Source organism: Pedobacter zeaxanthinifaciens (assembly GCF_003313335.1).
GTDB lineage: Bacteria > Bacteroidota > Bacteroidia > Sphingobacteriales > Sphingobacteriaceae > Pedobacter > Pedobacter zeaxanthinifaciens.
On sequence record NZ_QMHP01000008.1, the window covers coordinates 33,383 to 91,053 of the forward strand.

General features: G+C 39.1%; 42 protein-coding genes and 2 tRNA genes (1 of these 44 cut by a window edge). 17 read left to right on the forward strand and 27 right to left on the reverse strand.

What is annotated here, in order from left to right; genetic code table 11:
* Window positions 1–1,069: 1,069 nt before the first annotated feature.
* Window positions 1,070–3,352, reverse strand: coding sequence for an aconitate hydratase (locus DUT68_RS12990; protein WP_113638647.1), 2,283 nt, complete (start codon window positions 3,350–3,352; stop codon window positions 1,070–1,072).
* 232 nt (window positions 3,353–3,584) lie between these two features.
* Entirely contained in the window at window positions 3,585–4,508 is a 924-nt protein-coding gene (locus DUT68_RS12995) for a peptidoglycan DD-metalloendopeptidase family protein (protein WP_113638648.1), read from the reverse strand.
* 300 nt (window positions 4,509–4,808) lie between these two features.
* Between DUT68_RS12995 and DUT68_RS13000 the strand changes: the two genes are divergently transcribed.
* Together DUT68_RS13000 and DUT68_RS13005 are read left to right on the forward strand one after the other, a co-directional pair.
* Window positions 4,809–5,435 carry a ribonuclease HII gene (locus DUT68_RS13000; RefSeq protein WP_113638649.1) on the forward strand — a complete coding sequence of 209 codons (627 nt, stop codon included), beginning with the start codon at window positions 4,809–4,811 and terminating at the stop codon, window positions 5,433–5,435.
* Window positions 5,410–6,633 (forward strand): glycosyltransferase family 4 protein, encoded by a 1,224-nt coding sequence (locus tag DUT68_RS13005; RefSeq protein WP_113638769.1) that lies wholly within the window; start codon window positions 5,410–5,412, stop codon window positions 6,631–6,633. The genes DUT68_RS13000 and DUT68_RS13005 overlap by 26 nt, the downstream gene beginning before the upstream one ends.
* A gap of 56 nt (window positions 6,634–6,689) precedes the next feature.
* On the opposite strand, the gene DUT68_RS13010 is transcribed toward DUT68_RS13005, so the two are convergent.
* Window positions 6,690–7,127, reverse strand: coding sequence for a carboxymuconolactone decarboxylase family protein (locus DUT68_RS13010; RefSeq protein ID WP_113638650.1), 438 nt, complete (start codon window positions 7,125–7,127; stop codon window positions 6,690–6,692).
* Between the two features lie 179 nt (window positions 7,128–7,306).
* Entirely contained in the window at window positions 7,307–7,801 is a 495-nt protein-coding gene (locus tag DUT68_RS13015; RefSeq protein WP_306419625.1) for a Crp/Fnr family transcriptional regulator, read from the reverse strand.
* A 237-nt stretch (window positions 7,802–8,038) separates the two neighbouring features.
* On the opposite strand from DUT68_RS13015, the gene DUT68_RS13020 reads away from it, so the two are divergent.
* The 5 genes from DUT68_RS13020 (at window position 8,039) to DUT68_RS13040 (ending at window position 15,723) form a co-directional block, all read left to right on the forward strand.
* Complete coding sequence (locus DUT68_RS13020) at window positions 8,039–9,325, forward strand: DASH family cryptochrome (RefSeq protein WP_113638770.1); 1,287 nt, start codon at window positions 8,039–8,041, stop codon at window positions 9,323–9,325.
* Between the two features lie 115 nt (window positions 9,326–9,440).
* Window positions 9,441–12,245, forward strand: a complete 2,805-nt coding sequence (locus tag DUT68_RS13025) for a 2-oxoglutarate dehydrogenase E1 component (RefSeq protein ID WP_113638652.1) — start codon at window positions 9,441–9,443, stop codon at window positions 12,243–12,245.
* A 94-nt stretch (window positions 12,246–12,339) separates the two neighbouring features.
* A complete protein-coding gene (gene odhB, locus DUT68_RS13030) occupies window positions 12,340–13,578 on the forward strand; it encodes a 2-oxoglutarate dehydrogenase complex dihydrolipoyllysine-residue succinyltransferase (protein WP_113638653.1) in 1,239 nt (412 codons plus the stop codon).
* A gap of 412 nt (window positions 13,579–13,990) precedes the next feature.
* On the forward strand, window positions 13,991–14,710 hold the full coding sequence (locus DUT68_RS13035) for a DUF2490 domain-containing protein (protein ID WP_113638654.1): 720 nt from the start codon (window positions 13,991–13,993) through the stop codon (window positions 14,708–14,710).
* A gap of 122 nt (window positions 14,711–14,832) precedes the next feature.
* On the forward strand, window positions 14,833–15,723 hold the full coding sequence (locus DUT68_RS13040) for a hypothetical protein (protein ID WP_113638655.1): 891 nt from the start codon (window positions 14,833–14,835) through the stop codon (window positions 15,721–15,723).
* A 123-nt stretch (window positions 15,724–15,846) separates the two neighbouring features.
* Here the strand turns inward: DUT68_RS13040 and DUT68_RS13045 are convergent, their stop codons facing one another.
* The 5 genes from DUT68_RS13045 to DUT68_RS13060 form a co-directional block, all read right to left on the reverse strand.
* Window positions 15,847–16,599, reverse strand: a complete 753-nt coding sequence (locus DUT68_RS13045; RefSeq protein WP_113638771.1) for a head GIN domain-containing protein — start codon at window positions 16,597–16,599, stop codon at window positions 15,847–15,849.
* A 64-nt stretch (window positions 16,600–16,663) separates the two neighbouring features.
* Window positions 16,664–18,319, reverse strand: a complete 1,656-nt coding sequence (locus DUT68_RS13050; RefSeq protein ID WP_113638656.1) for a M1 family metallopeptidase — start codon at window positions 18,317–18,319, stop codon at window positions 16,664–16,666.
* Window positions 18,320–18,437: 118 nt separating this feature from the next.
* Window positions 18,438–20,315 (reverse strand): CocE/NonD family hydrolase, encoded by a 1,878-nt coding sequence (locus DUT68_RS13055; protein WP_113638657.1) that lies wholly within the window; start codon window positions 20,313–20,315, stop codon window positions 18,438–18,440.
* 164 nt (window positions 20,316–20,479) lie between these two features.
* Window positions 20,480–20,653, reverse strand: a complete 174-nt coding sequence (locus tag DUT68_RS18370; RefSeq protein WP_157960865.1) for a hypothetical protein — start codon at window positions 20,651–20,653, stop codon at window positions 20,480–20,482.
* A gap of 53 nt (window positions 20,654–20,706) precedes the next feature.
* Complete coding sequence (locus DUT68_RS13060) at window positions 20,707–25,527, reverse strand: RecQ family ATP-dependent DNA helicase (RefSeq protein WP_113638658.1); 4,821 nt, start codon at window positions 25,525–25,527, stop codon at window positions 20,707–20,709.
* Window positions 25,528–26,568: 1,041 nt separating this feature from the next.
* On the opposite strand from DUT68_RS13060, the gene lpdA reads away from it, so the two are divergent.
* The 3 genes from lpdA (at window position 26,569) to DUT68_RS13080 (ending at window position 31,023) form a co-directional block, all read left to right on the forward strand.
* Entirely contained in the window at window positions 26,569–27,975 is a 1,407-nt protein-coding gene (gene lpdA / locus DUT68_RS13065) for a dihydrolipoyl dehydrogenase (protein WP_113638659.1), read from the forward strand.
* Between the two features lie 553 nt (window positions 27,976–28,528).
* Window positions 28,529–29,710: a serine hydrolase domain-containing protein gene (locus DUT68_RS13075; protein ID WP_113638661.1), complete on the forward strand. Its 1,182-nt coding sequence runs from the start codon at window positions 28,529–28,531 to the stop codon at window positions 29,708–29,710.
* Between the two features lie 128 nt (window positions 29,711–29,838).
* Window positions 29,839–31,023 carry an MFS transporter gene (locus tag DUT68_RS13080; protein ID WP_113638662.1) on the forward strand — a complete coding sequence of 395 codons (1,185 nt, stop codon included), beginning with the start codon at window positions 29,839–29,841 and terminating at the stop codon, window positions 31,021–31,023.
* A 79-nt stretch (window positions 31,024–31,102) separates the two neighbouring features.
* On the opposite strand, the gene DUT68_RS13085 is transcribed toward DUT68_RS13080, so the two are convergent.
* The 7 genes from DUT68_RS13085 to DUT68_RS13115 form a co-directional block, all read right to left on the reverse strand.
* Complete coding sequence (locus tag DUT68_RS13085; RefSeq protein WP_157960866.1) at window positions 31,103–31,657, reverse strand: hypothetical protein; 555 nt, start codon at window positions 31,655–31,657, stop codon at window positions 31,103–31,105.
* On the reverse strand, window positions 31,644–32,126 hold the full coding sequence (locus tag DUT68_RS13090; RefSeq protein ID WP_113638664.1) for an RNA polymerase sigma factor: 483 nt from the start codon (window positions 32,124–32,126) through the stop codon (window positions 31,644–31,646). The genes DUT68_RS13085 and DUT68_RS13090 overlap by 14 nt, the downstream gene beginning before the upstream one ends.
* Before the next feature lie 7 nt (window positions 32,127–32,133).
* Window positions 32,134–32,334: a hypothetical protein gene (locus DUT68_RS13095; RefSeq protein ID WP_113638665.1), complete on the reverse strand. Its 201-nt coding sequence runs from the start codon at window positions 32,332–32,334 to the stop codon at window positions 32,134–32,136.
* Window positions 32,335–32,619: 285 nt separating this feature from the next.
* Window positions 32,620–35,790, reverse strand: a complete 3,171-nt coding sequence (locus tag DUT68_RS13100; RefSeq protein WP_113638666.1) for an efflux RND transporter permease subunit — start codon at window positions 35,788–35,790, stop codon at window positions 32,620–32,622.
* Window positions 35,791–35,874: 84 nt separating this feature from the next.
* A complete protein-coding gene (locus DUT68_RS13105; RefSeq protein ID WP_113638667.1) occupies window positions 35,875–36,939 on the reverse strand; it encodes an efflux RND transporter periplasmic adaptor subunit in 1,065 nt (354 codons plus the stop codon).
* Between the two features lie 29 nt (window positions 36,940–36,968).
* Complete coding sequence (locus DUT68_RS13110; protein WP_113638668.1) at window positions 36,969–38,309, reverse strand: TolC family protein; 1,341 nt, start codon at window positions 38,307–38,309, stop codon at window positions 36,969–36,971.
* Between the two features lie 6 nt (window positions 38,310–38,315).
* On the reverse strand, window positions 38,316–38,957 hold the full coding sequence (locus DUT68_RS13115) for a TetR/AcrR family transcriptional regulator (protein ID WP_113638669.1): 642 nt from the start codon (window positions 38,955–38,957) through the stop codon (window positions 38,316–38,318).
* A gap of 194 nt (window positions 38,958–39,151) precedes the next feature.
* Between DUT68_RS13115 and murB the strand changes: the two genes are divergently transcribed.
* The 4 genes from murB to DUT68_RS13135 all read left to right on the forward strand — a co-directional run bounded on the left by murB (window position 39,152) and on the right by DUT68_RS13135 (window position 41,869).
* Entirely contained in the window at window positions 39,152–40,165 is a 1,014-nt protein-coding gene (gene murB / locus DUT68_RS13120) for a UDP-N-acetylmuramate dehydrogenase (RefSeq protein WP_113638670.1), read from the forward strand.
* A gap of 155 nt (window positions 40,166–40,320) precedes the next feature.
* Window positions 40,321–40,836: an RNA polymerase sigma factor gene (locus tag DUT68_RS13125; RefSeq protein ID WP_113638671.1), complete on the forward strand. Its 516-nt coding sequence runs from the start codon at window positions 40,321–40,323 to the stop codon at window positions 40,834–40,836.
* Window positions 40,837–40,955: 119 nt separating this feature from the next.
* The gene (locus DUT68_RS13130) at window positions 40,956–41,636 is read left to right on the forward strand and encodes a lycopene cyclase domain-containing protein (RefSeq protein ID WP_113638672.1); all 681 of its coding nucleotides are present in this window, start codon (window positions 40,956–40,958) and stop codon (window positions 41,634–41,636) included.
* Entirely contained in the window at window positions 41,636–41,869 is a 234-nt protein-coding gene (locus DUT68_RS13135) for a cytochrome b5 domain-containing protein (RefSeq protein ID WP_113638673.1), read from the forward strand. Before DUT68_RS13130 ends, DUT68_RS13135 begins: the two co-directional genes overlap by 1 nt.
* A 311-nt stretch (window positions 41,870–42,180) precedes the next feature.
* Here the strand turns inward: DUT68_RS13135 and DUT68_RS13140 are convergent, their stop codons facing one another.
* Window positions 42,181–43,101: a PfkB family carbohydrate kinase gene (locus DUT68_RS13140; protein WP_113638674.1), complete on the reverse strand. Its 921-nt coding sequence runs from the start codon at window positions 43,099–43,101 to the stop codon at window positions 42,181–42,183.
* Window positions 43,102–43,358: 257 nt separating this feature from the next.
* On the opposite strand from DUT68_RS13140, the gene DUT68_RS13145 reads away from it, so the two are divergent.
* The 3 genes from DUT68_RS13145 to DUT68_RS13155 all read left to right on the forward strand — a co-directional run bounded on the left by DUT68_RS13145 (window position 43,359) and on the right by DUT68_RS13155 (window position 44,260).
* Window positions 43,359–43,432: transfer RNA gene (locus DUT68_RS13145), tRNA-Asn, on the forward strand.
* A gap of 413 nt (window positions 43,433–43,845) precedes the next feature.
* A tRNA-Asn gene (locus tag DUT68_RS13150) sits at window positions 43,846–43,919 on the forward strand.
* A 35-nt stretch (window positions 43,920–43,954) separates the two neighbouring features.
* Window positions 43,955–44,260: a GIY-YIG nuclease family protein gene (locus DUT68_RS13155; RefSeq protein WP_113638675.1), complete on the forward strand. Its 306-nt coding sequence runs from the start codon at window positions 43,955–43,957 to the stop codon at window positions 44,258–44,260.
* 176 nt (window positions 44,261–44,436) lie between these two features.
* Here DUT68_RS13155 and DUT68_RS13160 read toward each other — a convergent pair whose 3' ends face one another.
* The 10 genes from DUT68_RS13160 to DUT68_RS13205 form a co-directional block, all read right to left on the reverse strand.
* On the reverse strand, window positions 44,437–46,653 hold the full coding sequence (locus DUT68_RS13160) for a xanthine dehydrogenase family protein molybdopterin-binding subunit (RefSeq protein WP_113638676.1): 2,217 nt from the start codon (window positions 46,651–46,653) through the stop codon (window positions 44,437–44,439).
* 10 nt (window positions 46,654–46,663) lie between these two features.
* Complete coding sequence (locus DUT68_RS13165; RefSeq protein ID WP_113638677.1) at window positions 46,664–47,641, reverse strand: FAD binding domain-containing protein; 978 nt, start codon at window positions 47,639–47,641, stop codon at window positions 46,664–46,666.
* Window positions 47,638–48,231, reverse strand: coding sequence for a (2Fe-2S)-binding protein (locus tag DUT68_RS13170; RefSeq protein ID WP_113638678.1), 594 nt, complete (start codon window positions 48,229–48,231; stop codon window positions 47,638–47,640). Before DUT68_RS13170 ends, DUT68_RS13165 begins: the two co-directional genes overlap by 4 nt.
* A gap of 776 nt (window positions 48,232–49,007) precedes the next feature.
* Window positions 49,008–50,069: an NAD(P)-dependent alcohol dehydrogenase gene (locus DUT68_RS13175; protein WP_113638679.1), complete on the reverse strand. Its 1,062-nt coding sequence runs from the start codon at window positions 50,067–50,069 to the stop codon at window positions 49,008–49,010.
* A gap of 122 nt (window positions 50,070–50,191) precedes the next feature.
* Window positions 50,192–51,385 (reverse strand): AGE family epimerase/isomerase, encoded by a 1,194-nt coding sequence (locus DUT68_RS13180; protein ID WP_113638680.1) that lies wholly within the window; start codon window positions 51,383–51,385, stop codon window positions 50,192–50,194.
* 1 nt (window position 51,386) lies between these two features.
* The gene (locus DUT68_RS13185; protein ID WP_113638681.1) at window positions 51,387–52,607 is read right to left on the reverse strand and encodes a glycoside hydrolase family 130 protein; all 1,221 of its coding nucleotides are present in this window, start codon (window positions 52,605–52,607) and stop codon (window positions 51,387–51,389) included.
* 3 nt (window positions 52,608–52,610) lie between these two features.
* Entirely contained in the window at window positions 52,611–54,437 is a 1,827-nt protein-coding gene (locus DUT68_RS13190; RefSeq protein ID WP_113638682.1) for a sodium:solute symporter family protein, read from the reverse strand.
* Entirely contained in the window at window positions 54,434–55,558 is a 1,125-nt protein-coding gene (locus DUT68_RS13195) for a glycoside hydrolase family 26 protein (RefSeq protein WP_113638683.1), read from the reverse strand. The genes DUT68_RS13190 and DUT68_RS13195 overlap by 4 nt, the downstream gene beginning before the upstream one ends.
* Window positions 55,559–55,569: 11 nt before the next feature.
* Window positions 55,570–56,580, reverse strand: a complete 1,011-nt coding sequence (locus DUT68_RS13200) for a phosphoglyceromutase (protein ID WP_198659596.1) — start codon at window positions 56,578–56,580, stop codon at window positions 55,570–55,572.
* 106 nt (window positions 56,581–56,686) lie between these two features.
* On the reverse strand, window positions 56,687–57,671 hold the 3' portion of the coding sequence (locus tag DUT68_RS13205; RefSeq protein WP_113638684.1) for an IPT/TIG domain-containing protein. 38 nt of this gene lie beyond the right edge of the window; only the last 985 of its 1,023 coding nucleotides appear in the window; the start codon falls outside the window, past its right edge; its stop codon occupies window positions 56,687–56,689.

Below are 57,671 nucleotides of genomic sequence, written 5' to 3' on the forward strand. Positions count from 1 at the left end.
GTTGAAGTTGTTTAAGCTGTGCTGCCTATTCCCTTGTTGGCGTCCCCGCCAACGGGTAGCTTAGTCATGTTTTTGAGATTAATTGTCAATAACCACTTTGTACGTTGTGGGGGGGACGGTGTCAGGCTGTATGTTTTGATTGCAGTATTGTAGCATTGCGCTCTTGTTGGCGTCCCCGCCAACGAGCAGCTTAGGAATACTATTTTGTAAGTTAACTAGAACGCCAACGTGAGCGGAAAGGTTGCTCCATCATAGCAGTGGATATATTTAAATAGACTTGATGGAAATGGAAGCCCCGCAGCCGAAGCGAAGCGTTGTAATGTACAGCGAGACTATCGGGAAATAGCAACACAGTAATTGCTCTCTAATAAAAGTGGCAGGGTTCGGTTTGTTATAAATAAAAATCCCAACTAGCTTTTACGCCAGTTGGGATTTGTCTTTCAGTCTTTACCGACTTGCCAGAAAAATACTTTTGGTCGTCCGCGTCTTTTTATGAGAATGGTGACGGTTCGTTTGATTTTGCAACTCACTATAAAGAGTAGCAGTATGCCAATTTGCACGTTGGCGGGGACGCCAACATGAGCGAGATAGTTGAAGTTGTTTAAGCTGTGCTGCCTATTCCCTTGTTGGCGTCCCCGCCAACGGGTAGCTTAGTCATGTTTTTGAGATTAATTGTCAATAACCACTTTGTACGTTGTGGGGGGGACGGTGTCAGGCTGTATGTTTTGATTGCAGTATTGTAGCATTGCGCTCTTGTTGGCGTCCCCGCCAACGGGTAGCTTAGGAATACGATTTTGTAAGTTAGCTAGAACGCTAACGTGAGCGGAAAGGTTGCTCCATAACAGCAGTGGATATATTTAAATAGACTTGATGGAAATGGAAACCCCGCAGCCGAAGCGAAGCGTAGGCGAGGAGTTGTAATGTACAGCGAGACTATCGTGAAATAGTAACACAGTAATTGCTCTCTAATAAAAGTGGCAGGGTTCGGTTTGTTAAAAATAAAAAATCCCAACTAGCTTTTACACCAGTTGGGATTTGTCTTTCAGTCTTTACCGACTCTCCAACTATTTTATGCTTGTGCAGCTTTAGCAGCAGCTTCTCTTCTGATGATATTTAGCGCCCCACCAGCTTTGAACCACTCAATTTGTTGTTCATTATAGCTGTGGTTAACATCAAATTGCTCTGTAGTTCCATCAGCATGGTGCAACACCAAAGTTAATGGTTTGTTAGGAGCAAATTCTGTTAAGCCCAAGATATCGATGGTATCATCCTCTTGGATTTTGTTGTAATCATCTTTATCAGCAAATGTTAAACCTAACATCCCTTGTTTTTTCAAGTTGGTTTCGTGAATACGGGCAAAAGATTTTACCAATACAGCACGTACACCTAAATGACGGGGCTCCATTGCAGCGTGCTCACGAGATGAACCTTCGCCGTAGTTTTCATCGCCAATTACAATTGAACCAATTCCTTGCGCTTTGTAGGCACGTTGCGTAGCAGGAACAGGTCCGTACTCGCCAGTCAATTGATTTTTGATGTTATCAGTACTGTCGTTAAAATAGTTTACAGCACCAATTAACATGTTGTTGGAGATGTTATCTAAGTGACCACGGAATTTCAACCATGGACCAGCCATCGAAATGTGGTCGGTAGTGCATTTTCCTTTAGCTTTGATCAATAACTTCAACCCTTTCAAGTCGGTACCTTCCCAAGCAGCAAAAGGATCAAGCAATTGTAAACGGTGAGAAGTTGGAGAAACAATTACTTCAACACCCGAGCCATCAGCAGCGGGAGCTTGGTAACCAGCATCTTCAACAGCATATCCTTTTTCAGGCAATTCCCATCCAGTAGGTTCATCAAGCTTCACTTGCTCACCTTTATCGTTGGTTAACGTATCAGTAAGTGGATTAAAGCTTAAATCGCCGGCAATAGCTAGAGCAGCCACAATTTCTGGAGAAGTTACAAAAGCAAAAGTATTTGGGTTACCATCGGCACGTTTAGCGAAGTTACGGTTAAACGAGTGTACGATAGTGTTTTTTTCTTGTTTTTCGGCACCTGTTCTGTCCCACATACCAATGCATGGTCCGCAGGCATTAGTAAAAATAGTGGCATCTAAATCAGTGAAAGTATCTAATAAACCATCACGATCTGCGGTGTAGCGTACCTGCTCAGAACCTGGGTTAATACCAAATTCAGCTTTTTTGCCTAAGCCTTTAGCGATTGCTTGTTTAGCAACAGAAGCAGCACGAGATAAATCCTCATAAGAAGAGTTGGTACAAGAACCAATTAATCCCCATTCTACTTTAGTTGGCCAACCGTTAGCAGCAGCAACTTCTTTCATTTGAGAAATTGGAGTAGCCAAATCAGGTGTGAAAGGGCCATTCAAATAAGGCTCAAGCTCATCTAAATTAATTTCGATTAACTGATCGAAGTATTTTTCAGGTTGTGCGTACACTTCAGCATCGCCAGTTAAGTGCTCTTTTACTGCATTTGCAGCATCGGCTACATCGGCACGGTTAGTAGCACGTAAATAGCGCTCCATGCTCTCGTCATATCCGAAAGTTGAAGTAGTAGCACCAATTTCTGCCCCCATGTTACAGATAGTACCTTTACCAGTACAGCTTAGGTTAATAGCGCCGTCGCCAAAATATTCTACAATAGCACCAGTACCACCTTTTACAGTTAAAATACCGGCAACTTTTAAAATCACATCTTTAGCCGAAGTCCAACCATTTAATTTACCGGTTAACTTCACGCCAATTAATTTAGGGAATTTTAGTTCCCAAGGTAAGCCAGCCATTACATCGCAAGCATCGGCACCGCCAACACCAATAGCTAACATTCCCAAACCACCAGCATTTACGGTGTGGCTATCTGTACCAATCATCATACCGCCAGGGAAAGCATAGTTTTCCAAAATTACTTGGTGGATAATACCTGCACCTGGTTTCCAGAAACCAATACCATATTTGTTAGAAACTGACGAAAGGAAGTCGAAAACTTCGGCACTTTCAGTTTTAGCATGAGGTAAATCAATTTCAGCACCTAATTTGGCAGTGATTAAGTGATCACAATGTACAGAAGAAGGTACCGCCACTTTTGGTCGGCCAGCTTGCATAAATTGCAATAAAGCCATTTGTGCCGTAGCATCTTGCATCGCCACTCTGTCTGGTGCAAAATCTACATAATCCGTACCGCGGGTAAAAGCTTTTTTTGCTTTTCCATCCCAAAGGTGTGCGTATAATATCTTTTCTGAAAGTGTTAAAGGTCTACCAACTAGTTCACGGGCAGCATCTACACGGCTCCCAAAGTTTGCGTACACCTTTTTGATCATTTCTATATCAAAAGCCATTGATAATCTGTTTAAAAGGTTAAAAATCTTAAATCGAGCGAATTTACGAAAAAAACGGCTTTAACGGCATCATCCGTTTATCATTATATTATTTGGAAAAATTCTAAATAGTGCCAATGGCGAGTCTTTTTTCATCATTAAAAGGTACAGCCTGCTCCAATAGTTCTTGGGAAGTAATCCTTCAACTATACTTGGGCAAGAGAAAAGATACATCGGGCCGACTTAATGAGCACTATTTTTTATTCAGTGCTTTAAGTTCTTTTTTGCTCATTTCTTTTTGGATAAGTTCTGCCGGAAGAACTGCAGTATAAAATTGTTGATTGGTTAGCTTACCATTCGCATTGGCCGTGGTGCAGAAATAAGGATCTACAAAGCCGTACAGGCTTTTCGACTCTTTAATATTGCTTCTTGCCGTTGTAATATCTGCCGATTTTAGGTAGGTTATCATCAATGAAATCCCGTGTCTGTCATTAGCGATCGAGTTCATTCCCAGGGCAGTGCCTGGAAATACAATTTGACCTTCTTTAACAAAAATTCCTTTCTTGAAACCTCTGTAAGTGGCAAGCGTCCCATCAGCATGTTCAATAATTAAGCTATTTGTTTTACTGGTATATCGTAAGTCCTTCGTGTCATCGTCATACAAATCCACAATTTCTACAACCGTACCTTTTCTAACAGCGGTAACGGTGTCGGCTTCATCGCTATAAAAGTGATATACTTTCCAGTCTTCCGGGGTTGTAGCGCCGAAATAAGTGGCATTCACAAACTTAGATTCAACTGGTCTGGTTTTTTTGCCCGCTTTATAAGGTAGTGCGTAAACGAAGAGTGTGTTAACTTTTGGGTTGAGCTCACCCCTAATGTAAGAATAGCTGTAGGAAAGACCTATGCCTTGATCTTTATTAGATGGGTTTAACGTCAGGAAATTGTCGTTGCTATTTCTTATTCTGAAAATAGGATTGCCAAAGCTGTTTGCATTAGTTAGTTGTTTAAAGTTGATAACCAAAGTATAGGTGCCTTCTGGTTTTTTTTCAGCGGTAAGCGTTACGCTTCTGTCTGGATTACTTTTAGTAGTAACGATAAGCGCTTGGTCTTGAGCTTTTAAATTGCTGTAGACTAAAATTACAAGTAGCGATAAAATAGATTTTTTTAATTTCATTTTGATGATTTAATTTAACGAAGATAGCTTTTCCAAGGGATAGTGGGAAAAATAACGAACTCTGTTTAGTGCTAACTTTAGCTCATTTTTCCGTTAGGTAGCACATACTTTTTTAAGGAAATTTGCTTCTAACCCTAGCTCGATTAATAATTCATTGCTAGTTACCTTTCATGTTCAGTATCGAGGTTAGTTAGCTATAAAATATTGTATGTTATTGTAAATCAAATAAATAATGATGGCGTTCAAGTTTAAATGAATTTAGTTTGGTGACTTAAAGCTTTGTATTGTTATTTTTGTAAGGTGCTGTTGAACTGTTATCAAATAGAACTTGTTGAGGCTGGCTGTGATGAGGCTGGTCGTGGCTGCTTGGCTGGGCCAGTGGTAGCTGCTGCAGTTATTTTGCCTCGGGATTTTTATTTAGAAGGCTTAACAGATTCAAAACAGTTGTCGCACAAGCAGAGAGATGAATTGCGCCCAATTATTGAGGAAAAGGCTTTAGCTTGGGCGGTTGGCATGGTAGATCACGAGGAGATTGACCGAATCAACATCCTGAACGCTTCATTTTTGGCAATGCACAGAGCTTTAGACCAGCTCGTTTTGCGTCCAGAATTTTTAGTGATTGATGGAAACAGGTTTAAGGCCTACCAAAATGTTAAACATTCGTGTATCGTTAAAGGTGATGGCAAATATTTGAATATTGCTGCGGCATCTATCTTGGCCAAAACTCACCGAGATGAATATATGGCTGCGCTGGACATCGATTATCCGCAATATGAATGGAAAAAGAACAAAGGTTATCCTACCATTGCACATCGTAATGCGGTTATTAATTTAGGTCCATCGCCGTTCCATCGAAAAACATTTAACGTTAGCAGTCCACAGCTTACTTTAACTTTTGATTTTGAAAGTACTTCTGTTGAGCCATAGCGTCCCGTTTCCGCCAAATAGCGGTTATCCAATAGTAGTGTATAATACTGTTAAGGGTTTGCTTGCCTGCGGAGCTGAAATTACACTGTTTAGCTTAAACAATTCAAAGCAATATGTGGACGTGGATGATATTTACGATCCAGTATTTGAAGCCATAGATTTTCATTCTTTTACCATTGATATTGAGGTAAATGTTTGGGATGCTTTTGTCAATATTTTCTCCAATCAGTCTTATAACGTATCGCGATATTTTGATTACGACGCGGAAAAGGTGTTGGAAAATGTGCTTCGTGAACATGATTTTGATGTTGTGCAATTTGAAGGGCTTTTTGTTGTGCCATATTTGGATATAGTAAAGCAATGCAGCAAAGCAAAGCTGATTTACAGAGCACACCACATAGAGCACGACGTTTGGGAGCGCTTGGCATTACGTGAACGCTTCACGCCAAGGCGTACTTATTTGGAGTTCTTATCTCGCCGATTGAAAGCCTACGAAATGGAGCAAATTAATCGCTTTCATGAAGTGTTTGCTATCAGTGAGCCTGATCGTCAAAAGTTGCTGCTGATGGGATGTCAAACTAGGTTGGAGGTTTTTCCTGTAGCGCTTGATTTCGAAAAATATCAAATTGATACGGCTAAGACTAGCTTTCCTACACTCTTTCATTTGGGAGCGATGGATTGGCGTCCCAATAAAGAAGGCTTGGAGTGGTTTTTGGATGAAATTTGGCCAGATATTGAAGAGTTGAGCGGTGAACTACGATTTTACATCGCAGGTAAAAACATGCAAAAGCAGTTTTTTAATTACGATTCGGACAACCTGATTGTAGAAGGCGAGGTGTTTGATGCCGTTGATTTCATTAACAGCAAAGCCATCATGATTGTGCCCTTGTTATCTGGAAGTGGGATGCGTGTTAAAATTATTGAGGGTATGGCCATGCAAAAATGTATCATCGCTACTACAATGGCTGCTGAGGGTATCGATTGTAAGCATGGCAGGGATATATTGATTGCAGATACTGCAGACGAATTTTATCGTTCCATTTTGAAGTGCATCACACAGCCAAACAAATGGAGGGAAATTGGCGAGAATGCCAGGAAAACCGCCGAAAAGTATCATGAAATTAATAGCAGCGCCAAAAGAATGTTCGATATTTATGTGGCATTGCTAGTGGCAAAGGAAGATCCATTGTCAGCATAAGCTTGCCATAATGTTATTGCATAAAACAAGCTTAGCTGAACAAGCTGAGGCTTTTCTTACTTTGCAATTTCCTTGTTGGTGCTAATCGCAATTCTATTCCAACTATTGATCGCTACGCAAGCAATGATAATTTGCGCCACGTAATTTTCGCCGAAAGTAGCAATGGCTTTGCTATAAAGCTCATCACTTACGCCGCCTTTATGTATCAATGTGATTTGCTCTGTCAATTCCAAAACGATTCTTTCTTCCTCAGTAAACAAATCAGTTTCACGCCAAGCATTTAACAGAAAAATTCGTTGTGGCGTTTCTCCATATTTCATCGCATCTTTGGTGTGCATATCTAAGCAAAAGGCGCAGCCATTAATTTGGGATGCCCTAATTTTAATCAGTTCCTTATGGGTTTTTGTTAGTGCGCTACTTTGCACATAAGTTTCTAAAGGCACTAAGGCTTTGTAAGCATTTGGTTCTACGCTGAACAGGTCTATTCTTTTCATCTTTAATCTTTTAATGGTGATTTGATGAAGCAAAGTTATTGTGCATTTTATCCATAAAACTTAAACCAGTTTAAGAAATTAGGTTGCGTTATTTTATGTTTTCGTCATGCTGAATTTATTTCAGCATCAGTTTGGTTTAACAGACTCTGAAATGAATTCAGGGTGACGAGAAATGTGAGTTACTTTCCAAGATGTTTTTTCTTGATCTCACTCAGATACTCCGGTGTAAAACCCAAATACGAAGCCAGCATGTACTGGGGAATGCGTTGTAAAAAAGCAGGTTGTAGTAAGGCGAAATGATGGTAGAGTTCTTCTCGGGAATAGTCATTAATGTATTTAATGCGCATTTGAGAAGCAGCAAAAGATTTTTCGTATACATTTCTGAAATATCGCTCCATTTGAGGAAAGCGGTTCAGTAGCTTTTCTTGCGCATCAAAGCTAATAGATAGAACAGTTGAAGTTTCTACAGCCTGAATCGCAAAATTACTTTTCTGCTGCGCCAAAAAAGCAAAATTATCAGTTATCCACCAGTTTTCTATAGCAAATTGAGTGGTTTGCTCTATTCCGTTCTCTTTCACAAAAAACAGTCGCAAACAACCATTCAACACAAAAAAATGTTTACGGCAAATTTGCCCCTCCCTCAACAGGATTTCTTTCTTTTTAACTTGCAACAATTCAAAAAACTTAATTATTTCTTCAAATTCCGAGTCGCTAAGATTGGTGAATTTCCTGATATGTTGTAAAAATAGCTTTTGCATTTGAAGGCTAAGATATGGTCTTTTACCATCTTTTTAAACAGTGTTGTTGTTATGCTGATATGTTATAGATATGTAAAATTGAGGTGTTGGATTGCCTAGATGCACTAAAATTTTCGCAAATTGCATACCACTTATGATAAATTGCTAAAGGGTATGGGCAAAAAGATTTTAGTTTGGTTTAGAAATGATCTTCGCTTGCATGATAACGAAATGCTGGTTGAAGCTATTTCAAAAGCTGATGAAATACTGCCCGTCTACATCTTTGATCCACGTCATTTCCAAAAAACAGCTTACCATACCTACAAAACTGGAGCTACAAGAGCAAAATTCTTGTTGCAAAGTGTTGCTTCTTTACAGCAATCGCTGCAAGGTTTAGGAGGTAATTTGTTGGTGCTAAGCGGATATCCGGAAGAATTATTGCCAGAATTGGTAGCTAAGTACGAGCTTTCCGAAGTATACCATCATCGTGAGGTGGCGGGAGAAGAAACTGCAGTTAGTGTAAGTGTTGAGGATGCCTTATGGAAACTCAAAGTTAATTTGAAGCATTTTATTGGCCATACGCTTTACAATAAAGAAGATTTGCCTTTTCCTATTAAGGATATCCCTGATGTGTTTACGCAGTTCAAGAAAAAGACTGAAAGAGACGCAATCGTAAAGCCGTGTTTCGCAACGCCAACTACAATTTCATTTGTTAGTGCCGATGATTGGGGCGCTATTCCAGAAATTAATGCACTTCTACAGGATAGTGAAGCTAATGCGCTAACGCTTAATTCGGAATTTGTTGGCGGTGAAAAAGAAGCTTTAAGTCACTTACATGATTACTTGCATGCAGGTGAGGGAATGATTTTAGCCAACGCCTCTTTGAAAAAGCACGAAATTGTATCCAAATTGTCGGCTTGGCTTGCTTTAGGCTGCTTATCGCCTCGAGAAGTTTACTGGAAAATGCAGGATGCAGAAGCCATTTACGGTGTTAAACCGTATTTCCATCAAATTATATTGGGGCTGCTTTGGAGAGATTATTTCCGTTTCATGTTCAAAAAATACGGCGGTACTTTTTTTACGCCTCAGGGTTTCAAAAAGGATGCTTTAGATTTACCGCTCAACTATAGTCAGCAACTACAAGGTTGGAAGCTTGGACAAACCGGGCAGCCACTGGTTGATGCTTTTATGGAAGAACTCAACACAAAAGGATATATTAATCAGGTAGCTAGGCAGTTGGTTGCCACGTATTTGGTAAAAGTGTTGGGCATAAATTGGGTGTTGGGAGCCGCCTATTTCGAAGAGAAATTAATTGATTATTGCCCTGCAAGTAACTGGGGTAATTGGGCAACTGTTGCCGGTGTCGGTAATGATCAAAAACTATCTTCCAGCTTTGATTTTGAGAAGCTTTTGAAATTTTTAGATCCAAAAGGTGCATTCGCACAGGTCGTTCAAGCTTAAAAAAGCGTCTATACTTTAATTAAATTTTTATTGACATTTAAATGTGATTTTATTGCCCTTTTTAAAGGTAAAATCCTAATTTTGCAATACTTATCGTAATAGTTATAATATACAAATGGATAATTTATCTTATCTCAACGGCAGCAATGCCGATTATGTGGATTCCCTATATCAGAGTTACAAAGAAGACCCTAGTTCTGTAGATTTTGGATGGCAAAAGTTTTTTGAAGGTTTCGATTTTGGAAGAAACTCAGGCGGTACTGCTGTAAGTGCAGATGAAGCTCCAGAGCAGTTTTTAAAAGAAATCAGCGTACTAAACTTGATCAATGGCTACCGTCAGCGTGGTCACCTTTTTACCAAAACAAATCCGGTTAGAGATCGCCGTAAACATTTACCTACCCTAGCAATTGAAAATTTTGGATTAAGCAGTGCCGATTTAGATACGGTGTTTAATTCGAGTGTGGAGTTGGGCATTGGCCCTGCAAAACTTAAAGATATTGTTGCCTTTTTGGAGCAAACCTATTGCGGCCCAATTGGCGTAGAGTACAAGTATGTACGTACGCCTGAGGTGTTAAAATGGTTAGAAACCAAAATGGAGGGTGAGCGTAATACACCTAAGCTGTCTGCTGATGAAAAAATGCGTGTGGTAAAGAAATTGAACGAAGCTGTAGTTTTCGAAAACTTTCTTGGTACTAAGTTTTTAGGTCAGAAACGTTTTTCTTTAGAGGGTGCAGAGGCTTTGATTCCCGCTTTGGATTCGGTGATTGAAAAAGGTGCTGAGTTAGGGATTGAAGAGTTTGTTGTTGGTATGGCGCACCGCGGTCGTTTGAACGTGTTGGCTAATATCATGCAAAAAAGCTATAAAGATATTTTTACAGAATTTGAAGGCCGTAGCTACAACCCTGAAACGCCTTTTGGTGGCGACGTAAAATACCACTTAGGTTACTCAACTGACGTAACTACCGCCAACGGAAAAAGCGTTCACTTAAGTCTTTGCCCTAATCCATCGCATTTAGAAACTGTTGATGGCATTGTGGAAGGAATGAGCCGTTCGAAAATCGATTTCAAATACAATGGCGATAATGGTCGTTTAGCACCAATATTAATCCATGGTGATGCTTCTGTTGCGGGACAAGGTATCGTTTACGAAGTGATTCAAATGGCTGGCTTAGATGGTTACAAAACCGGAGGAACCATCCACTTGGTAATCAACAACCAAATTGGTTTCACTACCAACTATAAAGATGCCCGTTCAAGCACTTATTGTACGGATATTGCGAAAGTAACGCTATCACCAGTGTTCCACGTAAACGGTGATGACGCAGAAGCCTTAGTGTATGCCATTAATTTAGCGATGGAATATCGTCAGAAATACAGAAATGATGTATTCATTGATATTCTTTGCTATCGCAGATTTGGACACAACGAGTCGGATGAGCCTAAATTTACACAACCTTTGTTGTATAAGGCCATTGAAAAACATCCTAATCCTTTAAAAATCTATGTTGAAGAACTGATTAAAGAAGGAAAATTAGATGATGCTGCCGCTAAGAATATGGAGAAAGAGTTTAAAGCTCATCTTCAAACTTCATTAAACGAAGCAAAAGAATATAATGCGGCATTGGCTGAAGTAAAATTTGGTGGTGCTTGGGCTGATATGCGTTTAGCTACAGAAAAAGATTTCGAAAAATCTCCTGAAACTGGCGTGAAAAAAAATACTTTGTTAGAGGTGGCCAAACGTATTGCCACTTTGCCAAAGGACAAAAAGTTCTTCAAAAAAATTGAAAAATTATTTGAAGAGCGTTTAAAGATGGCTACTGATACCCACATTTTCGACTGGGCAATGGGTGAGCAGTTAGCTTACGGAACCTTATTGGCCGAAGGTAAACGTGTGCGTTTAAGTGGCCAGGATGTGAAACGAGGTACTTTCTCACATCGCCATGCGGTATTAACTTTAGAAGATTCGGAGGAAGAATACACTCCATTGTTGAATATTTCAGAGCAGCAGGCACAGTTTGATATCTATAACTCACACTTATCAGAGTATGGTGTTTTAGGTTTCGAATATGGTTATGCGATGGCTAATCCTAATGCCTTAACAATTTGGGAAGCACAATTTGGTGATTTCTTTAACGGAGCTCAAATTGTAATTGACCAGTACATCGCAAGTGCGGAAACTAAATGGCAACGAGCTAATGGTTTAGTGATGTTGTTGCCTCACGGTTATGAAGGTCAAGGTCCAGAGCACTCATCAGCACGTATTGAGCGTTTCATGGAACTTTGTGCAGAGTACAACATGCAGGTAACTAACTGTACTACCCCAGCAAATTTCTTCCATGCTTTACGCCGCCAATTCAAGCGTGATTTCCGTAAGCCTTTGGTGAACTTCAGTCCTAAAAGTTTATTGCGTCATCCGCTTTGCGTTAGCCCATTGAATGATTTTACTGATGGTGGTTTCAAAGAAGTGATTGATGATGTAAATGTAAAAGTGGCTGATGTGAAACGTGTGGTTTTCTGTTCAGGTAAAGTTTATTACGATTTACTTGATGCACAGAAAAACAATGATGGTAAGGATGTGGCACTTGTACGTGTTGAGCAGCTTTATCCAACGCCTGTGGAGCAAATGGAAGCCATTGTTGCGAAGTACAAAAACGCCAAAGATGTACTTTGGGTACAAGAAGAGCCAGAAAATCAAGGTGCTTGGCCATACATGCTCCGTCGCTTAAGAAAAACGTCATTAAACGATATTGATGTAGTTTCAAGAAAAGAAAGTAGCAGTCCGGCAACAGGATATATGAAACAACATACTAACCAACAAGCTTACATTGTGGCAAAAACTTTCGAAACTTCGGTTGCTGAAATAGCTAAGAACTCGATTAAAGAAACATCGAAAAACGCAGTAAAAGATAAAGTAGATTAAATAGATTTGAGAACTGAGATGTGAGATTTGAGATGTTGTACATGTGCAACGTTTCAACTTTACAACATTTCAACCTTACAACATACATAAAAATATGAGTTTAGAAATCAAAGTTCCGCCGGTAGGCGAGTCGATTACCGAGGTAGTGTTATCTCGTTGGGTTAAAAACGATGGTGATTTTGTAGAGATGGACGAAATTATTGCTGAGCTGGAATCAGACAAAGCAACATTCGAACTAACTGCAGAGCAATCAGGAACTTTAAAGGTAGTAGCTGCTGAAGGCGATACCTTAGAAATTGGTGCTGTAGTTTGTACTATTGAAGAAGGCGGCGCTGCTCCTAAAGCAGAAAGCGAAAAGCCTAAAGCTGAAAGCGCTCCTGCGGCAGATAAAGCTGCGGCTCCGGTGGCTGAAAAAGAATCGAAAGACAGTTACGCGTCTGGAACACCATCACCTGCTGCTGGTAAAATTTTGGCAGAAAAAGGTATTGATGCGGGTAGCGTAAAAGGCACTGGCGTTGATGGTAGAATAACCAAAGAAGATGCGAATAATGCACAAAAGTCCGAAAGTCCGAAAGCAGGTAGTCCGAAAGTAGAAGCTGCCAAAGCTGCGGCTGCTCCTGTTGTTGCAGGTTCAAGAAACGAGCGTACTGAAAAAATGTCGCCATTGCGCAAAACTGTTGCTAAACGTTTAGTTGCAGTTAAAAATGAAACAGCAATGTTAACTACTTTTAATGAGGTTAACATGAAGCCAATCATGGATTTGCGTGGTAAATATAAAGATCAATTTAAAGAGAAACATGGAGTAGGCTTAGGGTTCATGAGTTTCTTCACCAAAGCGGTTTGTGAAGCTTTGAAGGATTTCCCTGCGGTTAATGCTCGTATTGATGGCGAAAATATCATCTACAATGATTTTGTTGATGTATCAATCGCTGTATCAGCTCCCAAAGGTTTGGTGGTTCCGATTATTAGAAATGCAGAAAGCATGAGCTTGGCTCAAATTGAGAAAACTGTAATTGAATTGGCTACTAAAGCAAGAGATAGCAAATTGACTATTGAAGAAATGACTGGCGGAACTTTTACCATCACCAATGGTGGTGTATTTGGTTCAATGATGTCTACACCAATTATCAATGCACCTCAATCTGCAATTTTAGGTATGCACAACATTGTGGAGCGCCCAATTGCCGAAAACAAAGAAGTGGTGATTCGCCCGATGATGTATATTGCATTATCTTACGACCACAGGATTATCGATGGACGTGAGTCGGTTGGTTTCTTAGTAAGAGTTAAACAATTATTAGAAGATCCAGCAAGATTGCTATTAGGAGTTTAAAATTGCTTGCGCTGAATACCTCAGTGTAGGCATTTTTGAGTGCAACTAGTGCTGAACTAAGTTTAGCATGACGATATTAAATTAAAAGCCTTGCTCAAGAAATTGAGCAAGGCTTTTTTGTGTCGTTTATTGTTTGTTAATAGTTTTAAGATTGCTTCGTCGTTCCTCCTCGCAATGACGACAAGGATAAGGAGAAATTTTAGCGTGTCACCCTGAATTTATTTCAGGGTCAGCTTTAAATTACATAATTCAATCAAAAAGTTATTGGACTCGAGTCAAACTTTAATTTAGGATACTATTTAATTTTGGATGACGGCCCGCCGAGTAAAAATCAATTTGTCTACTTTCTGTTACGAATACGTCTATTCTAACTTATTTTAATATTTTCGTTGGTCACACTAATTAAAACCAAATGAGAAAAATATTGCTGCTGGCTATTTTCAGCTTCACTGCATTATTGTTGCAAGCCCAAACAGTTACTCAAAATACAGGATGGTTGTTATTTTTAAATAGTACCAAATTCAACGAGAAATGGGGTCTACACTTTGATTTTCAATTGCGTTCGCAGAATAATTGGGACGGTGTAAGAAATGTGCTGGTTCGTCCAGGGATCACCTACTATATCAATAAAAGCTCCAATGCAACCTTAGGTTATTTATACACACCAACTTTTTTGCAAAACAATAGTGTAGTAGGAGGCGTATCACCAAAAAGCACCCTAACTGAGCACCGCATTTGGCAGCAATATATCTACAGCCACCAACCTTGGAAAAGTGCAGCTTTAAGTCACCGTTTTAGGTTAGAACAACGTTTTATAGAGCGCCAAACCGACGACCTGTTTGCCCAGCGTTTCCGTTACTTTTTTAGATTAGTGCAACCGCTACAAAAGCAAGAAGGTGCATTTACCAAAGGAGTTTTCGCTGCGTTGCAGAACGAGTTGTTCTTTAACATTCAGAACAAAGATCAGTTAAATGGAAGTTTATTTGATCAAAACCGGGCTTATTTAGCAATTGGTTATCGCGTATCTAAAAGCTTTGATATCGAAGCTGGATATTTAAATCAAGCTGTTAAAGGGGCTAGCGCCAATACGGTAAATAACGTTGTTCAACTCGCACTGTATACGAGGTTTTAATGTAAGGTACTGAGATCAAAAAACTATTTTTTTAAAATACATCACTTGTTTAGTTAAGTCATACCTAAGTTAAAAGCGTATTTGTACTTAAAAGTTTAGCGTATTTTACGCAGCTTTGCGTCATGAAACGTACATCTATTCTAATTTTTGCTTTATTACTTGGTAGAAAGTTAAATGCTCAGGAAAACATAGCTAAGTTAACCCCAACCGTAGAGATTGGGAAAAGCTTATTCTCGAATACTAATAAAAGAGATTTTTCTCGAAAAGGTAAGGTTTATATCCATTGGGGATGGAATTTCTCTTGGTATGATAGAAGTGATATCACCTTCAAAGGGCCAGGTTATGATTTTACTTTGAAAAATGTAACTGCGAAAGATCGACCATCTAAAATAAGCTTAGATTATATCAATCCAGCGCAGCTGACTACGCCACAGTTTGATTTCAGGTTCGGATATTTTTTCAAAGATAATTACAGTGTTTCTATTGGGTGGGATCACATGAAGTATGTAATGGATATTCCGCAGAAAGTGACTATCGACGGTTACATTAATCCATCTGTTTCTAACCCGGGCATTACTACCGGCAACTATGCGGGCATATATAAAAATCAGCAATTAGAAGTAAAGGATGATATGTTAACGTTCGAACATACGGATGGTTTAAACTATGTAAGTGCGGAAGTAGAACGCTACGATGATATTTGGGTAGCTAAAAATAAGAAGCAAATGCTAGCTATGGAGACTGGTGTAGGAGCGGGTTTTGTAATTCCTCGTTCTGATGTGCGTCTTTTCGGAGTGGGGGAAAATAACTTCTGGAACTTTGCAGGCTATGGTGTTTCAATTAAAGCGGGCTTGAAGTTCAATGTTACAAGGAAATTATACTTCCAAAATGTAACGAAAGCCGGATATATCGATATGAATAAAATTCACACCACCGGTAGAAACGATATTGATAGGGCAATGCAAACGATAAGGTTTTTGGAAAACTATACCGCTATAGGGTATCAGTTCTAAATTAGTTGAGTTGTAAGGCTCATATAAGACTCCTAATTACACTCACACATATATCGAGTTACTAGATACAAAAAAGGTGTTCCAATTAATTATCGGAACACCCTAAAATAGTATGCTTATTAATTAACTTAGTTTTTTTACACCGCCCGAACCTAAGAATTTCTTTTCGCTCACGCTTGCATTTCCTGTGTAATATACTTTTCCTGAACCGCTGATAATGGCATTGATATCGCCATTGGTATGTACGTAAACACTTCCAGAGCCACTAATAGTTGCCGACAAAGAACCTGCTTTTAGTGCTCCTTTTTTAGAAAGTACGCCCGATCCGCTAATAGTTGCAGTTACATTATCGGCTTCGCCAGTAACATTTAACTTGCCAGAACCGCTGATCACCCCATTAAAATCGCCAGCAATAATATTGGCATTGATTGCGCCAGATCCGCTTAAGGTAGCTACAAAAGAGTTTTGGGTAATGGTTCCTTTTACCGTAATTGAGCCATCACCGCTCATGGTTAAGCTTTTGAGCACCTTTGCATTAACATAGGCAGTAATTTTTTTATCCCTGTATTTGTGTGCCCAGCTAGTCCAGCTTACCTGCGGGCGGATAATCAGCGAGTTTCCTTTCACTTCAGCTACTAAAGTTGAAATCGCTTCGGCATCACCCTCAAACCTAATTCCTTCGGTATTACCAAGGGTTACAATCACCTCAATGGGGCCGCCGGCTGCTACCGAGCTAAAGTTTTTTACTTCTATTTCTTTTGCCTTACTGCTATTTTTAGCAAGACTGATATTTACTGGTAATTCAGTTTGAATTGGATTGGCGCTGGCCGTAGCTACTGCTAATAATAAGCCAATGGAGATATATTTTCTATTCATTTCAGTTTTGTTGTTATTATACAAGACGGTATCATAATTAACAACGTTGCATCCAAAGCAAAAATTATTCAGCTTTTTTTACATCGATGTAGAAATTTCTGTCTATTGAAAAATTATCGTTCGTGATAGTACTGTCGACCTTAATTGTTTGCCAATTATTGGTAGGCTTAATTAAGCTGTACTGCCCGGCTTTAAGCGTCACTTTTAAAGGCATATCAAAGCCTGTTACGTCTGTAATCCAACGATACTGTAAATTGCCATCATTTATTTTGTACTCCAACGTTGGAATATTAGCCTTACGGAGATATTGATCAAAAACTTTGTCTAATTTAAGTCCGCTTTGTTGTGCAATGTATTGTTCTATCTGGGCCGATGTTACCGTTTGATGGTAGAAAGTTTTATTTAAGCCTCTTAGAATTTGCCTAAACTTTTCGTCATCACCAATGAGCTGCCTAATGGTGTGTATTAAGTTAGCACCTTTGTTGTACATGTCGCCATCTCCTTCAGTGTTGGTATCGTAAACACCTATAATGGGACTCTTATTCCCGATATTTCTACGCTGACCAATCACATAATTTTCGCCGGCGGTTTTACCTTGCGTACTTTCTGTAAACAATGCCTCCGAATAAGTTGTAAAACCTTCGTGTACCCACATGTCGGCAATGTCTTTTGTGGTGATGTTATTGCCAAACCACTCATGTCCACTTTCATGGATGGTAATGAAATCCCATTTTAAACCATGCCCAGTTCCCGATAAATCACTGCCTAAATAACCTTTTCTAAACTGATTACCGTAGGCTACCGCACTCTGGTGTTCCATACCCAAATGAGGAGCTTGCACCAATTTATATCCATCTTTGTACCATGGGAAAGGGCCAAACCAATATTCGAACGATTTCAGCATTGGCTTTACATCAGCGTCCCAATGTGGGCGGGCTTTGGCACTATCCTCTTTTAAGGAATAAAAATCTAAGCTTAGTTTTCCACCTTCACCATCGTATGTATCACTCCAGTGCGCATATTTTCCAATGTAAAATGCTACATCGTAGTTATTAATTGGGTTGCCCACAAACCAATGGTGTTTGCTATAGCCGTTATTTAAATCGGTTTTACCTCTACTACGACCGTTAGCAATGCAATCTAAGCCCGTTGGTGCGCTAATGCTAATGAGCATGCTATCTACTTCGTCACTTTGATGATCTTTGTTAGGCCACCAAACACTTGCGCCTAAACCTTGGCATGCTACTGATACAAATGGATTGCCCGATTTATCTTTTTTGAAAATAAAACCGCCATCCCAAGGGGCATTTTTGGCTACACGAGGATTGCCACTATAGTAAACAGTGAATTTATCTTTTACGCCTTTCTTTATTTTAGGGAATTTTACAAAAACAGCCGCAAACTCTCTGGTGAACGGCAATTCTTTTCCTTGGTAAATTATTTTTTCAACCTTTAGATTTTCGAATAAATCGAATTGAAGTTTATCGAAATCCTTGGTAGCGGTAAATGCAAACTCGTTGCTGCCAATTACTGAACGATTGTCAAGATCTATTTTCACATCCAAGTGATAGTAATTGATATCATAACAAGTTCGTAAATCTGTTAGCGCACCACGTAAGGATTTTGCCCGGGCATTATTTTCATTGCTTCCAAGCATGTCCTGGGCGGATATAGTTAAAGAAGAACTTAGGATCGCAAGAGCGATAAATACTTTTTTCATTTTTATGAATATCTGGTTTTTATGGCCGTCATTGCGAGGTACGAAGCAATCTTAAAGCGATAGTTAGTTGCGAATGTTGTAGGATTGCTTCGTACCTCGCAATGATGACTTTTGTATGTTATTGCTTTAATACTGGTAAAGATAGGAAAGAACTGTTTGTGATGTCATGATAAATGCGTTGCGTAGCTTTCTTAAAATCTTTAGGTTCAGCTTCGTAAATGTTCATGAATTGCTGCGGATTTCTATCTGCTAGCGGAAACCAAGAGTGCTGTATCTGCACCATGATGCGGTGTCCTTTTTTGAAGGTGTGGCCAACATCTGGCAGTGCATATTTTACGTTAGTTACTTGATTTGGCACAAAGGCTTCAGGTTTTTCAAAACTATTACGGTATTTACCTCTCAAAATTTCTCCTCGCACCAACATTTGGTAACCCGCCATCATTTTATTTTGATCCGCTGGCGATGTTGCTTTGGTATCTTCTGGATATACATCAATCAACTTCACCACATAATCTGCATCGGTGCCAGTGGTGCTTACCATCAAATTGGCCAAAACTGGACCAGTAAGCGTGATATCTTCCGTTAAAACATCGGTTTGATACGTTTTTACATCCGGTCTTCTTGAAGCAAAACGCTGGTCATCAATCATGTATTCCCTTGTGCGGTTTGCCTGTATGCCATCTTGATAAGGTACGGGTGTGTTTGGATCGCTTACATATTCATCAAAGCTGTTGCTCTGGTTTGGTTTGCTGAAAGAAAGCTTTCCGTTTGGCTGAAAGTAAAGCGATTTTAGCTCCACGTTTTGTGGTGGCCAAGTGTTAAATTTATGCCACTGGTTGCTTCCCGTAAGGAAAATGTTGGCTTCGGCACCACCGAAACTACCTACGCCTTTGAGGTAATATTTGAAGAAAGGAAGCTCCAGGTTATCTTGGTAATAAGTACTCGTAGCCGTTCCAAAGTTGATGTCTCCAAAGCTCTCGCCCTTTCCGCGTACCCAACCACCGTGAAACCAAGGTCCGGCCACTAAAATGTTATTCGCGTTTGGATTTTGTCGTTCAATGGCTTTGTAGGTTTCGAAAGCACCGTAGGCATCTTCGGCATCAAAAAAACCACCTACCACCATCACTGCTGGCTTCACATCAGTTAAATGTCTGGTAATTTGACGAGCCTGCCAAAAAGTATCTAGATTAGCATGTTTGAATAAGTTGTTCCAAAACTTAATGCTATCGCCCATGTATTTTTCTTTCAAATTCTTAACTGAACCTGCTTCTAAATAGAAACGATAATTATCCTTAATTGGAAATTCAAATGGCTTTGGACCTTTGTCTGGCGTAATTGGCTTTGGACGAGGAACGCCAAATGAAGTCATGAATTTAAAAGCATCCATTACAAACAATGCTCCGCCATGATGAAAATCATCTCCAATGAACCAATCCGTAACTGGCGCTTGTGGCGATACCGCTTTCAAAGCTGGGTGTGATTTTACCAAGGAAGTAGTGGAATAAAAGCCAGGGTAGGAAATACCGTAAATTCCGGCCTTACCGTTGTTGTTTTTAATGTTTTTTACTAACCAATCGATGGTGTCGTAGGTATCGGTACTTTCATCGATATCCTTTTTGCCTTTGCCCAAATTGGTTGGCCTAATATCCTCAAAGTTGCCTTCGCTCATCCAACGTCCGCGAACATCTTGGTATACGAAAATGAAGCCATCACGCATTACAGCGGGATAGCCACCTAAACTGGTTTTGTATTCGTTTTCGCCATAAGGCCGCACGGTATAGGGCGTTCTGTTAATCAAAAAAGGATATTTTTTTCCTGCCGAGATATCTTTTGGGATATAAATAGCCGTGAATAGTTTGGTGCCGTCACGCATGGGAATAAGGCGTTCGATTTTGGTGTAGTGGTTGCGTACGTAAGCTGAGTCTGTTTCCTGTGCAAAAGCGTTTGATGCTAAAAAGCAGGAAGCTAGAAGAAAGGTTAGAAGTATTCTTTTCATTGTGAAAGTTGGTTAGGGAGCTAAATGTTTGTCGATTGCTTGGGATTGCTTCGTCGTTCCTCCTCGCAAAGACGAAAATAGTAGCGTCACTGCGAGTTTACGAAGCAGTCTTGGAGATTGCTTTTAAAAGAAAAGCTTCCCATTTTGAGAAGCTTTCTTAAGTCTTAGTGTCCGCCGTCGGCAGTATCAACAGGTTTACGGAAAGCAAAGCCTAAAATAAAATAAATTAAGGCGATTACGTACCAAACCGTTGGGCAATCATTATTAAATACCAATAATCCAAAAAGGAGGGCGCCTAGGCCAACCACAAAAAATGGAATGTTTCTTAATCTAATCATATTCAAACTTAGATAAAGTTGGATAGATAAGCAATAATAATTTAGCTTAACATTTAAAGAACGGTCTTCCTCTCAAAAACAAGCTCCGGTAAAACTACTTTAATTTCCTGTTCAGTATCTTCTTTTTTCCAGTAGATGATAAAATTCACCTTTGCACTTTTCAGTTTATAGTTCTTCGCTTTCATGCTTTCAATTTGTTGAATGAAATACTTCGAGAATTTTAAAATAGAGTTTCCTTTATGATCCAAGCATTCGTCATCGTTTATGAACATTGAATCTCCACTAGTAAGCTGTTCAATAAAATTTTGCTTTTTGATAAAATAATCTAACCATACATCTTTCAATGACAAATGCATTGCTAATTCATTAGGAGGTAAATAAATTTCTTTATTGTCTACTCGTTCTAAATTTTCGGCTGTTAAATTATCGAGAAAGTTAGAGTTTAAATGAATCGTTAAATTTTGTTTTGCTCTTGTCATTGCAACATACAACTGTCGTTTAGCTTCGTCGGTTGTAATATTAAAGTTTTCAAGCATCAAAAAAACATTATCAAACTCTCTTCCTTTAGCTTTATGTATGGTTGAAACAAAAATGGTCTCTCCGTTTTCGCTATAAAAATCTTCCAATTTCGATTCTCGTATAAAAACTTCTAGATCAGATTTATATTTTCGTTTCGGGTTAGATGCTTCGAATTCCTTAATGATATTTCCTAATATTTCTAATTTGGTACTAAGCCGATATCTACTCACAACCTGTTTTTTTGCATTTAACCAAACTTCGTCTGTGATTAGGAAAATATCACTCCGTAAATTAAGATGATTTAGAAAATATCTTACTTCTGCCAAATTATACAAATTAAATCCATCGTTACTTTGTATAAGTTTAGCTTTTAAATTGTTTTTTAATAGTAGTCCAGCAATCTGTAGTGCATCTTCATTGGCTTTTGTTAATACGCAAGTTGTGCCTGAAAGACCAGTATTAATGAGGTCATTTACCAGAGGAATGGCAAGGTTTTCACTTTGGTAGCGTACAATTTTCAATTTACCATCGTCATTTTGAGTTGCGATGATTGGTGTGTTTTTTAGTCTGTGAGAAATTCTTTTTACAAATTGGTTTGTAAAATTTACGAGATTGACTTTGCTTCTATAATTTTCTATTAATTCATGTTTAACTGCGTTATTCACGTTGATGAATTGTTCAAGGTATTTTGAGCTAGCACCTCTAAATTCGTAAATATTTTGATCATCGTCTCCTACTGCAATCACTCTCATTTCCTCGTTTTGCTCCATTAAAATATTAATCAACTCAAATTCATCTTTATCCATGTCTTGAGCTTCGTCTATAACTAAAACCGTTTTTGTTATTCTACTAGCTTCAACTTCGTAATTATTTATTTTTTGAATAGTTGTTTTTACAATTTCACTAGATTTTTCTAAACTGCCCACCTTACCCAGCAAATCGAAACAGTAAGAATGAAAAGTTTTAATCTCAATAAAATTTGCTACGTTGCCTATCAATTTAAGCAGGCGTTTTTTAAACTCAGTTGCAGCGGCTCTCGAAAATGTAATCATTAACAATTGTTCATGTTTTACATCTTCCATTAAAAGTAGAGATGCTAATTTATGAACAAGAACCCTTGTTTTTCCACTTCCAGGCCCTGCAGCAACAGCAATGTGTTTGTTCTCATTATCGTTAATAATCTTTAATTGTGTTGGCGAAAGTTCACCAAAAAGTTGCCTGAATTTTGCAGGTGTAATGTTGCGCTTAATTTCATTCTGCCTGCTTCCTTTAAAGTATTTATTAAGAAACGATGAATAATTGAGCTGAAAATAATCTTCTACAAATTGTAGCGCATTTTTGTAGTCATCGATCATTTTAGTAGCGTACTCACCTACAATGTGGATTTGCTGAATTTTGCTTTCGTAAAATTGGTGTAGCTTCTGATAATCGTCTTTTGTATAGCGCTTTTTGTTGTCATTTTCAGTACGCTCAATAGTTAATCGGTTGTAAACAACCAAAAAGCCACCTTCAATCTTTATGGCCTCAATGCGTGATAAGTAAAAGAGGGTATCTTCAACATCATCAAGACTAATATCGACTTTAAATAGGCTGTCGTTATAATCATAAGCATTTTTTAGCTCTTGAACAGAAAATTCAACCAACACTTCATCTTTTGTCAACTCTTCTTTAGAAACATTTAAATTACTTTTTTTATAAAGAAAATCAACAATAAACTTAGCCAAGGTATGTCGTTTTTCTAGTTTGTCTTTCAGCAATGATTTTTTATGTAAAGCAGCTATTGCGACATGGTTTTTCGAGTCCAGATTTTTTCTTTTGATCCAGTTTTTAATTGCCCAAAAATTAATAATCGTTTTAATCTGATTGGTGCCAACATCAGTGAGTCCATTGTCTTCGGCTTGCTCATTGAGTTCTTTTAAATGAAATATGTGCTCTTGTTCGTCAAAAAAAGGGAATAGAAAGTTTTCGATTTTGCTGAAAGTATCGACAATGTTGTATGAACGGTTTTTGCTTTCGCCTTTTTTAACAAATGCCGTTAAATCTTTTGCATCTGCTAAAATTTTCTCTTCTCGCAAAAGATTAATGATGGTAATTACTTCTTCTTTTACAATTCCTAAGTGATCGCTGATATAGTCAACTCTTGATTCAGCACTTTCATCACTTGAATGTTTTCGGCTTTTGCTAGAAAAGAGTTTTTTGATAATTCTAATAGCCTTCGCTTTATGGTTTTCTAGCAGTTTTTCCGAGGCATTAATTTTATCAATTGCTTCTTGTGCATTTTTTGAAAGAATACTGTTGGCAAAGACTCGAGGCATGTTTTGGCCTCTCTTCAAATATCCTGCATCTTCTAACGCTGCAATAGCTGTGTTTACACGTGTTTCTATATCTGCAACGCTATCATCCCAACCAGCTAGCCTGGCAATTTCTAAAGCAGAGTTTGAAACTTTTGTGCGAAATTTCGTGATTTCTTTAATTGCCTTCCAAACCTGTTGAATTTCTTTGATGGATAATTTGGTTTGATTAAGTAAAATAAAGTGCTTGCTTAAATCTTCTTCGTTAAAAAGTACAAAACATTCTGCAGTAATATTTTCATCTCTACCAGCTCTACCTGCTTCTTGTACGTAATTTTCTAGTGAATCTGAAATTTCGAAATGAATAACCATTCCCACATCTTTTTTATCGACACCCATCCCGAAAGCAGACGTTGCCACCATTATCTGTGTTTCGCCGTTGATAAAAGAATTTTGATTTGCAGACTTTTCAGCCTTGTCCATTTTTCCGTGATATGCTTTTGCACTAAATCCGTCTTTAAATAGTCTTTCTGCTAGTAGAAAGGCTTTTCTAGTTCTTGATACATAAATAATGGTAGGGCAATTTTTTAATTCGATCAAATCTCTAACGGTTTGATATTTGTCATCTTCATCTCCCTTTTCGTAAACTTTGTATCGAAGATTTGTCCTTGATGCCTTTGAGGTAAATACTTCAAGGTTAAGCGAAAGTTTCTCTTTAAAGTAATCTTTGATATCTTCGATTACCTTTTGTTTCGCTGTAGCAGTAAAGCAAGAAACGGGAATTCCATCTTCCAGATTTTTCTTTTCCTGAATGGATTTAATGAAGTCCCCTATGTATAAATAATCTACTCTAAAATCTTGACCCCAAGAGGAGAAACAATGTGCTTCGTCTATTACAAAGCGTGCAATTTTTCTACCAAGAACTAAGCGCTCAATAGTTTTTGACCGTAGCGATTCAGGTGATATATATAGAATTGAAGCAGAGCCATTTTCAACCCTTTCGAAAGATTTTGCCCTTTCAATGGGGTCAAGTAAACCATTTATTGTTACCGCATCAGTTATTCCAATTTTTTCCAGATTGTCTACTTGGTCTTTCATTAACGACTGCAGTGGGGATATTACAATAGTTAATGACCTGGAATTCTCGCCGCTCATTAAGGCCGGCACTTGGAATGTAATAGATTTTCCACCGCCTGTGGGAAAAATGGAAAGTATAGATTTATTACTAAGAGCAGCTTTAACAGCATTTTCTTGTAACGGTTCATCACCATATTTTCTATACGTATCGAATCCGAAAAATCTTTTTAGCCCTTTTTGGGCATCTAAAGCGGTATTGCAATACGAGCAGCCGCTCAGGCAAGGCTTATTTCGTAAGCGAAACATAATTCGTTCCGTTTCAGGATAGTTTTTTAAAACCCATGGTGGTGTTATGGAGTGTATTTTTTTATGCTCAACGAAAGAGTTAATTAATGATAAACAATAAGCAAGCTCAATTGGATGTTCTGAAGTTTCTCGATGCAATGATACTTGTTTGCAAATTTGATTTTCAAATCTTTGGTGGATTATGCTTTCGATTTCTGCGGTTGAGACGCTATAGTTGATATAGTTAAAAAATCCACTAAATTCTTTTTGTTTATGTAGCAGTGAGTAAAAAATTTGTTTGAGTTCTTGATCAGCTTGATCAAAAGTAGCTACTTCATCGTAAAATAAATCTCGTGCCTTTATCGAATCGTTAAGCGGGTTGTTGGTGTCTTCTGATTGCAACTTATCATCTTTGATTAGCGAATGATAAGGGTTTGCTGGAAAAAGCAGCGGCGAAAGAAACAAAGTGTCAATAATATTGCTGCTATTTATTCCTGCACTTTCAAGTGCTTTAGAAACGTATTTTACATCGTGGTTTAGTATATTATGTCCACAAATGAACTTTACTCCGGAAATGAATTCTGCAAACTCTGTCAGTGAAGCCTTGTGGAAACGCAATCCATTATCCCTGATACCACCGATATCAACAACTTTGTAACTTTTGGCGTCAATTTCCGTATCAATAAATGCAATAGTATTCAATCAAATATCAATAAGTATTGATAAATATAGGTTTTTATTGTCATTGGTTCGCTACTTAATTTAAATTAAAAACAGCTGTTTTTTGGTTCTCAATATGCTTTTATACAGTTGTTTGTCTTGTGAAATGGGATTGCATTGGAAATCGTTTTTTTGAAGCTTGTGCCCTCAGGAGACTTCGTAAGTTTTCAAAACTTAAAAAGTCTTACTTGTATTCGTGAAAAAAATATCGAAAGGAACACCCAGAAATAAAATCCATGGGTTTTTAAATCTGCTAGTTTTAAAAAGTACCCTTGTAGCAGTGTACAGGTAGATAGATTCCTCGGAACTCGGAATGACAGGTAGGCTAAAACAAAAAGATTGCAGGGAACAGCCCTGAGATAAAATCCATGGGTTTTTAAATCTGCTAGTTTTAAAAAAGATCCTTGTTGCAATGTACAGGTAGATAGATTCCTCGTTCCTCGGAATGACAGGTAGGCTAAAACAAAATATCGCAGGGAACATCCAGGAAAATCCACGGTTTTTTAAATCTACTACTTTAAAAAAGATCCTTATTTCAGTGTAGACGCTAGATAGATTCCTCGTTCCTCGGAATGACAGGTTGGTTAGGACAAAAAGATTGCAAGGAACGTGCAGGAATAAAACCGATGTGTTTTTAAATCTGCTACTTTAAAAAAGATCCTTATTTCAGTGTAGACGCTAGATAGATTCCTCGGAACTCGGAATGACAGATAGGCTAAAACACAAAGATTACGACGAATAGCCTCGAAGTAAATTCTGGATTAGGTTGTGATGAAATTCAGCTGTTGCTTTACATATCCATTTTAAACCCCAAACTTTACAACTTTACAACTTTACAACATTTCAACTTTACAACATTTCAACTTTACAACATTTCAACTTTAGAACATTTCAACTTTAGAACATTTCAACTTTACAACATCACAACATCACAACATCACAACTTTACAACTTTACAACATTCCAACTTTTCAACAATAAAACAAATCACTAACTTAGCCGCACAAAAATTCTTAGAAGATCATGCAATACGATGTAGTTGTTATTGGCTCGGGGCCGGGCGGTTATGTAGGTGCCATCCGTTGTGCACAATTAGGTTTAAAAACAGCGGTAGTTGAAAAGTATAAAACTTATGGCGGTACCTGCTTAAACGTAGGTTGTATCCCGTCAAAGGCATTGTTAGATTCATCGGAACACTTCCATAATGCAGCCCATACGTTTACCACTCACGGTATCAATTTAAAAGATTTAAAGGTTGATATGAAGCAGATGATTGCCCGTAAGGATGACGTGGTGGCTCAAAACACTGCAGGTATTACTTATTTGTTCAAGAAAAATAAAATTGATGCTTACGAAGGTGTAGGCTCATTTGAAGATAAAAATACAATTGTAGTAACTAAAGCTGATGGAAGCACAGAAAAGTTAACTGCAAAGAATGTAATTATTGCTACGGGTTCTAAGCCAACTGCTTTGCCGTTTTTGCCTGTAGATAAAAAGCGAATCATTACTTCTACCGAAGCTTTAAACCTTCAGGAAGTACCTAAAACCATGGTAGTTATTGGTGGCGGTGTGATTGGTTTGGAATTAGGCTCGGTTTACGCCCGTTTGGGTACTAAAGTTACCGTTGTTGAATTTGCTCCTTCCATCATCGGCACTATGGATGCTGGCTTAGGTAAGGAATTGCAACGAGTATTGAAAAAACAGCTAGGCATGGAGTTTTTAACCAGCCACAAAGTTACCGGAGCATCAGTTAAAGGTAAAGTAGTTACAGTTACGGCTGATAATGCTAAAGGTGAGGCGGTAAAATTGGAAGCCGACTATTGCATTGTTGCTGTGGGTAGAACCGCTTACACAGCTGGTTTAGGTTTAGAGAAAATTGGCATCACTCCTGAAGAGCGAGGTAACAAAATTCCTGTAAATGATCATTTAGAGACTTCGGTTGCTGGTGTATATGCCATTGGCGATGTAGTTAAAGGGGCGATGTTAGCTCACAAAGCGGAAGACGAAGGTATTTACGTAGCAGAGCGTATTGCCGGACAAAAACCACATATCAATTATAACTTAATCCCTGGTGTGGTTTACACTTGGCCAGAGGTTGCGTCTGTGGGTCAAACCGAGGAGCAGTTGAAAGCGGCTGGCGTAAAATACAAAGCAGGTTCGTTCCCTTTTAAAGCTAGTGGACGTGCAAAAGCTAGTATGGATACCGATGGTTTTGTGAAAGTATTGGCTGATGAAAAAACAGACGAAATTTTAGGAATCCACATGATTGGCCCACGTGCTGCTGATATGATTGCAGAGGCTGTGGTAGCTATGGAATTCCGTGCTTCGGCTGAAGATATTGCTAGAATTTGCCATGCACACCCAACTTATACCGAAGCTTTAAAAGAAGCTGCTTTAGCGGCTACTGAAAACAGAGCGATACATATTTAAGGGGTCAGGAATCAGTTGACAGTGGTCAATTAGTTACGACCTTATATCAATCCTGCGGTTAGTACCGTGGGATTTTTTATTGGTTCAAATTGCTGCTCCGAGTAGCAAATTGCTTAGGCAAGAGTGGAAAGAGTTTCTCCTAGGGGGAACGTTGTTTCTCCGAGCAACAATTTGCTTGTTCCGACAGGAAAAATTGCTTGTTCTATAAGCAACATTGCTTCTCCTAGAGGGAAAATTGCTTCTCCAAACAGGAATTTGCTTGTGCTAATAGAAAAAAATGCTTCTTTGAGTAGGGGCATCGATTGTTTGACTAGGACTGTCGCTTGTCCAATAAGGAAATTTGTTGCTTTAAGTAGGGTCGTCGCTTGTTCGACTAGGATTATTGCTTCTCAGACTAGGATTATTGCTTCTCCAATAAGGAAATTTGTTGCTTTGGGTAGGATATTACCATCTCGAGCATGAAATTGGTTGCCTAGGATATTGCTATCTCATTTCAGCTTCAAAATTTGATAACGCTTTTAAAGTTTAAGATTGTGATGTGTATTTTAGAACGATGAAAAACAGCTTCTTTCTATTCGTTACCTTACTCCTTTTGTCTGCCTGTGTGCCATTGCGGTCCATTAAATACTTAGTGCCCGATTTAAATGATAGTGCGAAGTTCACTAACGTGACGATTCAAAAATCGGCTACGCCATTTCATTTTAAGTTTAACTTGGGCAATAAGGTTTTCGATTCCTTAAAAAATCATTTAGATACCACATTAATTGGCACCAAAACCAATGCTTTTATCATCATTAAAAACGATAGCATCATTTATCAATACCTTTCTAGCGGAACCAACATCAATGCTAAGCAACCTAGTTTTTCTGTCGCAAAATCATTTATTGGCACTTTGGTTGGTATTGCGGTAGATAGAGGCGAAATTAAATCGACAAGTGAACTGGTAATTAAATATTTGCCGGAGCTGGCAGCTAATGATCAGCGCTATCAACAGTTAACCATACAGCATCTTTTAGATATGCGCAGTGGATTTAACTACAATGAACGGTCATTCAATCCGTTCTCGAAAATTGTACGTAGCTACTACGGTGCTGATTTAAAGAAGATGGTTGAGAAACTGAAAATGAAAAATGAACCGGGAAAGGTTTTTGAATATCAAAGTATCAACACCCAAGTGCTTGCTTTTATTTTGCAGAAAGCCACCGGTAAAAACATACAAACTTTAATGCAGGAACGTTTGTGGCAACCTTTGGGGGCCGAAAGTGACGCACTTTGGAGCTTAGATGATGGCGGTAACATCAAGGCGTTTTGCTGTATCAACGCCACTGCGTTAGACTTTGCTAAAATCGGCAGACTATATCTTAACGGAGGAAATTGGAACGGTAAGCAGCTTATTTCTAAACAATGGGTTGATATTACTACAAATCCGGATACGCTGACAAAAAGCAGGTACAAAAATCAATTCTGGGCTACTCGGGATTTTAGTTTTTTTAAAGATTCTGTGAGTGCCGTAACAGCGCTAGGTAAAGAAGGCTTGACCTATCCGGTAGAAAGAAATCCAGATGGGCGTTATTTTTATGCGAAGAAGGTTTACGATTATAAAGCACAGGGAATGTTTAATCAATCGGTTTATGTAAACCCTAAAAACAAAGTGATCATTGTGCGCTTGGGAGATAGACAGAAGAAGCTGAATTTCCATCGTTTTGTACAAGACGTAGGACGAAGTATTAAATAGTTGCAGCTATAGGCTTTCCGCTTATACAAAGTAATTTCAATGTTAAAAGTAGAAAGATTAAAGACGGTATAGATACATTGTCTTCGTTTTTGCTGACCTTTGCAAAAATTTAACTCCACCGTTCTTTCATGTCAACAATTGCAGACAGTTCAACTTTAGCGCCTCAAGAAACCAGCAAGTATAGTAAGCAAGCTATTCGCTTAGCGGTATCTTTATTTTACTTTGGCCAAGGTTTGGTTTTTGCCAGTTGGGCAAGTCGTATTCCCGATATTAAAACTGCACTTCATTTATCAGATGCCGCTTTGGGAAGTATTTTATTAGCACTTCCTGTAGGTCAGTTGATTACCATGCCGCTATCGGGCAGGTTAGTAGCTATTTTTGGAAGCAAGAGGATCTTAACTTTGGCTGCGCCTTTTTACGCACTTTGCTTAACCAATGTGGCATTAGCTACTGCAGGGTGGCAATTAGCGCTATGCTTACTGCTGTTTGGCGTATCTGGAAACCTGTGCAATATTGCCTTAAATACGCAAGCGGTAACTGCCGAGACGCATTACGGCAAACCAATTATGTCTTCGTTTCATGGTTCTTGGAGTTTGGGGCTGTTCACTGGAGCTTTGGTAGGCTTGCTAATGATGAATTTGCACTTAAGCACCAGTAATCATTTTTGGATTATTGCACCACTAGCCTGGTTGCATATTTTTATCAATCACCGTTTTTTACTGATTGGGAAATCCGCACAAAAGGAAAAACCCAAATTTTTAATAAAGCCGCAAGGGGTGTTGGTTCAGTTGGGTATTATTGCTTTTTGTAGTATGGCAACCGAAGGGGCTTTAATGGATTGGAGTGGTGTTTACTTTAAGGAAATTGTTAAGGCTCCAGCCAAATGGGTGATTTTGGGCTATGCTTCGTACTCTGCTATGATGACCCTGGGCAGATTTATAGGAGACAGGTTTATTGCTACTTATGGAAGAAAAAAGCTACTGCAATTTTGTGGATTGTTGGTTTCTTCGGGGATGATAATTTCTGTAATTTTCCCATATCTATTTACGGCTACACTTGGTTTTATGATGGTGGGTATCGGTGTATCTGTTATTATTCCCATGATTTATTCTATCGCCGGAAATAATGATAAAATTCCTGCCAGTTTAGCAATAGCGATGGTTTCGAGCATTGGTTACTTTGGATTTTTAATGGGGCCGCCGCTTATTGGTTATATTTCTGAACTATTCAATTTACGTTATTCCTTTGCTTTTGTGGGTTGTTTTGGGGTGTTGATTAGCTTAATTGTTAGCAAAATTAGGGCGATAAGGTAGGATTAGGGATTAGGGATCAGTGGTTAGGTATTAGGTATTAGGTATTAGTAATCAGGTATCAGGTATCAGTGGTTAGTTGTTAGGTATTAATGCTTTTAAACTCTGCTAAAGTGGCCTCTAATTTATTTATTCTTTTTGTCCAAAGGCGATACAGCAACCATAGTTGCACGCTAAAAATCGCAAAAATTGAAATTAAAAGCCACCATTTGAATTCGGAAAAGCTGATGTGATATGTGAAAAATGTTATCAGGCCAACAGCAAATAGTAGCCTTACTAAAACAACTTGAAATCTATAAGATTTGAGTTGGATGGTAAAGCTTTTCAAATCGTCATTTAAGTTTGTGCTGCTTTTGAACCTGCTTTGCAATAAAAAACCTTTATAGCCGTAAAACAATTGAAGTAGCGTAGCAGCAATTATGATTAAGTTGGTAGCTAGCGGCTTGGTTTCGCCATCAAACATAGCGAAATAGCAAAATAGAAATGCGGTAAAGCCTAAGGACTCAACAATGATTTGCTTTTTTGCCGACGCTAGTATCGGATGGCTATTTTTCTTCAACAATAGACTTAGTTCCTCGCTGTTTTTTTGAGGTGTCGAAATATCCTTCCAAACGGATTTTAAATTATCTATTTCCACGATTTAAAATTTGATAAAGTTTGTTCTTAATACGGTTAATTTTCACGCCTACGTTGTTCTCCGTTATTCCTATAATTTCCGCAATTTCCTGATAGCTCATTTCGTCTAAATAAAGTGCCATTATTGCACGTTCGGCTTCATTTAGTTTTTTGATAGCACAAAGTAGTCGCTGTTTTTGGTCGGTAACTTCTGTTGGTTGGTCCGCAATTTGATCTGGCAAAACTGACACAAGCGCTATGGCCGGTTTCCTTTTTCGAAAAGAGCCAATAGCTGTATTTAAAGCTATCCGATAAAGCCAGGTACTAAATTTTGCATCGCCTCTAAAATTGGGGTAGCCTTTCCAAGCGTGGTACGTAATTTCCTGAAACAAATCTTCATAGTCCTCTTGTTGATTGCAATAGATGCTGCAAACCTTGCCAATAATGCCCTGGTTATGGGAGAGGAGTTGAAGAAATTCGATTTCGCTCATATTTGCATTATTGCTTTAATTTCAAAGCCTTGATTTCAGCGTTTAGCAGCCTTAAACTATCTAAAATATCGATTTGCTTATGCTCCAGCTCGTCTAGTCGTTGTGATAGTGCGCTATCTCTTAATTGTGCTCGGCCATCAGGCGATGAGTTTTTTCCGCAACTTGTTATTGCCAATATAGTGATAAATATAAGTGCTCTTATTTTCATTTCGTTGTTTTTGATATAAGTAGCGAATTGGAAGAAATACTTACACTTGCCGGTAAAAACTTTGATAGTAGCAAAAGCAGTATTAAATAAACGGGATTGCAGCGGAAATACTTTTTGTGTGTCCCGCTGAGCGAAGCGAGGAATCTGTAGCTATGCGAAGTAAGCATATAGATTCCTCCTAACGTCGGGATGACACACGATTTATCAATGATTTTGGAGAATAAAAAAATCCCGATAACGTGTTGCTATCGGGACTGGTTTTATTGTGTGTTGGGAAAATTCTAGTTAATGGTGTTGATCCCACTCATTTACGTCTTTGTGCTTGTAAGGTTCATCCATCATTTCTTCAATGGTTTTACCCTTTTTGTTAAAGCCAAATCTGTTTAAAATGTTATCGAAAATTTGATACATTACCGGTACTACAACCAATGTTAGGAAGAGCGAACTCGTTAAACCTCCAATAATTACCCATGCCAAACCATTTTTCCAGTCGGCACCTGCGCCGCTAGCCAAGGCAATAGGCAACATACCAATAACCATGGCAATGGTAGTCATTAAAATTGGGCGCAAACGAGCGTGGTTTGCTAAAATTAAAGCTTCGTGAGTGGTTTTGCCCTGCGCTTTCATTTGGTTGGTAAAATCCACCAAAATGATGGCGTTTTTAGCTACCAAACCCATTAACATGATGAAACCTAAAATGGTAAAGATACCCAAGGCATTGTTAGTTAATGCTAATGCAAGCAACGCACCAATTAACGCCAACGGTAGTGAGAACATTACCACAAAAGGGTACACAAAACTGTCGTACAGTGCCACCATAATTAAGTAAACCAAAATGATTGCGGCCAATAATGCGATACCCAAAGTACCAAAACCTTCGCTTTGGTTTTCGGCGTCACCCGCCCAGAAAAAGCTGATGCCGGCAGGTGTTTTCATTTTGTCCAGTTCTGTTTGGAAATCTGCAACAACCGAACCTGTTGGTCGGCCCACGGTTTGCGCTTGTACAGTTACTGAAGTAGATTTATTTAAACGCTCCAGCAAACTTGGCCCCGAACCTTCTTTGATTTCCGCAAACTGCGAAAGCTTGATTTGTTGGCCAGCTTGGTTTACAAACAGTAAGTTACGTACGTCGTCAATATCTTTACGGTCGAAATCTTGGTACTGGATATTGATATCATATTCATACTCACCCGAACGGAATTTACCATCGGTATTACCAGCAAAGGCCGTTTGCATGGTGGCACCAACTGTTCCCAAGTTCAATCCTAAAGCCGACATCTTATCGCGGTCAACTTTTACATTAATTTCAGGTGTTCCTTTTTCTACAGATAGTTTTGTTTGCGTAGCACCAGGTATTTTAGCCAATACTTTTTCCGCTTTTTCAGCAAAAGCTAATACCTGATCTAACTCAGGGCCCATTACCACAAATTGAATTGGAGCATTATCCGCTGTACCTAAAATGCCAATTGGTACGGTTTTAATTTTAGCACCTACCAACACTTTTTCTAACTTACGGGTGTAAGTGGTAGAAAAAATATCAGAAGAAACATTGTTACGTGCTGGCTTGTCCACCAATTTTACGTTAATTTCAGATTTATATGCCGTAGCCGTAGTTGCTCCCATGTTACCGCTGGATTGACCAACCGTTGTAATCATTTGAACTACTTCTTTCTGCTGACTTAAAAAGTTTTCTGCTTTTTGGGTATACAAGTTGGTTTGCTCCAAAGAAGCATCTTTAGGCATCTCTATCTGTAATAAGAACTCGCCTTTATCCGATTTAGGGAAAAACTCAAAACCGATATAACCTGCGCCTAATAAACCGCAAGAAGAAAGGAAAAGCACCACCATGGTAACCAATGTAATGGCTTTATGCGCTAGTGTCCATTCCAAAACTCGAGTTACCCAATTGGTAAATTTACGTAGCTGTTTTTCAAACCATAGGATAAATTTGCCAAATAGATTTTTACCTTCAATGCGCTCTAACTTACCAAAACGTGAGAAGATTAATGGCACAATAGTAAAGGAAGCTAATAATGATAATAGAGTAGAGATAATTACCACCACACAGAATTGGCGTAAAATGTTGGCCACCATACCGGTACTCACCGCAATAGGGAAAAACACTACCACAATTACAAAGGTGATAGATACTACAGTAAAACCAATTTCACGAGTACCATCAATTGCAGCACGCACTTTGTTTTTGCCCATTTCCATGTGGCGTTGGATATTCTCCAATACTACAATGGCATCATCCACCAAAATACCTACTACTAATGATAAACCTAGTAGCGACATTAAGTTTAAGGTATAACCAAACAAGCCAATACCAATAAATGTAGCAATTAATGATGCTGGGATAGATACCATTACAATGATAGCGTTACGTAAGCTGTGCAAGAAGAACAACATTACCACGGCTACGAGTACTACCGCTAACATTAAATCGTGGATTACCGCATCGGCAGATTGTAACGTATAGTCGGAGCTATCATTCACAATTTTAATGTCCAAACCAATGTCTTTATAATCAGATTTTAGTTTTTCGATAATTGCTTTGGTACCCTCACTCACTTTTACGGCGTTGGCATCACTTTGTTTAATGATTTGTACCGCAATAGCGTTGTTTCTGTTGATACGAGCAATTTTTTCGGTTTCTTTTTGAGTATCCTGTACATCGGCAATATCACCTAAACGAATTTGTGCGCCATCTTTTGCAGTAGTTACTACCAAGTTGCGCATCTCATCAATGCTGGCATATTTACCTGATAAACGCACTAAAATGTCCTGCGATTTCGTTTTAACACTTCCAGTAGGGAAATCTAAATTGGAATTCAAAATGGCTTGCTGAATGGTAGGAACAGCCAATCCATAGCCTTGTATTTTCTTAGCATCAAGTGATACTTTGATTTCACGTTCAGAGCCACCAATTAAGTTCACCTGCGCAACACCAGTTACACGCGAAATAATTGGCGCAATACGCTTGTCCATCAAATCATAAAATGAAATGTCGTCCATTTTTGCAGAGGCAGACATAGTGATTACCGGGAAATCATCTAACGAGAACTTACTTAATGAAGGCTGTTTTACATCATCAGGAAGTTCCGCTAAAATGGCATTCACTTTTCGCTGTGCATCGTTTAGCGCAATATCAATTTGTGCTTTATCAGTAAGGGTAATAATTACAACGGATAAACTTTCGTAAGAACTAGCATTGATCTTTTTGATGTTCTCCATTGAAGATACCGCGTCCTCAATTTTTTTGGTCACCGTACTTTCTACCTCGTTTGGAGAAGCACCCGGATAAATAGTTGAGATAGATACTACGTTGGAAGTGAACTTAGGTAAAAGCTCATATCCTAAGGAGAAATAACTCAACAGCCCCATCAAGGTTAGTGCAGTAAATACCACAATTACCAATGATGGTCGTTTTATAGATATGTCAGTGATTTTCATATTTTTTTCAGTATTGCGTATTGCGTCCTGAGTATTGGGTTTTAGAGCGGTCTCTGTACTCACATCTCAATACTCATATCTAATTTATTTTATAATGGTAACGGCAGTACCGTTAGTTAAATTAATTTGTCCGCTGGTAATTACAGTTTCACCTTCTTTCAAACCATCTAAAATTTCTACGCTTTCTCCCAAAATTCGGCCTGATACCACTTTACGAGTTTCAGCTACACTTTTTTCTTTATTGAAAACATAAACCTCGTTGCTGCTTACACTACCAACAAATGAAGTACGAGGCACCAAAATAGCAGGGGCTTGTTTAGGAAACTTAAAAGTTGCCGTGCCATACATTCCCGCTTTAAGACTATTTTTTGTGTTGTTAGTTACCTCAACTTCAATAGGGAAATTCAACGTTTGATCCGCTTTTGCGGCAATAAAGCTCACTTTGCCTGAGAATTTTTCATCAGGGAAAACCGAAGACTGGATATCCACTTTATCACCAATTTTTAAGTTGGCTACCTGACCTTCGTTAACGTTTACTTTTAATTTCAATTTAGAAACATCCACAATTTCAAATAATTGAGTGCCTGGTGCAACTACGGCACCAACTTCAATCATTTTTTTGTTAACGATACCGTTGATAGAAGATCTGATGTTAGCATCGTTTAATTTTTTCTGCTGCTGTTGCAAACGAAGTTTAGCATTTTGTGCATTTAAACGAGCTTGATCTAGCTGCTGTTGAGTTACGCCGCCAGTAGCAAAAGAACTCTCGTAACGAGCTAAATCTTTTACCGCATTTTGGTACGTAGCTTCTGCAGTTTCTCTGTCTGTATTTAAAATTTCAGCATCAATTCTGGCTAAAATGGTGCCTTTGCTTACTCTGCTGCCTTCTTCTACAAATATTTTGCTTACTCGGCCCGAGTTTTCAGCACTAAAATTTAGTTCTTGGTTGGCAATAAAATTTCCGTTGGCAGTAAAGTCAAGGTTAACTTCCTTACGTTCTACATTAGCAATTTTTACTGCTACAGAGTCACTTCCTTTGTTAATGAAATCTGTAGTTTCTTGCTGCTTCTTTTTATTGTTATTTAACACGTAGCCAATTGCCACTAATACTAAGGCTACTACTACAATGATGGTAATTACTCTTTTCATTATCTTAATGTTATTTCTTCTATTTTGGTTTATTGAGCTAAGGTTTTAATATCTCCTTTTGATTTGATAAGCTGTATTTCAGCTACTTTGTAATTTAACAAGGCTTGTGTATAGCTATTTTGCGCTTGGGTTAAAGCGTTTTCAGTATCTAATAAATCAGTTAAAGAAGCCAAGCCGTTATTGTAATTGTTTTGTGTGCTCTGATAAATTTCCTGTGCCAATTCTGCATTTTTCTTTTGAGCAACTATCGTGTTAATGCTATTTCTCAATTGAATTTTAGCATTTTCATAAGCCATATTTAAAGCATTGGTCATCTCTTTACGGTCAAACTCATATTGCTTAATTTCAACATCAGCCTGGCGAACTTTTGAGCGAGTTAAAAATCCATTGAAAATAGGAATGCGTAAAGTTAAGCCTATTGCCGAAGCATCGAAGCCAATTGCTCTGGAGTTGGATTTAAGGAAATCGAAGCCGTTAGCCTGACTGCTGTAGTTATAGTTTGCATTAAGCGCCAAGGTAGGATAGTATTCCGATACATAGGCTTTGCGCTGTAGGTCAAGCAATTTCTTTTGTACATCCATCAATTTAATTTCTGTGCGGTTAGCCAAACTAATTGTATCTGCCAATACTGGATTTTGATTAACATCTGTCAACTCAGTAGGAGGCAAGGTGATTGGCGTGTTGATAGGCATACCCATTGACAGCTTCAGCATGTTTTCCAACATAGTGATGGCATTAGCCGCTTGTTCTCTTTGGGTATTTAAGTTGGTTAAATTAACATTGATACGATCTACATCTATCTTTTTAGCCAAACCATTTTTATATTGGTTTGCAATAATGCGCTCTACCACCTTCACGTTTTTGATGTTGGTGTCAATCACATTCAGCTGTTGCCTATTTACCAATACTTGATAGTAATTGTTTGCTACTTGCTCAATTACCTGCTCTTGCGTTAGTTGTGCATTTAATCTGTAATAAGCTTCGCTAGATCTGGCTGCTTGCAAACCGGTAAACACTTGTTGGTTAAACAACTGTTGTGATAACTGTACGCCAGCGTTGGAGTTCCAAGTTTGGCCAAAGCGCAAAGTTTGTAGCTGTCCGCCGAAATCTACCACTTGTTGCCCGATGATGGCATTGTAAGTTAAGCCCACTGTTCCGTTAAGTTGTGGTAAAGCCTGTGCCCTAACTTCCTGCGTTTTGAATTTCCCCTTGTCCATCTCAAGCACAGCTTTTTTAGCATTTGTATTATTTTCTAATGCATATTTTAAAGCCTCCTTTAGCGTAATTGCTTGTTGTGCGAAGGTTAGGCTTGGCAAACTAATGCTAAAAGTTAGCAGAAATAACAGTTTTGCCGTCTTTATTCTAAACATAGTTGATTAATTATTATTTTTTGGGTGATTTTCTTGTTCTTTTAACTCTTGATCGTATTTATGGATAAGTTTTAGCCCTTCATTGTTACATATTCCAAACAAAAAATGACGAGTTATTTCTACCATAATGTTAGCCAAGCTGTACTTGGTGGTATCATATAAATTATTTTGGGTGAAAATGGTATCTATTTGATTCAACCTCATCCTAGTTACAATCTCCACATTAAGCTCTTGTCTGTACAACCCTTCGGCAATGCCGCGTTGTAGGTTTTGGGCTACCGTTTTACCAATTTCTTTTTCCTTAAAGGCGATGAAGTTTAACCAAGCTTCCTGATGATACTTTTGTAAATCGTAAAATAGCATGGGGTTCATTGTTGCTAAAAAGAAATCCATATCCTGCATGCCAATAAAAACTTCCTGAACAGCATTTTCCGATTCCACCACGCACTTGTTCATCTGTAAATCCTGGTTCACAATTCTGTCTCTTATCAGGATGTTGATCAACTCATTTTTATCTTTAAAATTTTGATAAATGGTTTTCTTAGATACGCCCAGGTTTTTTGCAATATCATCCATCGTCACACTTTTAAAACCGTATTGGCAAAAAAGTTTGTCCGCCCCGTCTATGATATAATCTTTAATTTCCAATTCTTACTCCTTTTCAAAATTCGCTACAAAACTATGGAAACTTTTTTTAATCAAAAAGTTTCCATAGCTAAATTTTTTGTTTTCAAGGTAAATTACATTTGGCAGACAAAATAGTTTTACCTGCGGTTGATATCATGTTGGCTCATCTAATTTAATGTGGTAAATCATTGTTACATTTGCACAAAACTTATGTTATGCCGTTTACTACAAATCAGCCATTAAAAAACTTAAATACTTTTGGAATAAGCGTTAACGCTAAATTTTTTGCGGAGATTTTATCTGAAAAGGATTTGGCAACTGTTTTTGCAAGCGACATCGTAAAAGCAAATAAGTTGCTAGTGCTTGGTGGAGGTAGTAACATGCTTTTTATCAAAGATTACGAAGGCTTGGTACTTAAAGTTGGCATTAAAGGGATTAATGTAGAAGAGCGGGGCGATGATGTATTGGTTACTGCTGGAGCAGGTGAAGTTTGGGATGTACTGGTAAAGTATTGTGTAGCTAAAGGTTACGCTGGTATGGAAAACTTAACGCTAATTCCTGGTACCGTTGGTGCTTCACCTATCCAAAATATTGGGGCCTACGGTGTAGAGGTAAAAGATATTTTTGAAAGTTGTACAGCATTTGAAATAGCAACTGGTGAGATTAGAACTTTTACTAAAGCTGATTGTGAGTTTGCTTACAGGGAGAGTGTTTTTAAAGGGAAACTTAAAGGGAAGTTCATTGTTACATCAGTTACTTATCGGTTATCTAAAAAACCTAATGTACAAACACATTATGGTGCAATTAACGCCGAGTTAGAAAAAAGAGGAATAAGTGAGCCTACAATTGCGGATATTTCTGAAGTAGTTGCTGCCATTAGGGTAAGCAAACTACCTGATCCAAGTACAATTGGGAATGCGGGAAGCTTTTTCAAGAATCCCATTATTGATCAAACGGTTTTTGAACAATTGGTGTCGCAATTTCCAGACATGCCGCACTATCCGGCGGCTGATGGTAGGGTAAAATTAGCAGCAGGCTGGTTGATAGAAGCCTGTGGTTTTAAAGGAATGGTGGAAGGTAATACCGGTACTTGGAAAAATCAGGCTTTAGTTTTGGTAAATCATGGTGGTGCAACAGGACAGGAGGTGTACAGATTTTCGGAAACTATCATCAATACTGTACAGCAAAAATTTGGTGTTTTACTAGAGCGAGAAGTTAATATCATTTAATTATAGCTGTAGGAAGTACTTTTTAATCCTTAAATACAAATAGGTTTTATAAATTCTAGTTTTTGGTATCATAGTTGTGATGTGTTACATAACTATGACAGTTGCCGCCCATCTAGCATCTGTTCTTTTATTAACTAAAAACTAAGAATAAGAATATGACACAGCTGCAATTTAACGAACAACTTAACGATTATTCTACCTCATTGAAATCATTTGCCTTAAATTTTACTAAAGATATGGAGGATGCGAATGATTTGGTGCAGGATACCATGCTCAAGGCCGTAACATATTATAGTAAATTCAAAGAAGGTACAAATTTAAAAGGGTGGTTATTCACCATCATGCGTAATACGTTTATCAATAACTACAGAAGATTGGTTAAAACTAATGCCTTAATTACGCAAAGCGAAGACATTACTTATGCTAACTTACATTATAGCGCAACTAACAATGCCGTAGAAAGCAAATTTGTGCTAAAAGATATCAACAAAGCGCTTGAATCTCTTGCCCCAGAGTACTATGTTCCATTTATTAAATATTTTGAGGGCTTTAAATACCATGAAATTGCTGAAGAGTTAAATATTCCAATTGGTACGGTTAAAACACGTATCCACGTAGCTAGAGGTCAGCTGAAAAAGTACCTTAAAAACTACGGTGCCGACAGAGGATAAGTTTAAATTTCTAATATATATAGTGAAGCCCCTACCAAAAGTTGGGGCTTTTACTTTGTAAAGAAACTTTAAAGGGATTAAAATTAATAAATGATACTTTTGCGTATTAAATCAGTATCATGAAGTTTTTATTTTTAGCGTTGTCGCTAGCTTTTTTGCTTAAGCCCTTAGGATTGCAAGTTGTTAAAAAGATTTTTAACAATGCTAATTTAAAGCCTGCTTTAGGCGCAAGTTTAATTGCCACCATATTATTTTCGGCTACGGCGGCAGTACTTAGCATGATTGGCGTTGTGCTTTTTGATGTGAATAAAACTGTTGACGTTTTAATTAATGAGCTGCCCATTGAGCAGTATCTGCTTAATTTTAGTTTAAGTTTTGGGGGAATTGCGGTGTACCTTTACCTTAACCAAGTTTTCCCCAAAAATGATTTACAAAAATATAGTTTGGCGTTAAGTAACTTGCTTATAGGATTGAGCATCGCTTTTTTATTTTTCGCTTATCCTAAATGGTTTACCATGGTTACGTTTGCTATGTTGGTTTTGGTATTGCTATTAATCGAATATGTAGGCAAAATTAGGTTCATGTATTGGGCCTATCGGGCTTTTGCTGTAATGTTGATTCCGCTGCTTGTGATCTACGGCATTCTATTTAACAACGGTACACTTAAAATCGCTAGCAATCAATTGTCTGATATGTATTTGTTTAAAATTCCAGTGGAGCAATGTTTTATGTTTTTAGCGATGTTCCTGGTAAGTGTATATATGTTTGAGTTTTTTAAAGCGAGGGCTGCTAAGCGATAATGGAACTTCCAATTTATACCAAATCGCAGCTAGCATTACGTAACGGCCAAGACAAGCCTCAAATTTGGGTAGCTTATAAAGGGATGATTTATGATGTTACTGACAGCAGGTTGTGGCGAAATGGTAAGCATTATGAGCATTGGGCCGGTCAGGATTTAACCGAGGAACTGGCTGATGCGCCACACACCGAAATGGTTTTTGAAAAATTTGAAGCTGTAGGAGTGTTGCAATAAATTAGTAACCTGAGTTGGATTATTATTTATTTGATTTACAATAATATACCATATTTTATAGTTCACTGAGCCCGATCCGAACATTAGGGATTAGTATCAGTTTTGAAAAGCTAATTAGCAATGAATTAATTGGAGAACTCGGGTTAGTAGAAGCTTACGTAAATAATTGCAGTGATTTTTTAGAGTGGTTGTTTTTTGCAACGACCATACAAAAATAGCCCCGGTTGTAGCGAGCATCCCGATTTTACATCGGGATAAAGCGTAAAACGGGACTATCCTTATATAGTAGAAGAATTACTGCGCTTCAAGAATTATTGTGCAATCTCAAAGCTGCTTAAATTCACAAATTGTTGCAGTCGGCTGCTGATTTCTTCTTGGCTTAGTTCCAATAAGCGCTCTGTTCCAAATTTTTCAACGCAGAACGATGCCAACGCGGAGCCATAAATTAGCGCATTTTTCATGTTGTTAAAATTGATGGTGCCAACTTTAGCTAGGTAGCCAATAAATCCGCCAGCAAAAGTATCGCCAGCGCCAGTTGGATCAAAAACATCTGCCAAAGGAAGTGCAGGCGCAGAGAAAATTTTGTCTTCGTGGAATAACAAAGCACCGTGTTCACCTTTTTTGATGATCAGGTATTTTGGACCCATGGTTAAAATTTTGTTTGCTGCCTTTACCAGGGAGTATTCGCCAGAAAGTTGACGGGCTTCAGAATCGTTAATGGTTAGTACGTCTACCATTTTGATGGTTTCTAACAAATCATCCATCATAATGTCCATCCAAAAATTCATGGTGTCCATTACAATTAGCTTAGGCCTGTTTTTAAGGCGTTTAATTACGGTTTGTTGTATGGCAGGGGTTAGGTTGCCTAACATTAAATATTCGCAATCTTGGTAGCTGTCGGGAATAATGGGATCGAAGTTCTCCAATACGTTCAATTCCGTAATTAGCGTATCACGACTATTCATGTCGTTGTGGTATTTGCCGCTCCAAAAGAAAGATTTCTCGCCTTCTTTAACTTGTAAACCTTCGGTATCTACACCGTGCTGGTTAAGTTTTTGAATGTCTTCTTTTTTGAAATCATCGCCCACAACGGCAACAATTTTTGTTTTGTTGTAAAGGTAGGAAGCTGCCAAACTAGCAAACGTAGCTGCGCCACCTACAATTTTATCTGTTTTTCCAAAAGGAGTTTCTATGGCATCAAAAGCCACAGTACCTATGATTATCAGGCTCATATGTAAATTGTTATATTTTTTATCTTTTTTTTCGCTACAAATATTGCATAAATAATTTAAAAGCCCTAATATTGCATTCCCAAAACGAACAAGGGTGTTTTAGTGAAAACTAACATTTGCCGCGTTTAGGGAAAGCCAGCACTCCTTCTTAGCTCAGCTGGTTAGAGTCCCGTACTTACGGGATTAATCAGGGGGTGCGAAGAGAGCGAGCCAAAGGATTTTGGTGTAAAGTTTAATGATAACCATTTAAAATATATTCCCGAATAGCTCAGCTGGTTAGAGCATCTGACTGTTAATCAGAGGGTCGCTGGTTCGAGCCCAGCTTCGGGAGCAAGAGCCTTACATGTTAGTAAGGCTTTTTATTTGAAAAGTTAATAGCCAATATTTCCGTTAAAGGAATATTCCCGAATAGCTCAGCTGGTTAGAGTCCCGTACTTACGGGATTAATTAGAGGGAGCAAAAAGGGTTGAGCCAAAGGATTTTTGGTTTAAGGTTTATTGATAATAAAAAAAATATTCCCGAATAGCTCAGCTGGTTAGAGTCCCGTACTTACGGGATTAATTAGAGGGAGCAAAAAGGGTTGAGCCAAAGGATTTTTGGTTTAAGGTTTATTGATAATAAAAAAAATATTCCCGAATAGCTCAGCTGGTTAGAGTCCCGTACTTACGGGATTAATTAGAGGGAGCAAAAAGGGTTGAGCCAAAGGATTTTTGGTTTAAGGTTTATTGATAATAAAAAAAATATTCCCGAATAGCTCAGCTGGTTAGAGCATCTGACTGTTAATCAGAGGGTCGCTGGTTCGAGCCCAGCTTCGGGAGCAAAAGCCTCACAGTCCGTGGGGCTTTTTTGTTTGATGACATTTTACATCTACATACTTTGGTCGGAGGTTTCCGATATCTATTACGTTGGCTACACTTCCGACTACGAAAAGAGGTTGTTGGAGCACAACACTAGCATCTACCATACGTTTACTTCCAAGCATAGACCGTGGTTACTTAAGGCTGTGTTTAGCTGTGGCGATAATAAGTCGGAAGCTTTGCGCATTGAGCGTTTCATTAAACGGCAAAAGAGCAGGAAGCTGATCGAGAAATTAATTGCAGGCGATGATTTTAGCGGTGAGTTCGCTCAGCTTGTTAGAGTCCCGTATATTCGGGAATAATCAAAGGTTCGCTGGGAAGTATGATTCCGATTATTGGAAAGCCCAGCTTCGGGAGCAAGAGCCTCACAGTCCGTGGGGCTTTTTTGTTTGATGACATTTTGCATCTGCATATCTTCTTAGCAGATAGCTTTTTGAGAAACTTACGAAATCTACACGACTTCGTAAGTTTTGTATTTTTAAGCTAATAGCACCTTGTCGGGAGTGATAGGCAAATCTCTTAATCGTTTTCCTGTAGCGTTGTAAATGGCATTGGCAATTGCTGCGGCTGTACCGATGATACCCACTTCTCCCAATCCCTTTGAGCCTTGGGGGTTGATGTTTGGATCGGGCTTATTGATAAATGCAACCTCGATAATTGGCGCATCTGCATTTACCGGGAAGTGATAACCAGCGAAATCATTAGCTACTAAACTATCAAGTTTTTCGTCGACAAGTTGCTCCTCCATTAAAGCCATGCCAATACCGCCAACTGCTGCTCCAGACATTTGGTTGGCCGCAGCTTTTTCGCTGATGATTTTGCCGCCATCTGCAACTGTTACCATGCGTTCCAGTTTTACTTTTCCGGTTTTCACATTCACTTTCACTTTGCAAAAGTGGGCTGCGGAAGAACAAAAAGCATATTTCTGTCTTTCAGCACCCGGACCAGAACTCGCTTCTACCTCTAAAATATCTAACTTATTCTTGTCCCAGATTGAGGCATAAGATATAAATAGATTATTGGCATTTTTAAGTGAGATGCCTGTATCTGATAGTAAAATATCATTTACTGCAGCACCTTTGTAAGCATCGTTTTGTGAGGCCGCATACTCAGCTAATTTTGATTTTAGCATTTCAGTAGCGGATACCACAGCGCCACCAATAGAGGATAATCCGTTGCTGCCGCCCTGACTGGGAGCAGGGGGTAGGTTGGAATTTCCCAATTCAATTTTTATTTTATTTTTAGCAATTCCAGTACGCTCATGAGCTATATTTTGCATGGAGATCCCGGTTCCGGTACCAATATCAGTCATTGCAGTTTGCACCGTGATGGAACCATCTCTTTGCATTTGTATCGCGGCACTTGCTGTTCCTCTTCCAGCATTCCAAGCGCCAACAGCCATGCCATAACCAACACTCCAGTCGCCTTCTTTTAACTGCGATGGTGTTGATTTTCTATTGCTCCAATTAATCATTGAGGCACCTTTTTCAATACACTCATTGATGTAGTTGGTTGACCAAGGTAAGCCGCTTTCGGGATTTTTATCCAAGGCTAAATTTTTGATTCTTAGTGCTACAGGATCGATATTCAGTTTGTAGCTCAACTCGTCAATAGCGCTTTCTATCGCAAAATCTCCAGTACAGTCGCCTGGACCTCGCATCCATGTAGGGGTTGATAAATTTAAAGGAACCGTAGCTGCTTCAGTTTTTAAGTTCTCAAAATTGTAAATCAATCGAGCTACGCGAGTAATTCCTTCGTTGAAATTCTCGTAAACAGAAGTTCCATTTTTAGCCTGATGATGCATTCCGATGAACTTCCCATCTGAGTTAGCGGCAAGTTTAATTTTTTGCCAAGCCGCAGGTCGGTAACCCACCGAATAAAACATCTGTGGTCTGGTTAGCATCAGTTTTACTGGTCTGTTAAGCTGTTTAGCGGCCATTATGCAGGCCAAAGTATGCGGCCAAACTCTTAGTCCAGAGCCAAAACCTCCGCCAACAAACTCGCTGATAACTTCAATATTATCCACAGGGATGGCAAACAGTTTTGAAAAAGTACGCTGTACATTATTTACTCCCTGGTTTTTATCAAATAATTTCAACTTATCTGGCGCTTTCCACTCAGCAATAGTGGCATGCATTTCCATCGGATTGTGTACTTCTGCTTTGATATTGTATTCTTGCTCCACAACTTGTACTGCGCTATCCAAAGCACTCAAATTTCCACGATCTTTACCGGCAGAAGTTAAAGGAATGGCGTTGCTTGCTTCCTTAAAATCTACTTTCGCCTCCGTTTTTTCGTAAGTAGCGGTAATTAAAGATGCTGCATAAGTTGCATCTTCGAAGGTTTCTGCTACCACCAAGGCAATTGGCTGTCCCTTGAAATAAATCTTATCAGTATGAAAAACGGCAAAACCCAAGCGAGCTTCCTTTATTTTGGCCTCATCTGCCAAGCCTGGCACCAAAGGTTTATTTAAATGGGTAATGATATCAATTACACCGGCAACTTGCTTCGCGTTAGCTACATTAATACTTTTTATCGTGCCCGCGGCAATGGTACTGCCTACCAGTACGGCATGGCAAAGTCCTTCAACTTTATATTCTGCTGAATACTTCCCAGCGCCAGTTACTTTTGCAATGCCTTCTACTCTACCTTCGGCTGCGATATTGAAATCAAATGGTTCGTCAAAAAATCCCATCACTTTTGTATTATGGATTTAAACATTGTTTTAATGCGGTTTCAATTGCTCCTTTTAACATCGGGATTTTGAAAGCATTATGCATTTGTGGTTTTAAGCCTTTAGTGGCGATATTTGCTGCGGCCTCAAAGTTTGCAATAGTAGCTTCTTTACCCTTTAAAAATTGCTCTGCTTCTAGCCAGCGCCAAGGTTTGTGTGCTACACCTCCGGAGGCTAGTCGGGCTTCAATAATTTTATTGCCGTTTAGGTTTAAAGCTGCCGCTACCGAAATTAGCGCAAAAGCATAACTGTCTCTATCGCGAAGCTTCACATAGCTACAATTTTTTGCGAAATTATTATTGCTTAAATTTATGGATTGGATCAGCGCATCCGCTGGTAAGTTGTTATCTTTTTCGGGATTATTATCCGGCAAGCGATGAAAATCCTTGAAAGCGATACTTTGCGTTTTGTTGGATTTGTCCATTACTTTTACCGTTGCGTCCAAAGCAGCTAGTGCTACACATAAATCTGATGGGTGAACCGCGATACATTGCGGACTGTGCCCAACTACAGCACTCATTCTATTTTCGCCGCTTATTGCACTGCAGCCAGAACCCGGTTGACGCTTGTTGCAGGGCGTAGTTACATCATAAAAATACGGACAACGAGTACGTTGAAGTAGGTTGCCCCCCATTGAGGCCATGTTACGTATTTGTGGAGATGCTCCGGCTAAAATAGCTTTTGAAACTAACGGAAATTTAGCTAATATGGTAGGGTCGGTTGCGGTAGCGCTATTGCGCATCATTGCACCAATGCTTACGCCTTGTGCCGTGTTTTCTACTTTATTAGGCAAAGCCGATGAAATATCTACCAAGTTATCTGGATTGGCAATGTGCTTTTTCATCAAATCGACCAAATTAGTGCCGCCCGCAATAAATTGGGTATTACTTTTTTTCTTCGCTATGGCTTGATTTGCCGCAGTTGATTTGGAAAATAAAAATGGTCTCATTGTGCAGCTACTTTTTGAATAGATTCTACAATTCCGTTATATGCACCGCAACGACATAAATTGCCGCTCATAAATTCTTTAATTTCAGCTACAGACTTGGTGTGGCCTTCGTTTACGCAAGCTACTGCCGACATGATTTGCCCCGGTGTGCAGTAACCGCATTGGAAGCCATCGCATTGGATAAAGGCTTCCTGCATGGGATGCAGCTGATCACCGTTGGCTAGGCCCTCAATGGTGGTAACTTCTTTTCCAGGTAAGGTAGCGGCTAAGGTTAGGCAGCTTAATACACGCTGTCCGTCTATATGAACGGTACATGCACCACACTGGCCGTGATCACAACCTTTTTTTGCTCCGGTTAGGTTTAAATCTTCACGAAGTAGATCCAGTAGGGTAGTACGTGTATCCGCCTTGATGGCGTAGCTTTTTTTATTGATGGAAACCTTTAAAGGGATTTGTTCTTTTGTTGGGATGATGTAGTTTTTGACATCTTCGTAAAATGCTTTTACTCCTCTGGGGATAAAAGCTAGTGCACCAAGTGCCGAAGAGGTTTTAAGGAAAAACCTGCGAGAAAAATTGTACTCCTGCTTCATAAAAGACGGTTATCGTTTAAGGCAACGGATTAATTAGTGAATTGTTTCGTTTGTTGAGGTAAAGCGTTTTGCAATCCCTAAATAAAAGTAAGAAAAATAAGTCAACAACCTTTGATTCTGGTTGTGTAATTAAACGGATACAGATAGGGTTACAATCGTATCGGTTAGTTTATTTTGGCTAAAGCCTTTTTTGGGTCGTTTATTTTATCCCCCGGCTGAAGCCGAGGGCTAGAATAGTTTTGATTAAGTTCAAATCTGTGGAGTTCTTTTTTGAGTCCAAGCGGCACAGGGGTTTGTGCAATTAATTTTATTGCCTTCGGTGTTAGGGATACAATTGTTACCGGTTAATTTATTTTGGCTAAAGCCATTTTCTGGTCGTTTATTTTATCCCCCCGGCTAAAGCCGAGGGCTAAAATAGTATTTGATTAGGTTCAAATCTGTAGAGTTCTTTTTCGAGCCCAAGCGGCACAGGGCTTTGTGCAATTAATTTTATTGCCGTCGGTTTTAGGGATACAATGGTTGTCGGTTAGTTTATTTTTGGCTAAAGTTTATTTTATCCCCCGGCTAAAGCCGAGGGCTAGGATAGTTTTTGATTAGATTCAAATCTGTGGAGTTCTTTTTTGAGCGGCCCAGGGTTTTGCGCAATTAATTTTATTGCCGTCGGTTTTAACCTTTTTATTAGGTTGCAAATCTAAAGAGTTCTTTTTTGAGCGGTCCGGTGTTTTGCGCAATCCATTTTATTGCCGTCGGTTTTAACCGACGGCAATAAATTAAAACTAGCTGTTTTTTAAAGATGCCATGTCAATCACAAAGCGGTAGCGCACATCGCTTTTAAGCATGCGCTGGTATGCCGTATTGATATCCTGCATTTTAATAATTTCGATTTCAGAAACGATTCCTTTTTCGCCACAGAAATCCAACATTTCCTGTGTTTCGGCTATGCCGCCAATTACTGAACCCGCAACAGATTTGCGACCCAAAATCATTGGAACAGTATTTAGCATGTTTTCCAATGCGCCTAAATAACCTACTAAAACCAAAGTTCCACTGATATTTAGAGTAGAAACGTAAGGATTTACATCGTGGTCATACGGCACAGTATCTATGATTAGATCAAACTCCCCAGCTACGGCTTTCATTTGTGCTTTGTCGGTAGAAATAACTACATGATCAGCACCTAGCTCCTTTGCATCGTCAGCTTTATCGGGCGTTCTAGAAAACAAAGTAACGTCGGCACCTAAACCTTTCGCTAATTTAATAGCCATGTGCCCTAAGCCACCCAAACCAACTACGGCAACTTTGCTGCCTTCTTTTACGTTCCAATGTTTTAACGGCGACCAAGTAGTTACACCTGCGCAAAGCAACGGAGCAACAGCAGCTAAATCTAAATTTTGCGGCACTGATAATACATAATGCTCGTCTACCACTACTTTTTCAGAATAACCACCAAAAGTTTGGCCACCTAAGTGCAAATCTTGACCATTATAAGTGCCAGTGAATCCATTCAAGCAATATTGTTCTAAATCTTGTTTACAGCTGTTGCAAGTTCTGCAAGAATCAACAATACAGCCAACTGCTGCTAAATCGCCTACTTTAAATTTGGTGACATCGCTACCTACTGCGGTTACCTTACCTACAATTTCATGGCCTGGTACTGCTGGATAAACAGAGCCTCCCCAGTCGTTTCTAGCCGTATGTAAATCAGAGTGGCAAACTCCGCAGTACAAAATGTCTATTTCTACATCTTTTGGCAAAACCGCCCTTCGGTTGATGCTTATTGGAGCTAAATCTGCTTCCGGTGATGGTGTGCCGAAAGCTTTAACGGTTGTTGTTTGCATAATTATTATTTTTGTTTTGGTACAACAAAGTAAGATGTTAGATGTTGTTGCCAAAGCAAAAATTGGGTCATTTTTTTGAAAGATTTAAGGGAGCTGAGGCGATGTAGGTGCGAAAGGAACTGTTAGCTAAGCTGCTGTATCCTCTTGATCAATTCAATACAAGCTCTGCCGTTGTGATAGGGACACTTCCAAAACCCAGCTTTGTCTTCGTTGTCCATTACCATTAAAGTCTTGTCAACTCCCCAAAACCATTCGCCGTTTTTAGTATCCTTGATATGGTTTTTAACGAATGCCCAAATGTTTATCACCTTTTGTAGTGTGTGTTGATCTTTATTTATCTGCCAAGCATTAAAGAAACCAACCATTGCTTCAGCCTGAGGCCACCAATGATATTCTTCAATTAAATGATTGTTGGAAGTATCAAGCTCGTAAATTAAACCTCCATTGTTTTGTATGCCACGAGCTGCGGCGTTAGTCATTGTCAAAGCCAAAGATCGAAATGTTTCTATTTCGTGTTCATCTCCAATTACTTCTGCCGCTTCTAGCAATAGCCAAGCTGCTTCAATATCATGACCGTAGGAAACTAGGGAAGATTTTACTTTCCAATCCATATCGAAAAATAACTGCAAGTGGCCAGTTTCTCGACAAATGATGTGTTTTTTAAAATTGAAAAGTAATTTTTTGATGGCTGGTTTTACTGTTGCGTTCGTAGAAACGGTGTAGAGATTGGCATAAGCTTCAATAACATGCAAATGCGTATTCATCGATTTTTTATCGTTCTGGTCTTTTTCGCTCAGTCTTAAATCATCAATAGTTTGCCAATTCCTGTTATGAGCCTCAATATACCCTGTGAAAATTTCATCGTAACTATGAAGCTCTAGTAAAAGATAAGTTTGTTCTGCTAATTGTAGTGCCGCAATATGGTTGCTTGCCTTGTAAAACTCAGTTAAAGCATAAATGCAAAATGCTTGCCCGTATACCTGTTTCTTGGTTTCCTTGGGTTTACCTTCTGGCGTTAACGACCAATAAAATCCGCCAAAGTCCTTATCATGAAAAAAATCCACTAGATAATGATAAGCTCTTGTTGCTACAGCCAAATACTTTGGTTGATGATTCAATAAATAGGCCGAAGAAAAAGTATAAAGAATTCTGGCATTTAAAACCAGTCCTTTTGGTGCTTCAAAAGCTTCATTCTGGTTGTCGACTTTTCCGTAAAAGCCACCTAATTGATGGTCAACAGTATGAGCTGACCACCAATCCAGTATGGAGTTAAGTTCTGTTGTTAATTCAGATTGAAGTGTATGAAGCTCCTGCATCTTAATAGGGCACCGAATGGCCGTTCAAATGTACTGTCTTATTTTGTTCTACTAATTTTTTATTGTTGTCGATAATACTGATAATCGTATCGACAGTTTTTGCTGAGCGTAATCCATCAGCTGGATTATTCAAAACATAGTCGAGCAATTGCTCAATTGAACTTGTTGCTACGTGGATACGTGTATCTGACGATGCATAATAAATGTACACCGTTCCATCTTCATCAGCAATCCATCCATTGCTAAATACCACGTTGGACACGTCACCAATTCTTTCATCACCCTCAGGAGCAATAAAATAACCAGCGGGTTTGTGGGTCACTTTGGTTAAATCATTTAAATCGGTTAAAAACATGTAAAGCACATAACGTAACCCAGCTGCGGTATTTCTAACGCCGTGGGCCAAATGTAACCAGCCTTTATCGGTTTTAATAGGAGCGGGGCCTTGGCCATTTTTAGCTTCGTAAACAGTGTGGTAAAGTTTTTTATCTATCACCAATTCTTCATTTACTTCAGCATTTTCAATAGTATCCGATAAACCAAAACCAATGCCTCCGCCTTTGCCAGCTTCAATAAAACTATCTTGTGGGCGGGTATAAAATGCATACTTGCCGTTTACAAATTCGGGATGCAGCACCACGTTGCGTTGTTGTGGAGACTTGGTTTTCAAATCAGCTAGGCGCTCCCAGTGAAGTAAATCCTTAGTGCGGGCAATACCACATTGCGCAATTGCTGCCGATTGGTCACCCTCACTAGCGCTAGGATCTCTTCTTTCGGTACAAAATAAACCGTAAATCCATCCGTCTTCATGCGCTACCAACCTGATGTCGTAAACATTAGTATCAGGCACATCGGTTTCTGGCATTACCACAGGATAATCCCAAAACTTAAAGTTGTCGATTCCGTTTGGACTTTCTGCAATGGCGAAGAACGATTTACGGTCTATTCCTTCTACTCTGGCCATTAAAATGTATTTTCCGTTCCATTTAATTGCACCCGGATTAAGAATAGCGTTGATGCCAAATCTCTCGATAAGATATGGATTGCTTGCCGGATTAAAATCGTAGCGCCAATTTAAAGGAATATGTTTTGCCGTTAATACGGGATTTTTGTAACGATGATACACCCCGTTAGTTTCATCTAAAGGCGTGTTGGTTGTTGTTTGTAGTTCCTCTTGTGCTTTGAGCATTGCAGAGATGCGTTGTTTGAAATTTACTGTCATAATCTAATCTTCTAATCTATTCCACCAGGTTCTTTTTAAAATAGTTACAATAACGGCTAGGATAAGTAGTGTAAGCCATAAAGGCGAGTACATGCCCGTAATTAGGTACATGGGTAGTATGGTTAAGCACAACTGTGCGATAATGCCAAGTGCCACGTTGAACATATCCAGTTTAAAGTTTTTGTTTGCTTTAAATGATGGGTTTTCTTTTGCAACTAGTTGATGTATGGGTTGCCAAAAGCCCCAAGGTTTTACTGTGGCATAAAATGATTTAAGGACTGCGGTATCGGTTGCTGGCGCAGTGTAAGTGCCAATTAAGCAGCCCGCTAATGATAAAGCAAAAAGTAGCGGCCACCAATACAAAGGAAGACCAGTAGTAACGTAAGGCATTAACAACGCTGCGCCAACGCCAACCGTCATTCCCCAGAAAAATCCATGGGCGTTAAAGCGCCACCAATACCATTTTAAGCAGTTTGCAGCTACGTAACCGCCATAAAGTCCGCCCACAATCCATTGCAAAATATTGTTGACATCCTTTGTTAAAAAGCCAAACCCTATGCCAGCAGCTACTACCACAACACCAACAATGTAATTCATGGAAATGATTTTTTTAGTGGGAGCTTCGGGATTGATGTATTTAAGATAAATATCGTTAACGATATAGGCTTGAGCAGCATTTAAAGTGCCGCTGAAAGTTCCCATAAAAGCACCTAGCAAGCCAGTAAGTACCAAGCCCAACACACCAATTGGTAAAAAGTTATTGATGGTAGCCGGCAATATGCGTTCAAAATCCGTAACGCCATCAGGGCCTTTTAAGTAAAGCTGATTGTAGTAGAGTAGTGCTAATACGGTTAGTCCGGTTACCATAGAGTAGCGGATGGGCAACAGCACAATGCTGACGAAACCAGTCATTTTACTAGCCTCTTTCGGACTACGAGTACTCAATATTTTTTGCATATCGTAATTTGGTGCTGGACCCGCAAGTGAAGCAAAAACACCTTTTAGCAACATCATCATGAAAAACACTCCGAACAGACTGAACCCATCCTCGGCTATTTTCTTATTGGCATCAGCTGCGATTGCGCTCCAATCCAAATCTAATTTCCAGCTAAAGAATGGGTTGTTCCAGCCCTTTGGAACATTGAGGGTTTGCGTTTGCAAATGCTGTACTGCAATTACGCCAATGGCAATGCAGGCCAAAGTCATGATGGCATATTTGATTACATCGCCCAAAACTATGCTGTGCATGCCGCCAATAATGGAATAAAACATGGCGAATAATGTAAATATGATACCGTAGAAATGGGGTACATACTTAATGGGCACATCAAATGGGATATATGCTTTCACATGATCCCAAGGCACAAATACTTCAATAAATTTTCCCAAGCCAATAAAGCCGTAGGCCAAAAATCCTAGGCAACTAATTAAGGCAAATGCAATAACGATAGCATGAGAACCATTTACACCTTTGCCGGTAAGCCCAAACCTGGTTTTGAGCCACTCGGCACCTGTAGTTGCATTGGATCTTCGTAGCCACTTGGAAAGGAACATCATCATAAAAACCTGATTAAACACAGGCCACAGCCAAGGAATCCAAATGCTTTTGAAACCGTAAACGAAGCATAAGGCTACCATCCACATGGTTCCGCTGATATCGAACATATCACTGGCATCGCTTAAACCAAGCATATACCAGGGTAACTTTTTGCCACCCATGAGGTAGCTTTCTTTGTCTTGCTTGGCCTTATTTTTCATGTAAAAACCAATCATTACCATGGTAATGAGGTACATGACCAAAATGGCGATATCTAAAAAGTGTAAGTTCATTTAGTTTGGTATATTTTTTTGCTGCTTAAGTTTTTCTCAAATAGTATTTTTTTGTTTTGGTAGAATTTTACAAAATCCTTTTCAGAGGCTTGACCTTTGTGCGGAGCGTAGTAGTGCATTTTTTGGGTTGATGGCATGTATCCAGCATTGCGCCAAACTAATACATAAGACAATCGGTAATCTTTAATTGCGGGCCATAAGGTTCCAGTCCACCAATCAGGGTCGGGTAGGTTTTCGAAGCCTGTTTCGGCAAAAGCTGCTAACTTTTTCTTCTCTGCAGCAAGCTTGGTTACAATGGCTGATTGTCGTTTAATCTCGTTGATGAAATCCTGCTTTTTGGCCAAGTCGAATTGATAGGTGTCAAAGCTTAGCACATCCACATAATCATCTCCGGGATAGCTTCGTAAAAAATCAGCTTCTGTTTTAAAGTCGTTGGTATTATACACCAAAATTAGCTGATTTAGTTTTTTAGTCTTCCTCAGGTAATCGGCGGTGAACTGCCAAATTTGCTTCATTTGCTCAGGTGTGGTAGCATGACTTCCCCACCAAAACCAGTTGCCGGTAAGTTCGTGGAAGGGCCTGAATAAAACAGGAATGGCTTCACCTTTACTACCTTTTAAGCTGTGAAGAAAAGTTGCAGCTCTATCCAACCACGTTTTAAAAAGTGCATGTTTTTCGCCGCCAGGCAAAATAGATTTAACTGTATTGCGGGTAGTATCCCAAGATGAGCCGCCTGTGAGTGGATTATCAAAATGCCAGCTGATGGTAATTACAGCGCCACGCTGATAGCCATCAATGATATATTTGCGCATTTTGTTAAATGGAACACCATCAATATTGTTGGCGGCATTGTGCTCAATTTTACTGATATCCCATCCATAAACTGCGGGGTAATCATTTACCACATCTTTAATATCGCTTTTATTTGGAATGTATTTCCAGCCTACGCCGTAAGCTAAATCATCCTGATGCCCAAAAAGCGTATAATTTTTACTGAGCTGATGCAAGTTTTGATACAGCGCTTTGGTTAAGGCGGTGGCATTAGGATTGCTGAGCTGTTGTGCGTCAGCTTTTAGTGTGAATAAACAAAAGATGAAGGAAAGAGATAAGATATGCTTCATAAAGTTTCGGCTTAAGGCTTAGATAGGACGGAGGTAATTGGCTTGCCAATAGTATGGCCATTTTCAAATTTAACACCTAAAAAAGCCGCTATGGTTTGCGCTAGCTGGTTTTGATACAATTGACCTTTGGTTTTGATTTCACCCATTGCCTGGGTATCTGGCCCCATCACGGCAAGGAAAATTTCGTTAGAATGCGGTACGGTGTAGTAATGGTGTTGCCAACTGTCTTCGTTTCCCCTACCATGATCTTCCGTAATGATAAAAGTAGTTTGATCTTTATAAAACGGATCTTTCTGCATGTAACTCCATAAATCGGCAATCATCCTATCGTTGTAATTGGCCGCATCTAAATAAAAATCGTATTTGCCCGAGTGCGCTAAAGCATCTGTTTCAATAAAGCTAATCTGCAACACTCGTGGATGGTGTAACTTCACATGTTCCTTAGCCAATGCATAAGTGATCGCATCGTGTCTTTCGCCCATTCCGTAATCCTTAGGAAGCCACCATTGCAGGTCATTAAGCATTTGCTGTACATCGCTAAGCTGCTCGCCTTTTACATTGGTGTATCCAGCATTAATGGGAAATCCTGCTCGCTCTTGATTAAGGATTTTACTAAAAGTATCCCATGAAGTATAAGTGGCTACTTTCCCTTTGAAGGCGGGCAATTGGTGTAAAAACTCCAACACATTAACGTTGTGGTTGGCCGGATGTGAATTGGAATTGATTAACGTATCGGGGTAACCGGTAAATATTTCGTTGTAGCCAGGGTAGGAGAACCAAAATTTATTACTTACATCAACTTGGTTGCCATAGTTCCTGTTTCCATAAATCTGCCCATTACTGGCAATCGTACTCCAGAAAAACGGCATCAGCTTAGCTCGTCTTTCTTCCGCAGTTTTTGCCCAGTATTTTTTTACTCTCCAAGTGGAGTCTTGAGAGGTGAATTTTTTTCCGAAAAGATGGCTTGAATCTGCGCCATTGAACAGTTCTTTCCAGCGGTAACCATCAAATGTAATGATCACCACGTTCTTAGTTTTCTGGCCAAAACTTTGGGTAATGGCCAGAAACAAAACAAGTAAACTAAGATTTATAAACCGATTAAAATTCACGAATTACTCAATTTGGTTATTAATAGAATCCAACATCGTCGATAAATATCTGCGATGCAAAACCACTAAATTCTTGGAAAGTAAGGTACTCGATTGTCGCAGGATTTCCGATGTTGATGAATGGAACTTGATAATCAGTCCATTTGCCTTCGTTCAATACCAAATCGTATGTGCCTGCTGTTGGCGTAACGGATATTCTCACTTTCTTGCCCTGTGTACCTGGGCCTCCAAACATCGAAATTTTTACCATGCTATAACCTGCAGTAGCAAATTTGGCTACTAACCTAAATCGCACTGCGGAAAAAGCTTTATGTACTACGTTAATGGCAGTTGTGCCTCGGCGTGCATTTGTTGTGCTAGCTAAATCTAAAGAAGTAAATGAGTAAGAAGTGTTTGTCCACGAATTTCTCAATGCGTCATCAAATATGGTATGTTTTAAGCCGAAAGTTTTGGTAGCTGTTACCGAACCTACAGAGGTAGTAATTACCACTTGGCCATAAGTTCCGCCAGCAGGAACTTTTATTTTCACCTGCGTTTGTGTGCTAGATACAATGGTAGCTGCAACGCCGTTAATGGTAACGCCTGTAATACCCTTAAAGTAATTGCCGTCGATGGTAATTTCGTCATCAACGTTGCCTGCGCCTGGACTAAAATCAGTGATTTGCGGGCCTGGTTGTTTGATCTGGAAATTCAAGGTAGCGGTGCCGTACTTGGTTGTCACCGTGATCGGGTTGTTGATCGGATCGGTAAGGTTAGCAGGTATTTTCACCGTAATGCTGTTGTCTTCCGAGTAGGTGAGCGAATCGGCTGCTAAAGTACCGTTAAAATCAACCTTTGAGGTAGTACTCAAATTGGTTCCTTTAATGATAATCCACTCGCCATAACCGATGGATTGCAGTGGGGTTCCCCTTTCGTTGAGTGTAGTTACTGCACTTAAGGTAGGCGGAGCGGTGTTTTCCGAGCTATCTTTTTTGCAAGCTCCGAGAATCAATGTCGCTAGCATT

Bases quoted from the DNA above. Each gene is read 5' to 3' on its own strand.
- DUT68_RS12990 (WP_113638647.1), bottom strand. From the start codon at position 3,352: ATGGCTTTTGATATAGAAATGATCAAAAAGGTGTACGCAAACTTTGGG.
- DUT68_RS12995 (WP_113638648.1), bottom strand. From the start codon at position 4,508: ATGAAATTAAAAAAATCTATTTTATCGCTACTTGTAATTTTAGTCTAC.
- DUT68_RS13010 (WP_113638650.1), bottom strand. From the start codon at position 7,127: ATGAAAAGAATAGACCTGTTCAGCGTAGAACCAAATGCTTACAAAGCC.
- DUT68_RS13020 (WP_113638770.1), top strand. From the start codon at position 8,039: ATGGGCAAAAAGATTTTAGTTTGGTTTAGAAATGATCTTCGCTTGCAT.
- DUT68_RS13025 (WP_113638652.1), top strand. From the start codon at position 9,441: ATGGATAATTTATCTTATCTCAACGGCAGCAATGCCGATTATGTGGAT.
- odhB (WP_113638653.1), top strand. From the start codon at position 12,340: ATGAGTTTAGAAATCAAAGTTCCGCCGGTAGGCGAGTCGATTACCGAG.
- DUT68_RS13035 (WP_113638654.1), top strand. From the start codon at position 13,991: ATGAGAAAAATATTGCTGCTGGCTATTTTCAGCTTCACTGCATTATTG.
- DUT68_RS13040 (WP_113638655.1), top strand. From the start codon at position 14,833: ATGAAACGTACATCTATTCTAATTTTTGCTTTATTACTTGGTAGAAAG.
- DUT68_RS13045 (WP_113638771.1), bottom strand. From the start codon at position 16,599: ATGAATAGAAAATATATCTCCATTGGCTTATTATTAGCAGTAGCTACG.
- DUT68_RS13050 (WP_113638656.1), bottom strand. From the start codon at position 18,319: ATGAAAAAAGTATTTATCGCTCTTGCGATCCTAAGTTCTTCTTTAACT.
- DUT68_RS13055 (WP_113638657.1), bottom strand. From the start codon at position 20,315: ATGAAAAGAATACTTCTAACCTTTCTTCTAGCTTCCTGCTTTTTAGCA.
- DUT68_RS18370 (WP_157960865.1), bottom strand. From the start codon at position 20,653: ATGATTAGATTAAGAAACATTCCATTTTTTGTGGTTGGCCTAGGCGCC.
- lpdA (WP_113638659.1), top strand. From the start codon at position 26,569: ATGCAATACGATGTAGTTGTTATTGGCTCGGGGCCGGGCGGTTATGTA.
- DUT68_RS13075 (WP_113638661.1), top strand. From the start codon at position 28,529: ATGAAAAACAGCTTCTTTCTATTCGTTACCTTACTCCTTTTGTCTGCC.
- DUT68_RS13080 (WP_113638662.1), top strand. From the start codon at position 29,839: ATGTCAACAATTGCAGACAGTTCAACTTTAGCGCCTCAAGAAACCAGC.
- DUT68_RS13090 (WP_113638664.1), bottom strand. From the start codon at position 32,126: ATGAGCGAAATCGAATTTCTTCAACTCCTCTCCCATAACCAGGGCATT.
- DUT68_RS13095 (WP_113638665.1), bottom strand. From the start codon at position 32,334: ATGAAAATAAGAGCACTTATATTTATCACTATATTGGCAATAACAAGT.
- DUT68_RS13100 (WP_113638666.1), bottom strand. From the start codon at position 35,790: ATGAAAATCACTGACATATCTATAAAACGACCATCATTGGTAATTGTG.
- DUT68_RS13105 (WP_113638667.1), bottom strand. From the start codon at position 36,939: ATGAAAAGAGTAATTACCATCATTGTAGTAGTAGCCTTAGTATTAGTG.
- DUT68_RS13110 (WP_113638668.1), bottom strand. From the start codon at position 38,309: ATGTTTAGAATAAAGACGGCAAAACTGTTATTTCTGCTAACTTTTAGC.
- murB (WP_113638670.1), top strand. From the start codon at position 39,152: ATGCCGTTTACTACAAATCAGCCATTAAAAAACTTAAATACTTTTGGA.
- DUT68_RS13125 (WP_113638671.1), top strand. From the start codon at position 40,321: ATGACACAGCTGCAATTTAACGAACAACTTAACGATTATTCTACCTCA.
- DUT68_RS13130 (WP_113638672.1), top strand. From the start codon at position 40,956: ATGAAGTTTTTATTTTTAGCGTTGTCGCTAGCTTTTTTGCTTAAGCCC.
- DUT68_RS13135 (WP_113638673.1), top strand. From the start codon at position 41,636: ATGGAACTTCCAATTTATACCAAATCGCAGCTAGCATTACGTAACGGC.
- DUT68_RS13140 (WP_113638674.1), bottom strand. From the start codon at position 43,101: ATGAGCCTGATAATCATAGGTACTGTGGCTTTTGATGCCATAGAAACT.
- DUT68_RS13155 (WP_113638675.1), top strand. From the start codon at position 43,955: ATGACATTTTACATCTACATACTTTGGTCGGAGGTTTCCGATATCTAT.
- DUT68_RS13160 (WP_113638676.1), bottom strand. From the start codon at position 46,653: ATGGGATTTTTTGACGAACCATTTGATTTCAATATCGCAGCCGAAGGT.
- DUT68_RS13165 (WP_113638677.1), bottom strand. From the start codon at position 47,641: ATGAGACCATTTTTATTTTCCAAATCAACTGCGGCAAATCAAGCCATA.
- DUT68_RS13170 (WP_113638678.1), bottom strand. From the start codon at position 48,231: ATGAAGCAGGAGTACAATTTTTCTCGCAGGTTTTTCCTTAAAACCTCT.
- DUT68_RS13175 (WP_113638679.1), bottom strand. From the start codon at position 50,069: ATGCAAACAACAACCGTTAAAGCTTTCGGCACACCATCACCGGAAGCA.
- DUT68_RS13180 (WP_113638680.1), bottom strand. From the start codon at position 51,385: ATGCAGGAGCTTCATACACTTCAATCTGAATTAACAACAGAACTTAAC.
- DUT68_RS13185 (WP_113638681.1), bottom strand. From the start codon at position 52,607: ATGACAGTAAATTTCAAACAACGCATCTCTGCAATGCTCAAAGCACAA.
- DUT68_RS13190 (WP_113638682.1), bottom strand. From the start codon at position 54,437: ATGAACTTACACTTTTTAGATATCGCCATTTTGGTCATGTACCTCATT.
- DUT68_RS13195 (WP_113638683.1), bottom strand. From the start codon at position 55,558: ATGAAGCATATCTTATCTCTTTCCTTCATCTTTTGTTTATTCACACTA.